Consider the following 57,671-nt stretch of genomic DNA (forward strand, 5'->3'; position numbering starts at 1 on the left):
AAAAAACAATTACACAGGACGGTTTAACAGTGAAACTGCATATTGTAAAACCTAAAGGCGCTAAAGACGGATTACCTGTTTTTATGTTTTTCCACGGAGGCGGATGGGTTTTGGGAGATTATCCAACCCACAGAAGATTGGTTAGAGATTTGGTTGTACACAGCGGTGCTGTGGCAGTTTTCCCTGATTACACCCCTGCTCCAGACGCCCGTTTTCCTATAGCTGTTAATCAAGCTTATGCCGCTACAAAATGGACTGCTGCACATGGAAAAGAAATTGGTGTAGACGGCACTAGATTAGCGGTTGCTGGTAACAGCGTCGGCGGTAATATGGCTGCTGTGGTGGCTCTAATGGCAAAAGATAAAAAAGGTCCTAAATTACTACAGCAGGTGCTACTATGGCCGGTAACTGATGCAGATTTCAGCCGTCCGTCATATACTAAATTTGCTCAGGAAAGATTTCTTACGACTCCTTTGATGAAATGGATGTGGGATAACTATCTGCCTAAAAAAGAAGACCGTAAAAATAAATACGCTTCTCCTTTACAAGCTTCACTTGAAGAGCTGCAAGGTCTTCCGCCAGCATTGGTACAAGTAGCAGAAAATGATATTTTATATGATGAGGGTTTAGCATATGCACGAAAATTAGATCAGGCAGGTGTTCCAACTACCATTACCGAATACAAAGGTTTTATCCACGATTACGGCTTATTGAATCCAATTGCTCACATTCCGGCAGTACAAGTTTCAATACAGCAGGCGGCAGTAGTTTTAAATAGTGCTTTGTTTGAAAACTAAGGCAAAACTAAACTTAAACTAAATCCCTTTAATTGCGAAATCTTTTAAAGGGATTTTTTTTGCAAAAAATCTATTAACAAGATCTCACAATATTTGTTAAGCCGAAATGTACAAAAAGCTGACTTCAATTCTTACGGATCCCGCCGCGGTCATGATGAAATTATGGTTAGAGTAACTTTTGCCAACGTCCGTATTAAAAATGCTTTAGCAGATAAAGAAGGGGGCTATACCAAATATCTTCCAACAGGCGAAGAAATGAGTATTTACGATGCTTCAAGAAAATACAAAACAGCTAACACTCCTTTAATTATCCTTGCGGGAAAAGAATACGGGAGCTGATCATCCAGAGACTGGGCGGCAAAAGACACATTTCTTTTGGGAGTAAAGCTGTGCTTGCTGAAAGTGGAGTTGATACCTTTTTTGTAAGTAAAAACTAAGGCGGTTTTTACATTCAAGTTTTTTTAACCGAATCTTTTCCTATTTTAAAAATTTTGGTGTAAATTTACACCAAAATAATTTTTATTATTATGACACGACAAAGTATATCATTAACTGCTCCTAATGAAGAATGGTTAAAAAAACAGGTAAATGCAGAAGAGTTTAGCAGTAAAAGTGAAGCCATTAACTATTTAATAAAAAAAGCACGTTCACAAGAAGAGTTCTATGACTTTGTAAGAGCTAAATTAGATAAGGGAGAAAAAAGTGGCTTTGTAAAAAAACAAACTAAAGAACAAATGTTAGCGGAGTTTAAAAAGGATTTAGGGGATGTATAGCTATTATTTAAGTAGCGAAGCCAAAGAAGATTTAAAAAGAATTTATTACTATGGTGTCGGTAAGTTCGGAATGGATCAGGCCGATCACTATTTCAATATGTTTTACGATTGTTTTGACAAAATAGAACAAAATCCATTATTATTTCCATCTGCCGACCACATCAAAAAAGGATATCGTTATTGTGTTTGCGGTGTCGATACTATTTACTACCGAATAAATGGAGATGAGCGAATAGAGATTATTACCATTATTGGGAGGCAAGACTTTTAGATCTGGTGTTGTTACCTTTTTACAACAAAAAGTTAAGGAATTTTTCAAAAGAGTTTCCATCTGAGAAGCATCTAAATTTAAATTTATCAATAATAAAAAATATTGATATCTTTACAATCAAATTACACAGAATAATATCACTGAATATCAATTAGTTAAATATTAAAAAAGCGACTATTATAGTTCGGGTGAAGAATCGGTGCACTTAGGTTTAAGACATCATAAAAACGTAGCGTAGATGCGGGTTTGAGCGATATAGTTCGAATCCTGCTCTCCCCACAAAAAAAGTCCTAATGAAAATTAGGACTTTTTTTATACACCAATTTTATTGCCTGCAAGAAATTATTTTTTGATTACCCTTTTTAAAAACTTATTAAACCTAGTTATTTGAAAATCCTACGAGTCGCAGGTTCTATCTTTTACATTGCTTTTAATTTTTTTAAGCCGCTCGAAATTTATATGGCAGAATAGTGGCAGTTTCAGATTGAAGATACTTTTTTTACCTCAAAAAGATTAGACTATTTTAAATACGTTTCACCAGTCTAAGTTTTGTCATTGAATCATAACACACTCAAATATTTGAAAAAGAATACACTAAGTACAAAATACTTTTTTATAATGGATTCACCGCTTTATTTTTGTGAAGTTCCGAAACTAATTTTCGATTACTTTTATTAATCAAACTGCGCAATGTCTTTTTTTTCACTTCATATTCCTGAATACATTTTCCAAGCTCACTGCATAATGATTGAAATCTGAAATACAGCGCATCAAGTTCCTCCATATTTTTTTTTGTGTTAGAATAGTCGGATTCTTCCAATTTACTTGTGGCATTATTCGAAACGCTTTCAAGTTTATCAAAAGCAGCAGCTAAAATTCGATATTCTCTGGAATCAATTCCTTGCATAATTTATTTTCTATTAAATAAAATTAAATCACCATTTCATTAGATTTAATTTGAAACTTGTTACGTTTTTTTTTATAACTTTTTCAATACCTTTTCAGGATAATCTGTTATAATTCCGTCCACTTTCAGCTGTAACATTCGATCAATATCCATTTCATTATTAACGGTCCAGGGTATGATTTTCATTTTCAGCATTCGAATAGAATCAACTGTTTCTTTATTGACTAATTTAAAATTAGGACTATAAGTTTCAGGATAAAAATCAAGCTTCGAAAGGTTCTTTCTTAAACTGCCTTCCCCAACCAAAAAAGCAGTTTTTGTTTTAGAAAACATCTTATGCATCACCTTTAAAACTTCTGGGTCAAAAGACTGAATACTTATTTTATCTTCCATTCTTTTCTCTTTGATAATCTTCATTACTAACTGACAGAACTGTTCAGGTTCCGGCTGACTTATACCGTATTCCGCTTTTTCAGATTTAATTTCGATATTATATCTTACAGATTTCAGATTGTTTCTTGAAATATACTGCTCGACACTATCAATCACCTCCGATAATAACGGTTTGTAAGTTTTTTGTTTTTGCTGCTGCGGAAAAGCTTCATTTCCTCTAGAACCACTGTCAAATTTTCTAATACTGTCATAAGTCATTTCATAAAGATTGTAACTCTTCTGTTTTTCCTTCGTAACAAGCTTTCCTTCAACGTCCAGCATATATTTCGAAGACATGAAAGGTTCATGAGAAACGACTACTTTTTGATCTTTAGAAATCACAACATCTAGTTCTACAACATCAACTCCTTTTTTTACAGCGCTGATAAAAGCAGGAATTGAATTCTCTGGAAAGTTACCGCGATCACCGCGGTGTCCCTGAACTTCTATTCTGTTTTTTGAAGTAATGTTTTTTTGACTATCACAGGAATATATTGCCAGAACGATTAGTGCAACACAACTTATCTTTTTGATTTTTAACATCTTTCCAAATCAATTATTTTGCTTTATCAATTCTGTAACTTGTGTTAGCGGTGTGGGTTTTACCAAACATATCCGTAGCTTTTATTTCGATTGTATGTTCGCCCATGGCAAGATCAGACGGAATATTTCCTCTCCAAACGTGTGTGCTTTTTTCAGGATCTGATGAACGTTTTCCAGGCATCAATACTTCTGACAATTCCCATTCGTAAACTAATTCTACATACGACGGATCCTGTACTTCTACATAATCCATTCCTTTCCATTCGCCTTGATCAACGCGGTAAACAACTTTATCTTTTTTACTTCCCATAAAGAAATTAGCAAATACACCAGATTTGGTACGCTTTCCTTTTGCCACTACTTTTGGAGCAAAAACTTTCATTTGGTAATTGTCTGGTTTTCCTGCGACTTTATAATCTACTGTATATTTATTTCCATTAAAATGAATAAAAGCATATCCTTTTGGTGTTCCGTCCCTCATAACAGAAATTGGAATTCCTTTTTCATCCAGTTTGCCTGAATACCAGTCACCAGAAGTTGTTCCTATATTATAATGATGATGAGGGGTTTCTTGCAGCCAGCCGTCTTTTTTATCGAAAAAATCTTGTCTCTGTAAGTGGGTATGAGCAGAAAGTGAAAGTGTATTTGGAAAATCTTTCAGCAGTTCGAATAATTTTTGGCGGTCATTGTCCCTGAAGGAATCATCTTTAGGATCTGGCTCGCTGATTGGAATATGAAAAGCCATAACAATTAAATTCTCTTTTGGTACAGTTTTAAGATCATTTTCTATAAACTGCATTTGTTCTTCCGTAAAACCTCCCCAGTAACCTTCATTATCTCTTGGGTCTGGATACAAAACATCATCAAGTATGATAAAATGCACTTTGCCGTAATTGAAAGCATAATTGGCAGGACCAAAATGCGCTTCGTAAGTTTCATCGGCTAAATTATCTGCTTTGGCATCAAAATTTAAATCGTGGTTTCCTAATAGATTGTACCATGGAATTCCGATTTTTTTTACGGCCTGAATGTAGGGATTGAATAAACTAAGATCATTTGCAACCAAATCTCCCATACTTAATCCAAACGGAATATTTTTAATTCCTTCCACTTCAGAAACAATTCCTCTTGTAAAAAAATCAACTTCTTCCAGCGTATACGGCTGTGGATCTCCAAAAACAAGAGCTGTAAAATCGGCAGTTTCTTTTTGCGGAATCAATCCAAAATCTACAGACTCTGGAAGTTTTCCTGTTGGAGCAACACCCTCAAACTTTCCTTTAGGAGAACCAGCAGGTTTGTGATTGTAGAAAAATTGAGGCAGATTGTCTTTATTAACCTGAATTTTATACCCAGAAGGTTTAATAACTGCAATAATTGCATCATTTTGAAGCGGCAGTTCGTAGTTTCCCTTTTTATCAGTTAAAACGACTTCGCGTCCGTTTGTTATGGCAACATTGGCAATTCCATTTTCCTTTTTTTCTTTTTTACCGTTTTGATTTAAATCTTCAAATACGATTCCTTTTACGGTTGTTTGTGCTGTTATAACACTACAAAACATTGCCGCGCTAAATATAAATGTGTTTTTCATTTTTAAAATTTATTTGTCCCACCAAACTTTAGTATTGATATTGTCACCTCCAACCATCTCAACGGCTTCTAGATAGTTTGCATTGTTTTTAATCTGCTGATTATCTGGATACGTAAATCTTGACGGCATAATTCCGTCATTCAGCATCGCAGTGGTTTTTGGCAGTACTGGAAATCCTGTTCGGCGGTATTCAAACCACTGTTGATAATCTGTAAAATATAAAGCGTAATATTTCTGAAGCATGATTCTTTCTAAAGTTCCGTCGTATTGTGCTTCTGGTTTATTAAAATAAGCTGCTGGTGTTACTGCTTTAACTTGTTCTATTGCTGCCCTCACGCCTTTTTCGAAGTGCCCTGCCGCATCTGTAATAAGACCTCTCTGTGCTAATTCTGCCTTTATAAATTCAACCTCAGCATAAGTCAAAAGAAAGATCTGCATTGGGTTTTGTGCCTGCACATTCAAAAGGGTTGATGCATTGTACTTAAACTGAGAATCTGAACCTTCATAAGCACTAGTAATTCCTTTAAATCCAATTGGCGCATTGGTAACCAAAGCTGTTGCGCCTGTTGCAATTATGGCTCTTCTTGGATCTTCAAGTGTATTTAAATTATCTATAAAAAAAGAAGCCATTTTTATATTCAGGTTAAAATCTTGAGGTCTTCCCCACGGAGAAACATTTGGCGCAACTCCTGTCACTTTTAAAATAGCACTTTCGGCAGTATTGGTAAAAACAGGATAAACTTCTGGATGGTCTGCCATGTAAGCCAGTTTTGCAAAGGCCCCAGTTTCTGTTCTGTTTGAAACTCTCAAAAGCAATCTCATTTTCAAAGAATTGGTAAACTTCTTCCATTTCAAAACATTATTCTGAAACAAAATATCCTCTGTATAAATCATTGCTCTACTCGCATCATAAAGCGTGTTGGCTCTTTCTAAATCGGCTAAAAGTGTTTCGTAAATAAACTCTTGTTTGTCGTATTTTGGATATAAAATACCATCTTCTCCGCGAGCGGCTTCAGTCATTGGTACAGGGCCAAAAAGATCTGTAAGGTTGGCGTAAACTAATGCGTTAAGAGTCAGTGCTATTGCTTCATAATTTCCGTCACCTGCTTTTGCCGAAGCCATTCGCATTTCTCTGATATTATTGAGCCATTTGTAATAATTATTCCATGCCGAATTACCAATGTTATTGCTCACGTCATAGCGGTGCAGACCGCCGGTGATACTTGGAAAAGGAAGTGAAACCTGCATTAAATTAAAAGTAACATCTACACTCTGCGATGCATTTTGCGACGCAATTCCGTAAATGATTGGATTTAATAAAGTTCCCGGACTTATCTCTGTAATAAGATTAGGGTTCTCGTTAAGCTCTTCATAACTTCCTGTGCAGGAAATAGAAATTGCTGTTAGTAATAGGATTACTGCTGTAATTTTTATCTTTTTCATTGTCTTATTATAAAGTCAAACTTAAATTAAAACCATAAGTAGCTGGAGAAGGCATCTGGCCCATTTCTATACCTGGCAGAATGGTATCTCCGTTTAGTGCCGCTGTTTCGGGATCGTAGATTGGGAAATCTGAAATAGTCGCTAAATCTCTTCCGAAAATTGAAAACTGCAGCGACTGAAGTCCAGTATTTTTCAGCCATCTTTTTGGCAGATTATATTGAAGACTGACTTCACGAAGTTTTGCAAACGAAGCATCAAAAGAATTGGATTCAATATTGGCTCTTCGGTAATAACGAACGTACCAGTCTGCAGTGGCTACTTGTTTAGTATTTGGAGAATAAGATCCGTCGGCATTTTGAACTACACCATCTCCGATGATGAAACCATCTGCCCTGCCCATTTCATTAGAATTTAATTTTCCCTGCTCAGAAAGTTTGTGGTGTGTCTGCGAATAAATAATACCGCCGTACTGACCGTCAACAGTTACATTCATTGTGAAATTTCCAATTGAAAAACTATTGGTTAAACCTGCTTTCCACTTTGGACTAGCATCGCCAATATATTGTATTTCTTCAGGATAAGCTGGCAGACCTGCATTATCATACACAATTTTGCCTTCTGGAGATCTCACAAAGCCAAAACCATAAATAGCACTAGTAGTACCGCCGACTTTTGCAATGATTGATGCTGTTCCTCCAGTACCAATTATCTGCTGTCCATCAATTCCTTCTGGCAATTCCATTACTTTATTCCAGTTGCGTGACCAGTTTAAGGTTGAATTCCATTTAAAATTGTTCCCATCAATAATTTTTCCGCCAAGAATAAGCTCAATACCGCGGTTTCTTACTTTTCCTCCGTTTAAGACTGCGCCACTGTAACCCGTTGAGAAATCCATTGGAATATCAATAATTTGGTTTTTTGTCACACTTTCATAGACCGTAGCATCTGCTGTTAGTCTGTTTCGAAGCATTCTAATTTCAAAACCTGTCTCAAAACTTGTGGTAATTTCTGGTTTAAAATGATCATTATACAAAACCGTTAATGTCTGGGCAGAACTTGGAAAAGCACTCTGTCCGTAATATTTCTGCGTTTTATAGGGTTCTGTATCATTTCCGACCTGAGCAAAAGAAAGTCTATACTTTAAAAAATCAATTGATTTTGGAAGTGCAACCATTTCAGAAATAACGGCACTTGTATTTATTGAAGGGTAAAAGAATGAATTGTTTTCTACAGGAAGCGTACTTGTCCAGTCGTTTCTTCCTGTAATGTCAACAAAAAGCATTTCTCCATATGACATAGAAACTAAACCATATAAACTGCTCATTTTTTTATAAGCATCGCCCAAAGTCAGAATTGGTGCGCTTGAACCATTCGAAAGTTTATAAACTCCCGGTACAACCAAACCCGTTACCTCAGCTTCTGTTCGCCTATATTTATAACTCATGGCATTTCCTCCTGCTGAAGCCGCAAGGGAGAATTTATTTCCAAAGTCTTTTTTATAAGAAAGCAGAAAGTCTGAATTGATTTCCTGTTTGAAAACGTCCTGTCTTTCATAAAATCCTTTCGCATATCTATTAATACTGTACGGTCTTTTTTGTTCTCTTGTCTGATTATAAGTATTCATTGAAGAACGCAGCATCAAATCTAAATTGGAAGACAAAGTAATATTGGCAAAAATATTCCCCACAATCTGATCGCTGTCTAATGTATTTGTTGCCTCGTAAGCAATTAGATACGGATTATCGATAAACGAACTAAAAGGATGTAACTGCTGAATCTGTTCTTTTCCTTTCTCCCAAATTGGACGGTACCAGTCCAAATCGATATTAGGCTGCTGAAAAATCATAAAATAGGCAATAGAACCGTTATTATATCCTGTAGAAGGCAGGTTATCACTATTTCTGGTATTGTAGTTTATTGCAGTTCCAAGTTTGATTCTGTCAGATACTTGATAATTGGCATTTACAGCAGCAGTAACTCTGTCAAAACCAGTATTAGGCATAATCCATTCGTTCTTTTGATTTCCAACAGAAAGACGCATTGATCCTTTGCTGTCGCCTCCCTGAATCGATATGTTATTGTTTAATGTGACACCTGTTCTCCAAAAATCTTTACGATTATCTCTGTAAGACTGCCATGGAAGTCTTTCTGCCGATTGTCCTTCTAATACAGGATCGTATTGATAGAAATTCTGACCCGTAAAAGCAGGTCCCCAAGCACTGCTGGTACCGCTGGTTGAAGTTCCATCAGCAGAATTTCCATAAGAATAATATTGGTTACCCGATGCATCTGCCGAATTTCCTGTTCCTTGTCCATATTTGTATTGATAATCCGGCCACCTTTGGATTACATCGAAAGTTGCTCCCGTATTGAAAGAAATTCCTAAACCTTTATTTTTCTTTCCAGATTTTGTTGTAATAATCAATGCTCCGTTAGCCGCACGGCTTCCGTAAAGCGCAGTTGCACCTGCACCTTTAAGGACTGTTACCGCATCTATATCATCCAAATTTAGATCTGAAATTCCGTTTCCATAATCGATTGGAGAATCTTCTCCCATGTATGCACTTGTAGAACCCGATGTCGTCATCTCAGCATTTACTGGAACTCCATCTACTACAATAAGTGCATAATTTCCTTTAGGACTTAATGATCTGTTTCCTCTCAGTGTAATCTGCTGTGAATTTAAAGGTCCAGAACCTGTAGAGGTTATACTTAAGCCTGCCACTTTACCTTTCAGTCCAGATGACCAGTTGTTTGGCCTTCCTTGGGATAAGTTTTCAGATTTGATAGTTTGCTGTGAGAAACCCAATCGTTTTTCTTCTCTTTTAATTCCTAAGGCCGTTACTACAACTTCGTTTAATTCACTTGTACCCAACTTCATAGTTACTGTGATTAAACCAGTGCTTGCCGTAACTTCCTGAGAAATATATCCAATGTAAGAAACCACAAGAACAGCCGAAGCATTAACTGCAAAACTGAAGTTCCCTTCCATATCGGTCATTGTGCTGGTTCTGGTTCCCTTTTCCAGAATGGTCACTCCAGGCATAGGCATACCGCTCTCGTCTAAAACTTTTCCTCGAACATTCATCTGCGCTCGAAGATTATGAGTAACAGTTATAGTATTATTTAGTTTTCTAAAAGAAAGTCCCGTTTTGGCTGCGATTTTGGTCAGTACCCCGTCAAGGCTCTCCTTTTCTGCAAAGATTGAAATGCGCTGTGATGTTCCAGATATTTTTTCATCAAAAACAAAAGTAAATGTAGTTTTCTGCTCTACTGCTTTAAAAAACTCCGTAATCGTGGCATCTTTTAGGTTAAGGCTAATTTGTACATCTTTTGCAGATTGACCTAAGGCGAATCCGTTAAAAGAAAAAATTAATAAAATCATTAAGTAAAGATTTTTCATCTTTATATACTTATTGAAAAAAAATTGTAGTTTCGTGTTCATTACTATTAGGCTATAAATTTTATTTTTAGTCTGTTTTAAATCGCCCGTTTCCGTTGCACCGGAAGCGGGTTTTTGTTTTTTTTAGTTTTTATAGTGTCTTTTTTCTTATAATGATTTGGTTTTTAGTTGTGTAATTTATTTTTAGCTGTTTCAAATAGGCAATACTTTCTAATACGTTTTCCAGTTTTTCATCTTTGAATTTTCCTGAAATCGTAAGATCATTCAGTTCTTGATCTTGAATTGTGATATTTACATTGTACCAGTTTTCTATAATTTTAACCGTTTCAGAAAGTTTGGTGTTTTTTAAAATAATAGTATTACTAATCCAGGCGATTTTATCATTGCTGTTTTCTGTCGAAATCTGTAAATCTGAATTCTTAATTAGATCGGCCTGCTGGTTTTTAGTGATTTGTACTTTTTGCCCGGTTGGCGAAGTAACTTCCACTTTTCCGGTAATGACACTTACTTTTGTATCATGATGATTATAAGAATTGATGTCGAATGAAGTTCCTAAAACCCTCACTTTTACGTCGTGGGTTTGTACAATAAAAGGTCGTTTTACATCTCTGAATACTTTAAAGTAAGCCTGCCCCACAAGCTCTATATTTCTTGTGGTTTCAAATTCTTCTGGATACGTAATACTGCTGTTGGAGTTTAAAACAATGACACTGCCGTCTTCAAGGAAAATCTCTTTCTTTTCGCCTTTCGCGGTAATCTGAGTAATTGCCACAGGTTTGAAAGTAAACTTCGCTGCGGTAAAAGCAATAGTAAGTCCGGTAACTAAAACCGCGGCAACTTTTAATGCTTTTTTAAATGTATATTTCTTTGGTTTAACCTGTAATTCTAAAAGTATTTTGTTTAGAATTTCATTACCTTTTTCATCAGAGATTTTATTTTCTATATCTGATGCTTCTTCCTGCATCTTATCAAAAAATGTTTCAACTACCATTTTTTCTTCGGGTGTACAGGTACCTTCTTCGTATTTTTTTGCCAGAAGCAAAAAGTTTTCTTTTTTCAAAATATGTGCTTTTATAAACAAGTCACATTTTTTGAATCGAACAAGTAGTCAAAAAAGCGGGCTTAACGTTTTCTTAAAATCAGTATTTTTTAGTTAACATAAAAGAACGCCGCCCAGTAAAAAAGAAGATAATTATAGGATGTAGAATTTAAGCGAAGCTGCTTAAGTGCATTGCTGATATGTTTCTCCACAGTATGAATTGACAGGTTAAGTTTTGCTGCAATTTCAGCATTTGTAAAATGATCTATTCTGCTTAGTAAAAAGACCTCTCGGCATTTGGGAGTTAATTTATCGATTTGAGCATTGATATTTTTTTCAAAATCAATGTATTCCAAGTCGTTTACAGATAAACTTGGATCTGGAATTGTTTCTAATACGTCAATATGGTGCTGATCAAATTTCAAGTTTCTAATTTGATTGGCAATTTTATATTTAACCGCTCTAAAAAGGTAAGCTTCAAGATTTAATATGACGGTATTGGATGCATTTTTCCAGAGACTAATAAAGATTTCCTGAACAATATCTTCACAGACTGCTTCGTCTTTATAGATCTTAAAAGCATAGGAATAAAGCTTTTTCCAATAACGGTTAAAAATTATTGAAAACGCAGCATCGTTTCCCTCAAAAATTAATTTCTGAAGTTCATCGTCTGTCATTTTCAAAAGATCCTTTTTCATAATTGATAAAAAAGCAAATGAAAAACAACGAGAAAAGAATACCTAAGAAGTTGATTTAACTTTGTGTTAAATTAACCACATTTAAAAAATTACTTTTTCTATGCGAGTTAAATTCAAATAGATTTAGAGATTTCATGTATTAATACTAACATTAATCTTTAGCAAAACGAATAATTAAATGAGTAACCTCAAGAGCAGAACGCGCCGGTTTATTCTCGTCTGGAACAACCAAACGAAATGGTCCTACTCCGTCAGCCAAAGGTTTTCCATCTTTAGAATCTGCTAAAATAATAACCCTGTTTGTAAAACTTGGATCCAGTTCTGCTAATGAAAATACAAGCTCATAACCGTCACTGCTTCTCACAAGCATATATTTGGTAAGATTCTCTCCTTTCAATTCTTTCCCAACAGTAACTCCTGCCTGCTGCAAAAGATCAAAAATAGGAACTCCAGAATATTTTTGCATCACCCCTTCACGGTTCTTCATAGAAGCATCAACATGTTTCATTTTCGCAAAATCCGAAATACCGATTGTCAAAGGTCTTAGAACCTCTCCTTCAATTTTTACCACCGCTTCTTTAGCTGTAGTTTGCGCTGTTATTTTTTGAGAGAAGAATGTCAAGAATAATATGAAAGCGATAAGCGATAAATAGTATTTTTTCATGTCATATAATTTAATTAATTAAAGTGTAATACATAATCAAGCCTTTAATTCTGGCTTAAATGCGGATCAGAGAATCGTGGGTCAGTAATAAAATCAGTGTCAGTCAACATCTTCAAAAAGCTGATAATATCGGATTTCTCATTTGCTGTTAATCCGAGGCTTGTTCCTCCTATATCATTTGGGCGATTCTGCAGCGATAAACTCAATGTCCTGCTAGGCTCTATGTGTTCATTGTAATGATCGAGCACTTCTTCAAGGCTTTTGAATCTGCCGTCATGCATGTAAGGAGCTGTAAGTGCTATATTGCGAAGTGTCACTACACGAAACCTTCCCCTATCATTTGACATTCCTGTAATTTGTTCTCGGCCTGTATCTTTCGGGATACTGTCTAGACCATTATTATGAAATAATTCCATATAGATTTTGGGCGTACCATGACACTGGGCACAGCTTGCTCCTCTTATGTTTTTACTTGCCACCGCAGAATTCATAAACATTTCCATGCCGCTCAACTCCTCCTTGGTTGGCTTGTACTCCCCCCGCAAATACTTATCATAAGGAGAATTGGAAGATATGAGTGTACGCTCAAACTGGGCAATAGCCATTGCAATTCGATCCGCTGTTATTTCTGCCGTACCAAATGCCTCTTTAAAAAGAAAAGGATACAGACTCGTTTTTTGAAGTTCTATAACTGCTTTATCTAAATAGGCTCCCATTTCGTGCGGCTCACTTAGCGGAATCTTAGCCTGTGCTTCTAATCCTTTGGCTCTCCCGTCCCAGAAAAAATTCCTTACCCACAGCAGGTTTGCCAGCGACATTGAATTACGTTTTGTAAGTATCTTATTTACGCCAGAACTAAAGGTCTTTCCATCAGTAAAAGCCAGTTTCTGCTGGTGGCAGCTTCCACAGGAAATGGTTTTATCTGAAGATAATCTTTTTTCATAAAACAACATTTTCCCCAAATATACTCCTTGTTTGCTCATTGGATTATTCTCAGGAATACTAATTCTATTCCCAAAATAATCTGGGTACTCCAATTTATACGGATCTGTATATACTGGATTGCTATCAGTGGCAGCTATTAACACAAGAGCAACCAAGGACATGAATAAAAGTACGAGTTTTTTATAATGAGATTTTATTTGCATTCTTGAATTTTCTCAAATTTGAAAGATCTTCCAAATAGCTGTCCTTAGTTTTAATCTTCATGGAAAAGCATAATGTTAGAAATTATGGTTCATAAATTTACGATACTTTCAGTATGTCTCAAAATGAATACTGATAAATGCAAAAGTTTTACTTTATGTTAGATTATTTCTGATGTAACTTTTTAGAACTTTAAATTCTGAGTTTCTTTTAGGGCAAAATCTTTAATCTTTTTTTCAACTTCGTAAAAAACCTCAACAGCTCTTTCTCCCGCTGGTGTCAATTTTGCTCCACCACCGCCTTTCCCGCCTAAAAGCTTTTCTACTAATGGGCTCTCGGCACGCTGATTCATTTCTTCTACCAGCTGCCATGCCTGGCGGTACGCCATTTTCATTTCCTTTGCTGCGTTCGTAATAGAACCTGTTCTTTTAATATTTTCAAGAAGCCATATTTTTCCAATCCCTAAAAAAGGACCTTCAGATTCCTGAATCCAAAGTCTTACTTCTACAGTATATTTTTTATCTCTTGGCATTAAAAAGTTTTATACATTATTAGTAAGCAACACAAAATACTTAGATTAGTTATTCAAAAATAAGTATAAATACTTAATAAATGAAAATATTTATATTGAGTTCTATTTTTTAGGATAGAATCTGAATTATAGGATTAAACGCTTTTGAAGCAACAAGTACTTTTTGTCCTACTGCGTAATCTTGTGCTTCATCTGCTGATGCTGTTACTTTTACGATATTATTGCCAGAAGAAACTTGTATTACATATAGTATATCGCTTTTTGTAATACTGACTATTTCGCCCGTTATCTGAAATTTACTACTGATTTTCTGGTCAGCAAATACTGTATTTGGAATTCCTTCTTTCGTAATTTTTCCTTTTTCAAGAAAAATAACTTTATCAGAAAGTTTAAAAATCTCGGCAATAGAATGACTGATCATTAAAGTTGTTAGCTGATATTTTTGATGAATTTTTAAAATGTAATCCTGAAGTTTAAAACGCATTTCATCATCTAAAGCTGCAAGAGGCTCGTCTAACAAAAGAATTTCAGGTTTGCGAACAATAGCTCTTGCCAATGCTACACGCTGCTTTTGCCCTCCCGATAATTGTTCCGGCTTACTATGCTGTAGAGATTGCAGTTCCATAAGTTCGATTAGCTCTGAAATAATTGCAGCTGATTCATTTTTTGATAAGGCAAACTCCAAATTTTCTTTAACTGTCAGATTAGGAAATAAGGCAAAATCCTGAAATACAAACCCTATAGAGCGTTTTTGAACTGGAAGATGATATTTTCTCTGAGAATCGTCCCAGACTTCATTTCCGACTTTTATATATACATTTTCAGCCCTAGTAAGTCCTGCCAATATTCTAAGAATAGTTGTTTTACCCGCTCCTGATTTTCCGTAAATAGAGATAAACTGTCCCTTTTCAAAAGTCAGAGAAATATCCAAAGGCAAATTACCGTCGGCGGTCTGGAGCATTTTATATGTATTAATCTGTATCATTAATAAAGTGCAGTTTTTCTAGATTTATTATTGATTAAATGAACTGCCAGCAAGACAGAAAAAGAAAATGCAAATAATATCCCAGCGTATATATTGGCACTTTGATAATTCATAGCTTCTACTTCTTCATAAATAGCAATAGAAACTACTTTGGTTTCTTCTGGAATACTGCCGCCAACCATTAATACGACACCAAACTCTCCAATAGTATGGGCAAAAGTCATAATAATGCCAGTAAGTATCGAGGTGCGTATATTAGGCAGTAAAATTTTTGTTAAGGTAATAAGTCTGGATTTTCCAAGTGTAAAAGAAGCTTCCTGCATCGCGGCGGGTAGATTTTTCAATCCTGATAAAATTGGATTTACCATAAAAGGGAGACTGTATAAAACAGAGGCTAAAATTAATCCTTCGAAAGAAAATACTAATCTCAGATCGAAATAGTCTGATAAAAATTTACCGAACGCATTTTCTGGACTAAAAGCAATCAGAAGGTAAAAACCTAAAACCGATGGAGGCAGAACCAAAGGCAGACTAATTAAAGCTTCAATAACGGCTTTGAGCTTAAAACGGCTGTAAGAAAGCCAATAGCATAAAGGTATGGCCACAACTAATAAAATAATTGTGGTAATAAGTGCCAATTTTGCCGTCAGCCATAAAGGTTCCAGATTAATCATGGGCAGATAAACTTACTTCGTTTGTTTTTATTAAAGCCAGCACAGTATCGTTTTCCTGTAATTGTAATTGTTCGCAGGCATTTCTCGTTATAATTGATTTTATTGTCTGAGTTTCATGTACTAAATTAATCTGGCTTAAAATCACTCCATTTTGAATAGAATCGATACGACAGAGCAGTTTGTTCTGAATACTGATATTTGGATTCAAATCTTTAGAAATCATAACTTCTGTTTCTTTAAAAATAACTTTGACTGAATTTCCTATTTTTAAGTAATCAGACGTTTCTGGTGTATCCAGAACTATTGAAGAAAACACAACAGCTGCAGCCTCTACTTTTATAAGCGATATGCCTTCATGCGACTCAATGCCTGATATTATTCCGTTTACTATATTCATTTAGTTTGTGTATCATATCCATAGTACTTAAAAATAGCAGCTGCCTTTTTTGAAGATATGAAATTATAGAATTTAAGAGCGCTTGGATTTCCTTTAGCATTTTTCAAAATTACACATCCCTGCTCTAAAGCACTGTGGCTGTTCGTCGGAATAATATAATACTTTCCTCCTTCTTTTTTCATGTTTGGTGTAAGGACAAGCGATAAGGCGGTAATTCCGATATCGGCGTTGCCTGTCGTTATGAATTGGGTTGCCTGCGTGATATTTTCACCAAAAACCAGCTTGCTTTTTAACTTATCGTATATCTTATAAAATTTTAAACTCTCAACAGCTTTCTCCCCATAAGGAGCCGTTACGGGATTTCCAATGGCTATTTTTCGAATATCCGAATTTAAAAGACTGTTCATCCTGCTTTTGTTTGGATCTGTTTTTTTACTCCAGATTACTAATTTTCCTGTCGCATACATTTTAATTTTTGAAGCCGTCAATTTTTTCTCTTCTAGTTTTTTTGGATAATCCATATCTGCGGAAAAGAATAAATCGAAAGGAGCGCTATTAGAAATCTGCTCAAAAAACTTTCCCGAAGCACCATAAGTTACCTGCGAATTTATCGTAGGATTTTGAATTTTAAAGACGGTGTTTATCGAATCTAAAGCAATTTTAAGGTTGGCAGCCGCTGCAATTGTAATTTTCTGCTGCGCATGCATAGTTCCAAAAATCAGTAGAAAAAGAACTGTCCAAGTAGAGAAAAATGTTTTTTTAATCTTCATTGTAATTTTTTATTGCCATACTTCAAAAAAGTCTGCGATCTTGATACTTGTAAAAGTACATATTCTATGGCAGAGTATAAAAGTCTTATTCGTTTTTTAAAAGCGTTATTATCTATTCAGATAAAAAAAGGGAGTTGCTGCATTAGCTTTTATGGTATTGTTTGATAATCAATTCTCTCTAATTGTCTTATCAGGGGGACAGCCGCAATCTATTAGAATTTTATTTTCATAATCTTTAAATTCACTTAAATTATTGCTTTTTAAAACACCTAACCTTTCTAAAATGTCTTTAGAATAACCGTAACGGTATTTATTATTGTAATATCTATTATATGTCTCAACAATAGGATGAAAGACATCATAATAATTTTTATAATCTATAAATTGTTCATTTGTCAGAATTTCCAATAATTCATTTGTAAAGTTGACATTGTAAATAGAATACTCGTACAATCCCTCTACTTTTGATTGTGGTTTAGTACTAATTTTGTTTTCATTCTTGGCTTCCGAAACTATCCTAAGAATAATGCTGTCACTAATTTTCGCAGCAGTTAAGGTTTCTTTTAATTGATTAATTTCTAATTCAAAAGGGTTAATTTTTCCCTTAATCCTCCTAAAAAGTTCAGCCTCTTGATTTTTAGTAAAGTTTTTAGTTGAAAGCCTTATTTGATTCATCAATGTTTTTAAAACTAGTGAGGTATCTTTAGGACAATTGTATTCAAAGGACTCATAATTATTTTTGAAATAGTCATGAATTTTTTCAAGGTTAAGATTTTCTCGTATTGAATCTAAACGGTATCTTTCCTTATATTTATTAAATGATCCGTATTTCAAATCAAGATATTCGAAAGTTTGAGATTTATAGCCCTTATCGATTATAAAACTAACATTCTTATCTGACAGTAAGGGATTAAAATATTTACCATCGGTAGAAAAACTATCGGAGAAGTAAACAACGAAGAACTCTTTTTTCTCTTCATTAAATTTTAAGATATCCTGAATAACTGGGGTATTTTCGAAAAACCTAGAATCTTTATTATTTATAAAAGCATACAAACGCCCTAGATAAAATATTAAAAAGTACTCTTTATTCTGGATTAATTTAACTTTATAATTTCTATCAAATTCTACTTTAAAAATTGGAAGAACCTGAGCTTTATTAAATAATTCTTCTTTATTAGCAATAGGGGCTATTTTAGGTAATATTCCAGAACCTCGAGAATCCCTGTTTATTCTTTCAAACATCATTTGCTTCTGTATTTCTGTTTGTGCAGAAGTACAATAACTTATCTGAAAGCAGACAAGCAGCATAATTATTCTTTTAATCATTTAACGCGTTAATTAATTTGGGTTGCTGGTAACCATAAATTGTTTTGAAAATATTTTTTAATTAAAGCGATTTACTTTTAAAAACGATTAATTTTTCTCTGGTCATTTCGTTGATAGTATATGAAATTCCACCCATACCTAAACCAGAAGAATCTCTTCCGCCAAATGGCATCCAGTCTACCCTAAAAGCTGTATTATCATTTATCATGACAGCAGTAGCGTTTAATTTCTTTGAAGTTTCTAATGCTGCATCTATATTTTTTGTGAAAACGGCCGCTTGAAAATGCACTTCTAAGGCATTGGCTTTTTTTATAGCTTCATCTCTATTTGTAAAAGGATAGATACAGACAATTGGACCAAAAATCTCATTGGTAGATACTTTCGATTTTTCTGAAGGATTAAACAAGATTGTAGGTTCAAAACAAGTATCAGAAATACGTTTTCCTCCTGTAATTAGTTTTGCACCTTCTTCAACAGCTTCGTTAACCCACTCTTCCACCCTATTTACTTCTTTTGGTGTAATAAGCGGTCCTACATCTGTTGTTTCTTCAAACGGATTCCCAACAATTAATTTATTGGTTTGCTCTGAAAACTGCTGAATAAAACGGTCACAAATTTCCTCATTTACATAAACCTTTTGAACCGAAACGCAAACCTGCCCCGCGTGGTAAAAACCGCCTTTTACCAAATCTGGAATCATTTCGCTAAAATCGGCATCACTTTCTACAATTACCGGCGCTGCTCCTCCGTGTTCCAATGCGCATCTCGTACCAGGAGGTAATTTGCTTTTTAGGTGCCACCCCACTTTTGCCGAACCAATAAAAGTCAAAAAATGAACTCTCGAATCTGTAACCAGTTTTTCTGCCATTTCATTATCACATAATATCACTTGAAGCCAGCCTTCTGGCAAACCAGCTTCTTTTAAAATAGCAGCCAATGCAAGACCTGATAATGGTGTATTACTTGAAGGTTTAAATATTACGGGGCAACCTGCAGCGATTGCAGTAGCAATTTGATGGACTGCCAAATTTAACGGATGATTAAAAGCGCTAACAGCCGCAACTACCCCAATAGGTTCTCTTGTTGTAAAAGCAATTCTCTTTAACGAGGCTTCGGTAAGTCCCATTGGGATTTGTTCTCCTTTTAGCTGCGATATATGTTCTGTCGCCAGTTTTACGCCTTTTATTGCTCTAAGTATTTCCGCTTTTGAATCTTTATAAGGTTTAGCGCCTTCGCTAATTGCCAGATGTATTAGTTCTTCGCTCCTTTCATTCATTATAGAAGCTGCTTTTTCTAATATTTCAATTCTTTTGAAAGGAGCTATCCAATTAGATTGATCATTAAACAAGCTTTCTGCTGTGTTTAAAATAGTTTCAATAGCATTGTGATCTAGCAGCGGTAATTCTTTTACCAGACTTTGATCGTATGGGAATAGTATTTTTGTGGTGTTTTCCATAATTATTTTTTTATACATGAACATTAAATTTCATGATATGCACCTTAAATTTAATCAATTTATCAAGTATTACAATGGCTTAATCTGCAATAATTGAATTAATATTCCAAAGGCTTGGCTAAAACAATTTCTCTATTTTCTAATAAAGGGACAATTTTTCCTAAAACAACATCCTGAAAATGTGCCGAATTTCTATGTTCTGTTACAGCAGATTCATTAATATATCCTTCAAACAATATTAGGGTATTGAGATCTGAATTACTTTGATGAATTTTATAAAACAAGTTACCTTCTTCTTTAATACTTTCATCGTGAACTGTTTGAAGCAAATTTAAGACGTTTTCAATTTGACCTTCTTTTACTTTCCATGTTGCGAAAACATGAACTTGATTTTGATTTTCCATTCCTTTATATTTTTTTAAATTCCTACGAATTTTGAGTTTTATTTATATTTAAAATTATTTAGTTTTTAGGTGATTCTAAAATAGAAATCATTTTTTCTGCTACACCTTTTGCAGAAGCAGGATTTTGTCCAGTAACCAAATTCCCATCAGCAATACTGTGTGCCGACCAATTTGCAGCTGCATGAAATTTTGCACCTTGTTTCGTTAAAGCCGTTTCTAACAAGAACGGAACATCATTAATAGCATATCCATTTTCTTCTTCATCTGTAAAAGAAGTGATATTCCTGCCGTTCACCAGATACGAACCGTTAGTCAGTTTAACATTTAGTAAAGATACTGGTCCGTGACAAACTGCGCCAATAACAGCATTGCGCTCATAAGTTTCTTTAATAACTTGTTTTAGGACTTCGTTTTCGTGCATATCAACCATTGGTGCTAATCCGCCAGGAATAAATAGTGCATCATATTTATTTACCTCAACATTTAATAATTTAACGGCTTTGTGCATGTCTTCCCATCCTTTACCAGTTAGAAAAGCAAGATTGTCTGGATCATTGGCTAAACTAAGAGCATCTAAATAAGGTGTTTCACCTGTTAAACTGGCAAAGTCAATTTCGTAACCCGCTTTATCAAATTCCGCATAAGGATGTGCAACTTCGGGAAGAAAAGTTCCTGTTCTTCTGTTATTTGGACCAATTGCATTGGCATTCGATACGATAATTAAAATTCTCTTTTTCATTTCTGTAATTTTTAAGTTGGTAATAAATTATTTATAAGGCAAATTTATACCAGCACGCCTCCTCAATGCGAGGAGCGAAATCACAAAAAAAGTGTGACGAAAATCACACTTTTAGAATTATAGAGATTATTATTTGTTATTAGAGTAAAGTCTGCTGAGGGTTTCACGGCTTACACCCAGATATTCTGCAATATATTTTTTGGGAATTTTTTGCATCAGATTCGGATAAAGGTCAGCAAATTCTTTATAGCGCTGCTGCGGATTATTTGAAAGTAAGGAAACTATTCTTTGCTGAAGAGCCATATAACCTTTGGTTAATTTTACTCTAAAAAAGTGTTCCATTTTATGAAGTGCAGTCGAGAGCTGTTCTCTTCCTTCGAGTGTGAGGCATAAAACTTCCCCAGGTTCCATGCAGACTACATACATGTTTGAAGGTTTTTGATTGAAATATGCAATGTAATCTGACATCCACCAATTTTCTGTAGCAAATTGTACAATGTGTTCTTTTCCGTCGTCATCCAGATAAAACACTCGAAAAATACCACTCATAATGATGTATTCATATTTTGCATCATCTCCCTGCTGAATCAAATATTGATGTTTTAAAACCTTTCGTACTGTAAAATAGGGTTTAATAGATTCAAACTCAGAATCACTGATTGATATAATTTCTTCAATATGTTTTCTAAGTTTTTCCATAGTTTTTATCTTTTCAAATATAGATGATTTATAAGGCTTATAAATAGATTACAAATTTTTCGAACAATAATCTTTTCAATTAATTAGAGTTTTTTTTGTGTTTTTAGCGGTAAAATAAATTTGAAAGTACTTCCTTTGCCAAGTTTGCTTTCGGCCCAAATCTGTCCCTGATGTTTTTTAATAAATTCACTGCAAAGTAATAACCCTAATCCGTTTCCACTTTCATTTTCAGTTCCTTTTTGGATCACTTTCTCATTAATTTTAAACAATTTTTCTTTTATACTGTCTGGAATTCCGATACCATTATCTGTAATCGAAACTTCTACTTTTTGATTAATCCGCTTCATTGTTAGTACAATTTCACCTTGCTGATCTGTAAATTTAATTGCGTTTGTAAGCAGGTTTCTTAAGACAGTATCAATCATATCTTTATCGAGCTCAGCTTTGATAATTTCTGCTGATTCAAACTTTAAATTGATATTTTTATTTAATGCGGCGTTTCTATTAATTTCGACATTTTCCTCAATTAATTGATTTAAAATTACTTCTTTCGGATTATATTCCATCATACCTGTCTGCATTTTGGACCAGTCTAAAAGATTCTCCAGCAGTTTATAAATGTTTTTATTCGATTCATGAAGCATTCCTGTAATTTCCTTGATTTCTTCGCGGCTGTATCCATCGATTTCCTCAGCCATTATTTCAGACAAGGCAAGCGATGATCCTAGCGGACCTTTTAAATCATGGGCAATTATGGAAAAGAATAAATTTTTATCCTTTAGTAATTTCTGTATTTTAACATCTTGTTTCTCTTTTACCAATAAAAGAAATCCGACTGTTCCAATAAGGGTCAGTAAGAACAAACCAATGTTATACAAACTGTCAAAATTACTTTGACGGAAAAAATATTTTTGAGGATTTATAAAACTGTAAACTGCTCGCAAGAAGATTAAAATTTCGAACGAAACATAGCAAAACAAATAAAAAATACGGAATAAATTATTTCCTTTTGCTCTAAAATAAACTATCGTTGGCGGTAAATAAATGGCAAATATGGCAAGGGACATAATAACAACCCGAGTATTAATAGTTGCTCCCATCAATGTGGCACTATTAAAAACCAGCATTCCAATAACGGTGATCAAGATTTGTAAGCGATAATACCAATTGTTCTTGGCCCTGTTCATAGATATTATCGCAATCGTTTCGTAACAACAGCCTGATAAAATAATAGTATTGGCCATATTGATAGAAAGGAAATCCGGAACTATGTTTCTTAAAAAAATGAATACCCATCCAACCGTCAGTAATATTTTTCCGTATCCAAATAGCAGTAGTTTTTTTCTATTCTCGAGCGTTGCATATGACAAAGAGTAACTAAAAATCAAAATGCAGATAAAAAGGTTTCCCCAAAAATATAGAAGAAAAACGGTTTTAGGATCTAGGGGCAGAAATTGGAACATTATAGCGTTTCGAATATTAAAAAACTGACTGCAAATATACAAATTCCCAGTGTAATCAATACTTCTCGGGTTTTTTTAGAAAAATTTGCTTCTTTTTCTACTCCAAATTATTGGTAACGATTATGGAAATTCGATTTCAAAAAGGGATTATAATTTACAAAAAAGTAGTACAAAAAAGATTTTAACCAACAATGGTCTCACTTCAAAGTCATTTGTGCAATTTTCTGATTTTTGATACATTCTTAAAATTCTATTATATTAAAAAGGTGCCTGACTATCAAGCACCTTATGTAATACGATTTATTCGCATTGCTATTTTTGAAATCAAAATTCTTATTTATCACCAGGAACTGGAGCATTTTCTGCAATAAGTTTTTCGTGTTTTAGTTCTTCCCAAAATGCTTTAGGGATTGAAGCCTTAAAAGAATCTGCATTGGCAGTTACCTGTTCTGGATTCCAAGCACCGGGAATAACAGCCGAAACAACTTTCGGCGCAGCCGAAAACTGAAGTGCCGCGGTACGAAGATCAATACCGTGCCCTTTCGATACAGTCAGTAATTTATCTCTCTTTTCGATTACACCTTCAGGAAATGTTCCTGAATAATCGTATCGCTCCACACCTGCCAAAAAACCTGCATTCAACGGAGCACCCACAACTATAGAAATGTCTCGTTTTTCACAAGCTGGAAATAATTTATTCAAAGCATCTTCATGTTTGATCAGCGAATATTGTGTTGCCGAAAGAAAGATATCCGGATCTGCTTCTTCAATTGCTTTTAATGCTGGTTCAAGAGTGTTTACACCAAAACCCCAAGCTTTTATAATTCCTTCCTCACGCATTTTGGTTAATTCTGGAATCGCCCCTTTCATTGCTTCATCAAAATATTGAAGCCAGTTGTCTTTCATATCTTGATTATCCGGCGATAAATCATGTATATAAACAATATCCAAATAAGGAACACCTAAGCGCTGTAAACTATCTTCAATACTTCTTCGAGTTCCTGCTGCCGAATAATCATAGCGGTAAGAAAAATTAAGTTTGCCTTTCCATAAGCCTTTTTCAAGTTTAAAATCTTTGTCTGGTGTAAGCAGACGTCCCACTTTTGTAGAAAGGGTATATTCTTCGCGTTTTTTGTTTCTAAGGAAATGTCCGAAACGGCGTTCACTCAATCCTAATCCGTACCATGGCGACGTATCAAAATAGCGAACACCACTGTTCCATGCTGCTTCCAATGCTGCTGTAACACTTGTATCGGGATTTTCATGAAATCCGTTTCCTGCTGCAACGCCTCCTAATCCCGAAACAGTGAGCGGGCGGTAACGTTTGTTTTTAATATCATTTTCTTTCATAACAGTTTTATTTAAAAAATTTCCGAAGGACGGTAATGACACAGAAAAAACTGCTGCCGTTACCGCCAAAGTTGACTGAGTTACAAATTTCCGTCTATCCATGGCTTTAATAGTATAAGATTACAATCCTAAAATTACATTATTAACAGCTGTTATTTAAGGATTTGAAAAATTATTGCAAGAGTAACACAGCATTTTAGTCTAAGAAATTAGTTATTAACTGTTTTAACCAAGGTAAAATTTATACCTAACGGATTTTTGTTCATTTTACAGATTAATGGAAAATCAGGATTTTTGACGATCCACATTTCCGTTTGATCTATTTGTGCTGCAACGTGAAATGCTTCAAGCTGTTTTCCGTCAATAAAAAAACTTTCTTTATCTTCTGTCTTTTGCAAAACATAAGTGGTGTTATTGTAGATGAAAGTTTGATTTTTAATTAAATCCTGATACGCTGATCTTGAAATCATAAAAAAGGTTTCTGTTGGTTTTAAGTTTAAAACCGGCGCATATTCCCCTTGATTATAACTTAACGCATTTCCGTTTTTTAATGCTTCTGGCAGTATAACAATACTGCTTTTTACGCCTCTGGTTTCTAATTTGAATGTAATCGTATCACCAGCAGTTTTAGCAGTAAGAGACAAAGCTCTGGTCTGGCCGTGAAGTTTGCATACATAATGGAGTTCTGTATTATTTTTAATCGATGGAATATAATTTTGTGAGTTCCCAATGTGCCAGATCGCACAGAAAAGAATGCATATAATTACTTTTTTCATGTTATTAGTCATTATTTAACTGGAGGTAAAACAGCAGTTCCCCACGCAGAAGGTTTCGAATCCATTTCTAGAACTAATTCCCCTCCGTTATTTATATCATCATGCAAAATCCAAGCTTTATTGTAGGGCTTTCCGTTTAGAAAGGCGGCTTTAATATATTTATTTTTATCGCTCATTTTTTTGGCTGTGATTTTAAAAGTTTTACCGTTTTCCAGCTGTATTGCTGTTTCTTTAATCAAAGGTGTATTCAATAAATAGTAAGGTTGTCCTGCATTTGGATACAGCCCCATCATATGAAAAGCAAGCCAGGAAGACATCGCTCCAGAATCGTCATTTCCAGGCAGACCCGCGCGTGATGTATTGAAATTATTTTTAATAATACTACTTATTCTGTCACTGCTTAAATAAGGTTTTCCGATCCAGTGATACAAACAAGGCGTCAAAAATGAAGGTTCGTTGGCAACATTATAAAGTTTAGAGTCGAAAAAGATATCCAGTCTCTTTTCAAAAGCAGCGGCTCCGCCAGTTTTACGAATAAGTTCTGGAACGTCATGCGGAATACTAAATGAATATTCCCATGAATTTCCTTCGTAAAAAAATACACACCAATGACATACATACCAAGGAGATTCGATAATTACAGGCGTGTATTTAAAAGTTGGTTTTTGGATTTTTGACTCTCCAAAAACAACATCATCCAGCCAGTTTCCGTCTTTGTCTTTTGGCATAATAAATCCTTTGGCTCCGTTATTTTCGTAATCAGGGCGCCATAAATTCTGCCAGCTGTCTGCCTGTTTCATATATTGATTATACAAATCTGTTTTACCTAAACCTTTGGCTACTACAGCGATATTATAATCATTATACGAATAATCAATTGTTCGGTTTCCTGCGCGGTCTATACCGTAAGGAACATATCCTAAATTGATGTAATCTATTAGTCCGCCTCTTCCTTCTTTTTCTTCGTTTCCTCCCGGTGGTACTGTTGCGTCTTTCAGCATAGCCTGAAGCGCCAATTCGTAATCGATTCCTTTTAAGTTTTTTACAAAGGCATCGGCAAGAACAACCTCAGCATTAGATCCGCCTTGAGTGCGGCCGTTGTCATTCCCGCTTCTTCCTTCCGGCAGATAACCTTCACGTTTGTAAATATTCAGCATCGCGTTGATTATTTCAACTTTTCTTTTGCTGTCTATTAATGTAATTAAAGGACTTGAAGTTCTAAACGTATCCCAAATTGTATAAAAATCATCATAATAGGGTTCGTCATTTGTCCATAACGGATTTTCTCCTGTTCTATCAACAGGCATAATCATAGTGTGATACAAACCTGTATAAAACATTTTTTTATATTCATCTGATGTATCTGAAGAAAGTTGGATACGGCTTAATAAACCTTCCCATTTATTTTCCAATGCAGCTAAAACAGCATTAAAATTCCAGTGCGGAATTTCTACTTCAATATTATTTTTTGCTTTTAATTCACTTAAAAATGAAATCCCTATTTTGACATTTAACTGTTCTTTTCCTTGATCTCCAAAAGATAGAAGTGCCGCTGTTTTCTTTCCAGAATCAAATTGTGTTTTTTGATTATTGTAAAATTTTCCGTCTTTGTAAGTGACATATTTTGCAATCGGCTGATCGAAAACTGCCCAAAAATAAACGGTATAAGCGCGGCCGTTATTCCATCCGCCTCTAATTCTGCTGTATCCTCGAACTTCTGTATCCGATACGATTTCGATTTGCGAGCCCACAAACTGCTGTGCTTCCCTTCCGTCTGGTTTTGGCTGTTCTCCTAAGAAAAAACCTGGGTCAATTTTTAAAGCTTTAGTTTTGTTTTTAGGATACGTGATGCGATAAAAAGAAACTTTTTCGGCGGTTGTTATTTCTGTTTTGATTCCGTTTTCCTTAAAAACAGTTTCATAATAACCCAGCTTTACATTTTCTTCAGATCTAAAGGAAGTCTGATCCAGTTTATCTAAAGAACCCGAAAATGGCATAATTTGTATATTTCCATATTTGGGACCTCCACCTGTACCGCTTACGTGCACCTGACTGAATCCTGTAACTTCTTTTGGTAAAGGAAGCCACCCGCTATTGGGATGCACGGTACAATCTGGACTAGGTTTGACCATTCCGTATGGACAGGAAGGCCCAATAAAAACCCTTCCTATTCCTTCAGATCCAATCATTGGATCTACGTAAGTGTGAGCATTATACTGCGCATTAACTGCAATTCTAAAAAACAACGATATGCTTAAAAAAATTATAACTTTAGTTTTTCTTTTCATCTCTTTATTTTTCTGGCATTTCTATAATTGAATTTTACTTTAATAGTGAAAGTATTTTGTTGAACACTTCATTATTTTCATACACTCCTTGGAAATCTTGTGAATGAGGTCCGTAGGAAAATATCGGCACCATCGTTGCGGTATGGTCATTCGTTATAAAATCACCTTCAATTTTGTGTTTTTTTACATTTCCCTGCGGAATAGCAAATCCAGAAGTTTCATGATCTGCTGTAACGATTACTAATGTTCCTTCATTTTTATCAGCAAAAATTAGTGCCTCGGTTATCGCAGTATCAAAATCGATTGTTTCAGCTACTATACCGGCTGCATTATTAACGTGTCCAAAACTGTCAATTTGCGCGCCTTCTACCATTAGAAAGAAAGGCTTATTTTTTTTGTTTAAAAATTCCAGACTGTACTTTGTGGCTTCTGCTAATAAATTTCCTCTGCCTTCTAAAACAGACGGCACTCTGCCTGGAGCAATAAAAACTCCGACAGTATCTTTATCTACTGTCTGCAGATCTTTTACAGCAGCTAATAATTTAAATTTAGAATCTAATGCGGTATTTTTAAATGTCGATGCGCCTCCTCCAACAAATAAATTTAATTTGCTATTGACTAAATCTTTAGAAATCCCTTCTGTATCAGATCTTTCTTCCCTGTGGGCATAAAAGGAAGCAGGAGTTGCTCCAGTAATTTCATCAGTGGTTATTACAGCTGTAGAAAACTTTTTTTGTTGTAAAATTTCTAAAATATTAGGTATTGGTTTTCTCAAACTATCTGTTCCAATGGCCCTGTTATTTGTTTTTTGACCTGTTGCCAAAGCTGTTCCAGCAGCAGCAGAATCTGTTGTAAAATCATCTGCCGATTGTGTTTTTATAAAACCAATACTTTTTAGTTGTGTTACTGATAATGCTCCGCTGTTAGCCAGCACAGCCGATGAAATCTGCGATAAACCATTTCCGTCTCCAATTAAAAGGATTACATTTTTAACAGGAGTATCTTTCTGGTCTGTTTTATAAGTAGGTTTATAAACTTTTGAAAAATTACTGGCTGTTACAAGTCTTTTGGGAAGGGTTTCGAGATATTGCACACAATTATAAGGCTTGTCTGTATTGATAATATCTACTCCAAGTTCTGAAAATGCTTTCCAAGCACTTTTTGTATCTGGCGCTCCCCAAAAACGAAATGGTCTGCTGGTTGCTTTTGCTTGGGAAACCACTGCACTTACGTTTTTATAATCCTCTTCTGTTAATCTTCCTAAACCATTCCATTTGGAATATTTTTTAAAATCGACGCTTACAGTCGCCACTTTTTCCCAATTCTCTTTTGAAATAGATTTTCCTAATTCTTGAAAATCAAAATAGATAAAATCTGGATATTTTGAATACTGCTCTGCGTTAGGCCTATTTCCAGATATAATGATTTTAATATTCTGATTTTCAGTTATTGTTTTATACTTTTTTAAAATAGAAATCAGTTTGTTAAGTGTCGGTTCGGCTTCGGTTTTAATGTCTATTAATAAAAATAATGGCTGCTCTTTTTTGTATTTCATTTTTAAAGCAGTTTCTAAAGGCTGTAAATACAAAGATTCTAATGTTCTGGAAGTAGTAATATTTTGCTGATCGTGAGCAACATATAAATTATTATCTCTCAAAAAAATATCTGCTTCGATAGAAGAAGCCCCGTTGGAATAAGCATCCCAAAAAGGAATGCTTTGATTGTAATCATTATGAGAATGTATTTTAACTACACTTTGAGAATGTAAAAGGTTTCCTGCTCCAAAAAAGGACAGGAAAAAGCTAATGAATAAAAATGATTTTTTCATTTTGAAATAAATTAATAATGTTTGGCAATAAAGTAAACAGCAAGTTATGTTGGGGCAAAAAAGGCTGATTGACAATATATAAGAACAATGAGCTTATTTTAAAAACTAAAATAAATTCATCAAAAAATAAAAAAAACAGGGTGTTTTAAAATTTTAAAACTACCCTGTTTTAAACAACTAACACAAGACTGCCCACCTGATGAAATGAGCAGTTAAATTCAACTCAAACTATAAACTAAATTTTTAATATCCTTTATTCTGTACTAAATATCCTGGAGTGTTAGAAGCTCCATCAATCGCAACCTGTGGAATTGGGAACAATCTCTTGTTTACATCTGTATCCGTTTTTTCAGTCCATTTATCTTCAAAATGACCGAAACGAATCTGAGTATTTCTTCTTAAACCTTCCCAGTAAAATTCAAATCCATATTCTCTGTACAAAATATCTAAATTAATAGATGGAAGCGCTGCAGGAATTGGGGCACGTGCAGTTCTTGAAGTTCTCACGGTATTCATGTCTGCTAATGCACCTGCATTATCTCCTTTTCTTAATTTGGCTTCAGCACGCATCATCAAAATTTCGGCATATCTTAAAAGTACCATATCTACACTGCTGTAATAGTTTCCATCAGGAGATGTATGACTGAATTGGTATTTAGATACTCTATAACCTGAGTAGTGCATACTTCCTTCATTAGTAAAATCAACTTTTAAAGTAAGGTTTACGTAACCAACATTTTTGTCTGGTCCGTTTCCTTTAATTTGTTTTACTGGATAAATTCTGTAGCCGCCGTCACATTTAAAAAATGCGCCGTTAGCATCTTTTCTTGCAGCCCATGGAATACCTCTCATAATTCCTCTGTCGATTTCAAATTCTTCTGCTTTAACACAGTAGTAATGATCCTGATCGTTTAAAGGTGAAAGTCCTGTAAGATCTTTTAAATGAGCTGGTACTTTTGCATTGTTTTTATAGAATCTAGAATCAGCATCTGCAGGGTCTACAGATCCGTACGCATCTACCCATGTCTGGTAGAAATCTGATGTAATTGCAGGACCATCTGTTCCGTCTGCATTAATAGATTCAGGTCTAGGAAACATTGATCCTGGAATTGACCAATATGCCCAGCGGTTATTCTCGTCTTTTAAAACACCACGCTGATCCATTGCAAATATTACTTCTTTGTTCGAATTGTTATTATCATCAAATAAGTCAAAATACTCTGGAGACAGGCTGAATTTACCTGAATTAACAATATTATCTGTGTATTTAATAACCTTATCCATGTCGGCTGCCGAAAACGAAGGCTTTCCATAAGGATCACGGTAAACAGCAGCATTTAGATTCAATCTGGCAAGAAGTCCCCAAACAGCAGCCTGAGTCATTCTTCCTGGTCCTTTTGTATTATTAATTACATCAGCAACTGATAAAAGTTCTTCTTCTATATAAGATACCGCCTCTTGACCGCGAAGGATTTCTGAAGTACTTGCTGATGATTCTTTTTTAAACACAAGCCCCCAGCTGTCTAATGTCAGCATATTTAAATAAGCTCTAAGTGCTTTCATTTCGTAAAGTGCTCCCTGTGCTTCTGTATTTCCACCTTCTGCAAGAGGAGTAAGTACTTCAATAGCAGATAATGTTCTGGAAATATTCTTAGTAAGCTCATTCCAAGTACTTGTAACTAAATCATTTGTAGGCGTTGTTGTATGCGCGTGTACAGCTAAATACTTACCTCCATCGTACCAGTCTGTTCCTCCTCTATAAGGCAGAATCCCTTCATCACTGGCAATTAACTGCAAACCAAAATTATTGGTATGAATCCATGTTGCTTTTAATTGTCCGTAAGCTGGAGCAATTGCTCCGCTAATTGCATCTGCTTGTCCCGCACCATCCAAAGATTCGTCAAGTACCTTCTCTTCTAAGTCAGTACAGCTCCAGTTAAAGAACAAACTGAATGCAAGAGCTGCTACTATTATTTTATTTTTCATGTTTTTTATTTTTGATTAAAATGCTGCGTTTACGCCAAATACAATAGTTCTGCTTCTAGGGTAACTGAAATAGTCAATACCAAAAGACTGAATGTCGCCAACTGAAGTTCCAGTGTTAATTTCAGGATCGTAACCACTGTATTTCGTGATCACAAATAAGTTTTGTCCTGTTATCGAAAGGCGGATATTATCCATAACATTATCAAGTCCGATTAATTTTGGGCTTAAATTATAACCTAGTGTTGCATTATTTAATCGCAGGAAACTTCCGTCTTCTAAATATCTAGTAGAAACTGTATTTGAATTTGTTGATGCTTCGTTTAAATATTGTGAAGCTCTGTCTGTAGTATTAAATGAGTTTGCTAAATTTCCTCTGTTGAAAGAAGTCATTGCTACGTGGTTGTAAATTTTATTACCGCCCGCTCCATTAAAATTCGCACCAAAATCAAAGTTTTTATATCTTAAATTCAAGTAGAAAGCATAGATATAATCTGGTAATGCACTTCCAGCAACGACACGGTCATCGTCAAGAATACTGCCATCTCCATTTGTATCTGCAAATTGGTTTAAACCATCAGCACCGATTCCTGTAAATTGAAGCATATAAAAAGAACCAATAGGCTGTCCGTTAAGAACTCCGTTAATCGTTGCTCCAGATTGTCCGCCTCCTTGTGCGCCTCCTGTAGTTAAAATTTTATACGGTGAGTTCTGTACTTTATTATCTGTAAAAGAAACGTTTCCGCCAATGCTATAAGAGAAATCTCTGCTTTTATCACTGCTGTAATCCAAAGCTACCTCGATACCATTGTTTTTAATCTGCATGTTAGGAATGTTTGTCCAATATTTTGAAGTTGGCTGAATAGGATCTACCGGAGCTACTTCTAATAAAATATTTTCTGAAACTTTATTGAAGTAATCAACAGTACCTGATAATCTATTATTGAATAAACTAAAATCTAAACCAATGTTTGTTTGAGTAGAAACCTCCCACTGAATATTTGGATTAGCCAAACGTGTGTAGATTGAACCATAAGGATAACCGCTTAAATCTGTCGCAGATGGATCTAACGGATACGTATCGTTTCCTGTATTACTTTCGGTATAACTTGCTTTTGTAATTTTAGAAGGAATCTCTTGAGATCCTGTTTGTCCCCAGCTTGCTCTTAATTTAAGATTGTTTAATGTTTCAGATTCAGCTAAAAAATCTTCTTTAGTAATATTCCAGCCTAATGCTACAGATGGAAAATATCCATATCTATTGTTTTTACCAAATTTAGAAGAACCGTCAGCACGCATTGTTGCTGTTAATAAATATTTGTTGTCGTAAGCATAATTTAATCTTCCGAAGAAAGATTGAAGCTCATTTTCTACAGCAGATGAAGATTGTGTTGTACGCTCGCTTGCTGTTTCAATTTGATTCTTTGGTTCTACACCATTATCAGGAAATCCAGATAAATTATAACTCTTTTGATATACTTGTATTTTTTGGTAAGACTGACCCGCTAAAACTGTAAAATTATGAGCTTTTGCACTAAAGTTATATGTTAATGTATTCTCGTATAAAACGTTATTATTGGTAGTCATAATATTGTTCAAAGAACCAAGAGTTGTATTCGTTGCTGATGAGTATGGCAAAACTTGAATATCTCTTTCAGACATAGAATAATCTACTCCTAAATTGAATTTATAGGTTAATCCTGGAATAAATTCATAAGATGGAGCGATATTCGCCAGAATACGATTGTTGTTGGTAAGATCAGAGTAATTTTTCTCGCTGATTAAAGGATTTAAAATATCGTTACTTAAATTAAGATTTGGCTGTCCGTTAACATAAACCGCATCTGTTGGGTTCATTGTAAGCATATTTCCAACAACCGATCTAGCATCTGGTCTTGAATTTTCTAGTTTTGTTGCAGTCATATTAAAGGCAACATTAAACTTATCGTCAAGCGCTTTTTGCGTTAAGTTTAAACGTCCAGAATAACGTTTTAAATCACTATTTCTTAAAACACCTTCTTGATTATCTATACCTACAGAAGCTGCATAAGTAGATTTTTCTGTTCCACCGCTCATCGAGAAATTAACGTTTTGAGAAACTCCAGTTCTTGTCAATTCATCCTGCCAGTCTGTATTAGCTCCGCCATCTTGTAAATTTCCATTTACGGCAGCAACTTGTTTTCTAAATTCATCTGCACTAAAAACATCAACTTTATTTGCTAATGATGAAAATCCAGTAGTTACATTAAGGTTGATTTTAGCCTGACCTTTTGATCCTTTTTTGGTTGTAATTACAACTACCCCATTTGCAGCTCTGGAACCGTAGATTGCCGAAGCCGATGCATCTTTAAGTACTTCAATACTTTCGATATCTTGAGGATTGATAAAATTCAGCGGGTTTGAAGCAACACCATTATTAGAGTTATCAAGAGCAAATCCGTCTACCACATAAAGAGGCGTTGTTCCAGAACGTAAACTTCCAACTCCACGAATAATGATATCTTGATTTGCACCTGGTTCACCGCTCGCAGCTACAACATTAACACCAGCAACTTTACCTTGAATCAATTGTCCGGCATTTGCTACTACTCCTTTGTTAAAATTTTCGCTTTTCACAGATCCAATAGCACCCGTTACGTCCGATCTCTTTTGAGAACCATAACCAACCACTACCACTTCATTTAAAGTGCTTACTTCTTCAGCAAGCGAGACGTTCAATTTTGCACCGCCTGAAAATGAAACTTCTTTTGTTTGAAATCCTACATAAGAAAAAACCAAAACACCAGTGTTTTGCTGTGCTTTAATTTTAAAGTTACCATCAAAATCTGTTGTAACAGCTCCTTTTGGTTCTCCCTTTATATACACAGATACTCCTGGTACAGGTACTTTCTCAACATCAGAAACCACAATTCCTGATACCGAAACTTGCGCATGGGTGTATGACATACATCCTAAGGCAAGAATTAACAATGCATAAATTTTTTTCATTTAAAATACTTTTTTATGTTTTGCCAAAAGTATTTTATGGATCCTGCCAAAAGGAGGATTTTTGTTTTTCAAAAGAGGACTTTTAATTCAAATTAGGATAGAATTAACGCAAAAAAGGGGCTTTATTGCTCATTAACATTGGGCTAACTTTGCGTAAATACAGGGCTAACAGAAATTCTAACCAACTTGCTCTTTTAATTCTCGTGATTCTTTATATTCCTTCGGAGTTTTGCCGAAATACTTCTTAAAAGAGCGTCCAAAATACTTTGGATCGTTGTAGCCGCATTCAAAACTTATTTCGGATATGTTTAATTTTTTGGTTTTTAATAAGACTTCTGCTTTTTGCAATCGAAGAGACATCAATATATCTGATGGGGATTGATTTAGGGTTTCTTTAAATACGCGGTAACATTTTACTCTGGAAATTCCCAATTCGTCTCCCAGCATTTCTACATTAAATAACGGATTCTGCAATTGCTCTTTAATTATTTCTAATGCTCTTTTCAAAAGTCTTTCATTTGCAGTCACATGTTCGTTGTCTTCTGTTAGAATTTCAAATATTTTCTGCTGTATTTTATGTTCTCTTAAAGGTTCAATATTTTGATTAATTAAACTATCAATTTTTTTTCTGACAAAAGAAACACTGGCGGGAAGTTTAATATGTGTATCTATTCCTATTTCCAATAATTGCTCATCCAGTTCGTAATTGATATCTTCTGAAATATAAATCATCGGTATTTTTATAGTCGTACTTTCTTTATGCAGCTGTAAAAAATTAAGCAGTTCTTTTGAAAATGCGGCCTGATAAAAAACCAAACCTGCAATCTCTATTTGTTTCATAACTGCGTTTAGGTTAGAAACAGAACTTTCATAAATAATGTTATAATTTTCACTTTCTAAAACCTGATTTGCCGCTGGATCATTATACGCATCACCAAAAACCAAAAGACATTTTTTACCTTCAGAAAGCTGGTCGTGGTAATTAAAGTTTTTCCAAGAAATTGTTTCCTTAAAATTGGCATCGGGATCGACAAATTCGATGGGAATATTTAAAACAGCCTGAAAATGTTCATCTGAGGACAAAACTAATTCTGCCTTTAAATCTTGCAGTAAAATTTGCAGCGCCGCAAAGTACGGACTGTAATGCGAGATATTGTACCAGTTATTTTTTAAGATAATACTATCAGAAGCTACTTTAATTTGTATCCAATTATCTTCACAGCCAATTGTAATATGCAGCGTACTGTCTTTATCTGAATATTTGCAGATATCATTAAAGAAGTATTGCATCGACAGCTTTAAACGCAAAATGTCGATCAATGCAAAACAATTCGTATTGTCTATTTCGCAGTTAAAATTTACCTGATTGAGCTGCAGGTTCTTTTTTAGTTTTTCTACATTATTTTTTAAAACAGGGAATAAATTTGCCGCTGTCTTTTTAACGGGTCCCAGATCTTTTACATGTTCCAGGTAATTCCACTCCGAAATGAGATTAACCAATTTATTGGTTTTCAATAATAAATTTCGGTGTATTTCGGTATCTTTTTTAAAGGAAGATGAGACTTTAATAATTTCCGATATTGGTTTTTGAAATTCGGCGAGCATAAAGGTTTTAAACTTTTCGATTTCAAAGTTTTCATTTTTTAAATCGCTGTGCAGAATCAGCAGTTTTTCTTTCTGTTCTTCTATTTTTTTATTTTTTTGATCTAGTTCTATGTTAATGTCTTCTAGATTTTTTTTCTGATTTTCAATTACAGCGGTACGTGCCGTTACGAGTTCTTCGAGATATTTTTGCTGGGCAAGAGATGTTTTATTTTTTATGTAAACTACTATTATGCAGACTAAAAGTATACAACCTGATAAAAGCATATAAAATAATATCGATTCATAAAATGCTTTGGCAACATGAAGCGTAAAAAATGCCGGCTCTGGTATTCCGTCTTTTCCTTGTTTGATTAAAAAACTGTAATCTCCCGAAGATAAATGGTTGTATTTTATTTTAGTCCCCTCAACTGCGAGATTCCATTTTTCATCTCTTCCCTCCAATTTATAATAAATATCCATTTTCTTCTTAGGAAACAAAATAGGAATAAGCTCTATTTCCAATTCATTATGGGTGAAACTTTTATCTATTGATGCTGTGTAATCTGACTTTCCATCTACTTTGAGTTTTATTTTTGCTTTTGAAGTATTGGAGTAAATGGCACTCGGATTAAAATAATTCAGTCCGCCTACTCCGCCAAAAAACAAATTCCCTTTAGAGTCCTGAAAATAGGCTCCTTCTGAAAACTCAGGCGCCTGCCAGCCCGAAGCAGGATTGTAAGAAGTAACGGCATATGTTTTTTTATCAATAGAAGCAATTCCTTTTGTGGTGCTAATCCAAACTTTGTTTCCATTATCTATAATTCCATATACCATATGACTTGGCAGACCTTCAGATTCTGTTAGGTTTTTAACCAAACCTGTTTTTTTATTAAAAATACTGACACCTCCTAAAGAAGCAATCCAGTAATTATCAGACTCGTGATCTATCAAAACAGAGTAAATACTATTGCCTAAAATTCCTTCTTTGGTAGTAATACTTTTTACCACGCCTGTTGTTGAATTAAATATAATTACTCCATTATTTTCTGTAGCCAGTATTAAATTTTGATTGTTTTTCCTGACACATCGAATGTGATACTTTTTTAATAATTCCTGTCCTTTAAATTTTTCAAATCTACTGGATGTGAGATTAAATTTAGCAAGTCCACCCCAGCATCCCATCCAGAGCTGTTTATTTTGGTCTTCACAAATAGAATAACATCTCGTAATATTCATTCCATCTGCATTATTGTTCTCGTAGCTTTCAGTATTATTGGCCGAAATGCGTAAAATTCCCTTATAAGTTCCTGCCCATACTGTTCCGTCGCTTGCGGTAAATAATGTTCGTATTCGCTCCCAATCTGCATGTAAACCAGCTTTATCTATTTTAAATTTTTCAAAAAACTGCCTATTCTGGTTGTAATAATAAAGTCCTCTTGTATAATAACCTAACCAGATTCTTCCCTTTGTATCTTTGGTTACTGCACGAATGGTTTCTGCCGGAAGGTAAGGTTCTTTTACAGGATGAGGCACAATCGAGTTTATTTCTTGAGAACCTGTGTAAGCTATACTTAAACCGCCATCTTTTTGTCCTAACCAAATATTGCCAAAATCATCTTCGTGAAGTGTTTCTATTTCGTTACTTTTAAAAGAATATGAATCATATATATCAGCAGTTATATGTTCTATCGTATTCTCTTTAGAATCATTTGTGAGTATGTAAAGTCCATTTTCGCGCGTGGCAAACCAAATATTTCCTAATTTATCTTTTAAAATATAATTTATAACAAGTTTAGGATATTTCTTGAGGAGAATATTTTTAAGATTGGTAAGATCATTTCTTTTGAGACTATTTTGCGGAACCTTAACAAAAGCTTTATTCTTAAATTCATAGTATGCGGTACTCGTTTCTACTATAATATTTCCCTTTTGAGACAAGTGAATATCTTTCGGAATACTTTTAAATTTAAATTCTTTAAATTCATCATTTCCAACATAACAGTTTACATTTCCTTCTTTTGTAATAAGCCAGAGATGTCCTTCCGCATCTTTTTCTAATTTAGTAATATAATTACTAGAAATTGTTGTCAGGTTATTTAAACTGTTTTTATAGATTTTAAAATTGTATCCATCAAAATAGTTTAAACCATCCCAGGTAGCGATCCATAAGCCTCCGTCTTTATCACTTTCTATGTCTGCAACTGAGTTATTGGAGAGTCCTTGATTTGCTGTAAAATTTTCAAATTTTATCTGCTGTCCAAATAAAAATCCCGGAAAAAAATAGAATAAAATGAGTAACCTTGCCATTGTTTGTATTTTAAACTTACAAGTATACAATCGCAAGTTCAACTTAATATAAACTATATGTTAAGTTAAAAACGACGTGCGGAAAACCGCCCAAAGTTTAATAAAAGAATTTATGCTAAGGAAAGAAAGTAAAAAAAGTCCTAATTTTCATTAAGACTTTTTTAGTAATTTCTAAAATTACTTTTACTTTACTACTGTCGCTTCTAGTTCGACTTTTAACGTTTCAAAAAGTTTTTTTACTTCCAGAACCGTACTCGATTGCTTTATTTCATTCTTCAAGATCCAATTTTGCAAAACATCAAAATTTTCAAATAATGAAGCACTTTCTGTTGTATAAATATTAAGTCTAACGATATTTTTTAATTCGTAATGAGCCTCTTGAATAACTTTTTCTAAATTTTCGATTGTGTGTATCAGCTGGGATCGCATATCTGCATCGCTAGAAACGCCATTCTCATCTATTGCAGTTTGACCAGAAACATATAAAGTTCCCTTTACATCATTCACTTCCACAGCTTGAACATAGTTTCTCGCGTCCTGCCATTTCCAAGGATTTATTATTCTTTTTTCCATCTTTAAAATTTTTAAATTATAGATGCAAAAATCAGAAAGGCTTTCTTTTCTGGGGTGTGACAAACATCACAATTTTAAATTATTAAAATAAACGGCTCAAAGTCTCGCGCGAAACTCCTAAAAAAGAAGCTAAAGAAGATTTAGGGACACGCTGTAACAAGGCTGGATTTTTAAGCAGTAACTGTTCGTATCTTTCGCGTGCATTTGAAGTTAAAAATGACAATATTCTTGTTTGTGATCCAATATGACCTGCGATTGATTTTCGAAGAAAAAAACGCTCCATTTTATGTACCTCCATACAAAGCTTTTCGAAGTTTTCCAGCGAAAGGCTGTAAGCAATTGTATCTTCAATGCATTCTAAAGATAATGAGGCTTTTCCTCCTGTATAAAAAGCCTGAAAATCGGTTTCCCACCAATCTTCCATCGCAAAAGAAACAATATGTTTTTTGGCATCTTTGTCCTCATAAACCAATTTGACTAATCCTGAAAGCACAAAATATACATCTGAGACTTCATTTCCTTCTTCGATAATAAATTGGCCTTTTTGAAAAGTTTTTAATACAAAATGAGATACAATAAAAATAGCTTCTTCATCTGTTAAAGGAACTACTTTCTCAATATGTGTTTTTAAAAATTGCTCTGGATTATTCATAAAAGGTACTTTTTGTGTAAATATAAATTAATGCTTTTTAAAACAAAAAAATCCAGATCCCAATTAAATTGGAATTTGGATTTTAAAAATTGAATTTTTATATCGTTTAGTCTAAAACAAAACTCACGCTGACATTTGCAGTAATTTCGATTTCGCCAATTGCCAAAGTTTCGTTTGAAGCTCCGGCTGCATCCATCTCCATTGATTTCATTGCTGCATACATTGGTCTCGGAGTGTAAATCTGAGAGTTATCTGAAATTGTAAACGCCTTACCTACTTTTTGTCCTAAAACAGAAACATATTCTTCTGCTTTTACTTTAGCATCTTTCATCGCTAATTTTCTAGCTTCAGATTGGTATTGTGCTAATTTAGATGACTCAAAAGAAACTCTGTCAATACGATTGACTCCCTGCTGTACTAAACCTTCCATTAATTCGTCGTATTTAGACAAATCTTTTACAATAATTTCTACAGTCTGCACAGCATTATAAGAAGTTTTCTTTTTCTCATAATCGTACTGCGGATTAAGAGCCACTTGTTTAGTTTTGAAATCTGCTGTTGGGATATTCATTTTTTTGATGAATTTTAAAACAGCATCCATCTTTTCGTCATTTTGTTTTTTAACGTCTTTAGCATTATTCCCTTTTGTTTCAACCGAAGCTGAAATACAAACCTGATCAGGCGCTACTTTTACTTTTCCTTCTCCATTCACGTTGATTAGAGGTACTTGTTTGATTTCCTGGCCGTAAGACATAGTCATAAACATGATTGTTAAAAATAATACTAGTTTTTTCATTTTTGTTAAATTTTAATATTTAGTAAAGACTTTCCAAAAGTTATGCCAGCATTACAATTTTCCCAATTTTGCCATTCCAAAAAGTATTAAAATAGGAATCGCCAGCAGAATTACCATTAGGGTTTGATCTGTAAATAAAGAAGGCTGTTTGATCAAAGTAATCAAATAACCGCCTATAGCACCTCCAAAGTGTGCCGTGTGCCCAATGTTATCATTTTTGGCACGCATTCCGTAAATAGAATATAATAAATATAAAATTCCAAAAATATATGCCGGCATCGGAATTATAAAGAATATTCCAAGCATCATGTCAGGCTGCAGTAATATCGCCGAATACAAAACACCCGTTACAGCTCCAGAAGCTCCAACAGCACGATAACTGTAATCGTTCTTGTGAAACAGCATAGTTAGGAGACTTCCGAAAATTAAACTTCCAAAATAGATTAAAACAAAAGAAAAAGTTCCGAGCCAGCCCAAAACAACGGGAGCAAAGAAATAAAGAGTCAGCATATTAAAAATTAAATGCATCATGTCTACATGCAGAAAACCAGAAGATAACATTCTAATTTGTTCTCCGGAACGAATACTTCCTACATGAAATTCGTATTTTCTAAAAAAAGAAAGATCATTAAAACCTTTATAACTAATAACAACGTTGCCAACGATAATCCCTGCTAAAATGATATTCATAAATTATAATTATTGTGAATTGTAAATATAATCATTCTTAAAGATAAGTTAGTAAGAAAGCAAATTATCAAACGTTAATCATTTTTCATTTATCTTTGTAAAAAAAAGTTGCATGCAGTTTCTCGTCTATATTTTAGCCTATCCTTTACTTTGGCTTATCTCCATATTACCTTTTCGATTGTTTTACCTATTTTCAGATTTCGTATATTTTTTAGTTTACCGAGTAATAGGATATCGTAAAAAAGTAGTTCGCGAGAATCTGGCACTTACTTTACCGCATTTAAGTGATGCTGAAAGAAAAGATATCGAAAAGAAATTCTATAAACATATGTGTGATATGTTTTTAGAAATGATTAAAACTATGAGCATTTCTCCTGAAGAAATGGAAAAAAGATTTCATGTTACCAATATTGATCTCGTTTTAGATTATGCTAAAAAAGGAAAAAGTGTAATTCTTGTAGCCTCACATTATGCAAGTTATGAATGGCTTTTGACTATCAACCCAAAAATTGGTTTTCAAGGAATTGCTGTTTATAAAAAATTAGCCAATCCGTATTTTGACAGACTTGTTAGAAAGATTCGTTCGAAATTTAAAACAGAAATGATCGAAACCAGAAAGGCAATTCCAACAATGGCACAAAACCAGCGCGACGGAATTTTAAGCATGTATGGTTTAGCAAGTGACCAATCACCTAAATTGGATCGAATTTTTCACTCGATGAAATTTTTAGGTATAGAAGTTCCAGTTCATACAGGTGCCGAAATGCTTGCAAAAAAATATGATTTGAGTGTAATAATGGTGAAAGTGAAAAAAGTGAGAAGAGGATATTACGAAGCGACATTTCTCCCTATTGCTGATAATCCGAAAGAATTTGAAGATTTTAAAATTACAGAAATGTATTTACAAGAAGTCGAAAAGCAAATTCTCGAAACACCAGAATTTTACTTATGGACCCACAAAAGATGGAAACATCGAGTTCAATAAAAATTCAAAAATCCGAAAAACTAAATACTGGTTTTTCGGATTTTTCTTTTATAAAAATATCTTTCAACACCCTAAAACATTATCTATAGCAGTTTTGATGTGTTTTTGTAATGATTTTTTTAAGTTGATAAAAAAGGGAAACGCTATAAATTTGATGTTCTCTAAATATCTAAAAAACTTCAAAATCATTAACCATGATCAAAAAATTACTTTTTACAGTTTTATTACTGTTTCTAAATTGCAGCATTTCTGCCCAAAGTCCTAAACGAGGCATTGCGTACGGATACCATTCAGAAGCAGATATGCTGGCTTTAAAACCAGGACTTTCTTGGTGGTACAATTGGTCGCCAGAACCGGAACCGGCATTAAATGCAAATTACGAATCTCTTGGAGTTGAATTTGTCCCAATGGCATGGGGAAAAGTCAGCGATGCAGAGGTTCAGACCTTTATCAATAAAATAAAACCAGGAGCAAAATACCTGCTTGCTTTTAACGAACCAAATTTTAACGATGGAGCTAGATTAACACCGCAAGAAGCTGTTAATGCATGGCCAAACATTGAAAAAATTGCAGCAGCAAAAAATCTGGAAATTGTAAGCGCATCTCCAGCTTATAACGGCCCGAATAATTATGGCGGTTATCAAGATCCTGTAGTTTGGCACAATCAGTTTTTTCAATTATGTCCCAATTGCAAAGTCGACTATATTGCATTTCATACATATGATGATACTGCAGGTTCTGTAATTGGTGTTACCGGATTATTAAAGAAGTTCAATCGCCCGCTTTGGATTACTGAATTTGCCAATAGAGTTATTCAAAGTGCTGCTGATAAAACAGCTTTTATGAAAACTATTGTAAATAACTTCGAAAATGATCCTGATATTTTTCGCTACTCCTGGTTTTCCGGAAGAGTAAATCCTACATGGACAGATATGTTAGAAGGACAATTATTAAGCGGCACAAGCGGCGTTTTACGACCAATTGGAACAGAATACATAAATGTTCCGTACACTGCAAAAAAGATAACCGTTCCCGGGCGTGTTACTGCGAACAAACATTATAGAAGAAAAGGAACTGGTTTACAAGCTACCGCAGATTCTAACACTGGACAGAATGTTTGTTTTATAAATGATGGAGACTGGAATGAATTTATGCTGAATGTGCCTAATGCAGGAACTTACAATTTAACTTTTAGAGTTGCTTCGCCCGTTAATATTGGAAAATTTGACATTGTTGTAAATGATGTAATTGTTAAAACAGATGAAACATTTCCGCCAACTGGCGACTTACAGACTTACGGTGACAAAATTGTTAATGGAATTTCATTGCCAAAAGGTGAAGTCTATCTGAAAATTAAATTCAAATCAAACGATATTAATTTTAATTATATTGATGTTGTTGCCGCTAATCTTGGTGTTGGAGAATCTGAATTGGAAAAATATAGTTTTACGGTTTATCCAAATCCGGTCAAAAACCAATCGATTCTACATATAAAATCGGCAGAAACGGAGTCAGTAAAATTGAAAATTATTGATATGAATGGAAATACCGTTTTTTCTTCAGATGATTATTTTACTAATCAGGATATCAAAATTGGAGATAAACTTCCAAAAGGTGTTTATATCGTACATGCTGTTTATGGAAAAATTGAAAAATCAATTAAGATTATTAAAAACTAAGATCTTAATTCTTCAATTTTTAGAAATTAAAAATCGTCTATAAATATTTGTTCCGTAGGAACATTTCGTCGGTAGAAAAAATTAAAATATTACCAGATTTCACGTTCCGTAGGAACGTTTGGTTTTGACCTCATTTTTTAACATCTAATCTCAAACGTTCCTACGGAACCGTCTACGTTGGGGTGGCTATTTTTTTTCTACCAACGAAACATTCCTACGGAATGATGACCGTAAAAAACACTAAAAAAATGAGTAAAAATGCTGTAAATGTTGTTCCGTAGGAACATTTCGTTGGTAGAAAAAATTAAAATATTACCAGATTTAACGTTCCGTAGGAACGTTTGATTTAAAAAAAAGGGCTGTCTTTACTTAAGACAACCCTTTCAATATATAAAAAAACTAAAATCTTAGATTCCAGCTATTACCTTAATCTCATCAATAATACGAAGAGCCAGTTTATCTGCAGCATCTTGAGAAGGTGCTTCTGTATAAATACGGATAATTGGTTCTGTATTTGATTTTCTTAGGTGAACCCATTCTGTTGCAAAATCGATTTTCACACCATCAATTGTCGAAATATCTTCGTTCTTATATTTCTCCGTCATTTGAGTTAAAATGGCATCAACATCAATCTGCGGTGTTAATTCAATTTTATTTTTACTCATATAATATTCAGGGTAAGAAGCTCGCAATGCAGAAACCGACATTTTTTTGTTAGCCAAATGAGTTAAGAATAGAGCAACTCCAACCAAGCTGTCACGTCCGTAATGCAATTCAGGATAAATAATTCCGCCGTTACCTTCACCGCCTATTACAGCATTGTTTTTCTTCATCAATTCAACAACATTTACCTCTCCTACTGCACTTGCTTCGTAACTTCCGTTATGATTTACAGTTACATCACGCAATGCGCGAGAAGACGACATGTTCGAAACTGTGTTTCCTGGCGTTTTACTCAAAACATAATCTGCGCAGGCAACCAGCGTATATTCTTCACCAAACATTTCGCCATCTTCGCTGATAAAAGCCAAACGGTCAACATCTGGATCGACAACAATTCCTAAATGTGCATTTTCTTTTACAACCAATTCAGAAATATCAGTTAAATGCTCCTTTAAAGGCTCTGGATTGTGCGGAAAATGTCCGTTTGGTTCGCAGTATAATTCTACCACTTCAACCCCCATCTGCTTAAGAAGTTTTGGAATAATAATACCTCCAGAAGAATTTACACCATCAACAACCACTTTAAATTTAGCCTCTTTTACCGCCTCGATATCTACCAATGGCAAGTTTAAAACTTCATCAATATGAATATCCATGTAAGCATCGTTTGGTGTAATTTCACCTAAACTATCCACATCCGAAAAATCAAAAGCTTCAGCTTCAGCAATCTCAAGGATTTTTGCACCATCTGCACCGCTTAAAAATTCGCCTTTTGCATTTAGTAATTTTAAAGCATTCCATTGTTTTGGATTATGCGAAGCTGTTAAAATAATTCCGCCATCGGCTTTTTCCAAAGGCACTGCAACTTCAACTGTTGGAGTTGTCGAAAGTCCAAGATCAATTACATTGATTCCTAAACCAATTAAAGTATTTACTACTAAGTTGTGAATCATTGGTCCAGAAATTCTGGCATCGCGACCAATTACAACTGTCAATTTATCTTTAGCAATATTATTTTTTAAGAAAGTTCCGTATGCCGATGCAAATTTTACCGCATCAACAGGAGTTAAATTATCTCCTACTTTTCCTCCGATCGTCCCACGGATTCCAGAAATAGATTTTATTAAAGTCATTTTTGTGAGTTAGGGTTATTTATTACAAATATAGAAAAGTTAGCGAGTAACTAAAGTCCTAATTTTGTAAGATTTTAAAATTAACATTATACCGCGGTGCTGGAACAACGCAATTTTATAACAAAATGATTTAAAAAAGTTTTATACATTTACTAAAATAACTTAGCAGATGAGAATCTTAGCCGCTTAGAATCTCAGAAACTCAGCAACTCTAAAAAAATGAATTTCTTAGCCCACATATATCTTTCTGGAGAAAATGATTTAATCAAAATTGGGAATTTTATGGCCGATGGAATTCGCGGGAAACATTTCGAGCATTTTCCCCAAGATGTACAAAGAGGAATTTTACTGCATCGATTTATTGATACTTATACCGATTCTCACGATATTTTCAGAAAAAGCACCAAACGTTTACACGACAGATATCATCACTATTCAGGAGTAATTGTAGATATTGTTTATGATCATTTTTTGGCGAAGAACTGGAGTAATTATTCTGAAGAAAAACTGGAAAGTTTTATTAATCGATTCTATAATTCCTTGCATGAGAATTATGGCATTTTGACTGAAAAAACACAAGGCTTAATGCCTTATATGATCGAAAGAAACTGGCTTCTCAGTTACAGAACCACAGAGGGAATTCACCAGATTCTTACTCAAATGGACCGCAGATCTAAGAATATCTCGAAAATGCAGTTTGCCATAGAAGAACTAAATGAATTTTATGATGACTTTGAAGAAGAATTTACCTTATTTTTTGAAGAAATAAAAGTACAGGCAAAAGCAAAATTGATTTCTCTTTAAGTCAATATTTTCGATTAAAAACCTAATCATCAATGAAAAAAATTACGCTGTTAATAGCCCTTATATATTTCAACTCCCATGCACAGCAGGCAAATGTAAATCCAACCGGATTAGTTGTCACAAAAGCAATGGTTGTTTCTGCTCGTGAAGAAGCCTCAAAAATTGGATCTGACATAATGAAAAAAGGCGGCAATGCCTTTGATGCCATGGTGGGAACCGAATTAGCACTTGCAGTTGCATTTCCTTTTGCTGGAAATATTGGCGGCGGCGGATTTATGGTGTATCGAAAAGCAAACGGCGAAGTCGGTTCTTTAGATTATCGCGAAAAAGCGCCCTTGGCAGCCACAAAAGATATGTTTCTGGATAATGACGGGAATGTCATTAAAGGAAAAAGTACCGAAACTGCCCTTGCAATTGGAGTTCCTGGAACTATTGCCGGAGTTTTTGCGGTACATAAAAAGTACGGAACAATGCCAATTTCTAAAATTCTAGAACCCGTAATTGCCCTTGCAGAAAGAGGTGTTGTTGTAACCAAAAAACAAGAAAAAAGTTTAAGTGATTATCATGATAAAATTGTAAAAGTAAATGGAGAAACTTCTCTTTTGTCTGGAAATTTTAAAGAAAATGACACCATAAAATATCCCGCTTTAGCGAAGACTCTAAGAAGAATTCAGAAGAAAGGCCGAAATGAGTTTTACAAAGGCGAAACCGCTAAAATTCTTGTAGATTATCTTCAAAAAAAAGGCGGTATTATTACCCTGCAGGATTTAGCGAAATATGAAGCCAAATGGAGAAAACCACTTCAATTTACTTATAAAGATTTAAAAATTACTTCGATGTCTCCTCCAAGCAGCGGTGGGATTTGTCTGGCACAAATTCTAAAAATGCTGGAACCATATGATTTGGCAAAAATGGGACATAATTCTTCCGATGCAATTCAGGTTATTGTTGAGGCTGAAAGAAGAGCTTATGCCGACAGAAGTTACTTTCTGGGAGATCCAGATTTTGTCAAAATTCCGATAAAAGAATTGCTAGCAGAAGATTACTTAAGAAATCGAATGGCAAGTTTCAATCCAGAAAAAGCCACTTTATCTTCTGAAATAAAAGAAGGAGAAATAAAATACGCCGAAAGCACCGAAACCACACATTATTCTATTGTAGACCAATTCGGAAATGCAATTGCGGCTACAACAACATTAAATGACGGCTACGGCTCAAAATATTATTGTGACGAATTAGGTTTCTTCCTAAACAATGAAATGGATGATTTCAGCGCTAAACCAGGCTCGCCGAATATGTTTGGTTTGGTTGGAAATGAAGCTAACAGCATTGCACCGCAAAAACGCATGTTGAGTTCAATGACGCCAACAATTGTAGAGAAAGACGGAAAATTATTTATGGTTGTAGGAACTCCTGGAGGTTCAACCATTATTACTTCTGTTTTACAAACTATTTTAAATGTTTACGAATATAATTTGAGCATGCAGGAGGCTGTAAATGCACCCCGTTTTCATCATCAGTGGCTGCCTGATTTAATTAATTTTGAACCGAATACTTTCGAAATAAAAACAATTGACAAGCTTAAAGCTAAAAACTATCTAATCAACGAAAAACCAACTCCTATTATTGGTAAAGTCGATGCAATCTTAGTTTTACCAGATAAAAAACTAGAAGGCGGGGCCGATTTTAGAGGAGATGATACAGCTGTTGGATTTTAATAGAACTGCGCTTTTATTTTTTTAATCTAAGATTATAACCTAATTTTGTAAGAACGATAATTTTTAAAACCTAATGCTAAAAAAATATTTCAGAAGACTCGAAAGCATAATTGCTTTGGCACAATCCTTAATGACTCCAAAGCAGTTTATTTTTTTGTCAAGCGTTCTTATTGGAATATCGTGTTCACTTGCTGTTATTATTCTTAAAACATTTGCGCACAGCGTTTTCTCATTTGCAACTTACATTAACGGAATCCTTAAACTAAGTTTCATTAACAGTATTCTGCCAATTGTAGGTATTTTACTGACGGTTTTTGTGGTAAAAAAAGTTCTAAACGGCTCTATACAAAAAGGAACTTCGCAGATACTTTATGCCGTTGCAAAAAAAGCCAGTATTATTCCAAAAAAGCAGATGTATGCTCAAATTATTACGAGTTCCTTAACTGTTGGTCTAGGAGGTTCTGCTGGTTTAGAAAGTCCCATTGTAATTACCGGAGCAGCATTTGGTTCTAATTTTGCCCAAAATTACAAACTGCAGTATAAGGACAGAACTTTATTAATTGGCTGTGGTGTTGCTGCCGGAATTGCAGCTGCTTTTAACGCTCCAATTGCCGGAGTTCTTTTTGCTATTGAAGTTTTACTGGTAGATGTCAGCATTTCTGCTTTTACTCCCATTATGATTTCTGCCGCGACCGGCGCATTAGTTTCTGCTATTGTTTTAGACGAAAGTATTCTTTTAAGTTTTAGAAAACAAGAAACTTTCGATTTTCATAATATTCCTTTCTATGTTATTTTGGGAGTGCTTACGGGGCTGGCGGCTATTTATTATTCCCGAAATTTTCAAAAAGTTGAGCATTACTTTTCGAAACAACAAATCGATCCTTATAAAAAAGCCTTAATTGGCTCATCACTTTTAGCACTGTTGATTTTTATCTTTCCAACGCTGTTTGGGGAAGGATATGAGAGTATTAGAACTTTATCTGAAACAGATCCTGGAAAATTGTTAGATAATACTTTGTTTGCAGATTTTAGAAACAACCAGTGGGTTCTGCTTCTTTTTGTCGGTGCTACAATGATGGTAAAAGTATTTGCTTCAGGATTAACTATTGGAAGTGGTGGAAATGGCGGGAACTTTGCTCCTTCTCTATTCTTAGGCTCCTATCTTGGTTATTTCTTTTCAAAATTTATAACGCTTATTGGTTTATCAAAACTTCCTATTACCAATTTTACGATGGTAGGAATGGCTGGAATTTTGAGCGGTTTATTTCACGCGCCTTTAACAGCAATATTTTTAATCGCCGAAATTACTGGAGGTTACGGATTAATGATCCCGCTAATGATTGTTTCTTCTATTAGTTTTGCCATTTCAAAACGATTTGAAAAATATTCGCTTGACGTAAAAGGATTAGCCAAAAAAGGACACGCATTTACAAGTAATAAAGATTCTAATATTCTTTCAACTTTAGATATTGATACCATTATTCAATGTGATTATTTAACGGTTCATCCTGAAGAAAATTTAGGTAAATTAGTTGACCTTATTTCGCATTCCAATCAAGTAGTTTTTGCTGTAGTGGACAATGAAAAAGATTTGGTCGGCGTTGTACATTTTAATGATATTAGAGAAATTATTTTCAATGCTTACCGCGTAAAATATACTCAGATTAAAGATGTAATGAAAACACCAGCTGCAACCATTTCTTCATTTGACAGTATGGAAATCGTGATGAGTAAATTTGAAAAATCGAAATCGGCATTTCTTCCTGTTTTACGAAACGGCAAATATCATGGCTTCATTTCCAAATCAATAGCACTTGAAGCTTATAGAACAAAACTTCGTTCTATGACTATTGAATAAGCTTAATATCGGATAAGTTGAAAATTTTATTTATCCGATATTAAGAACTATATTTGCATTCTAGTGTGGAATATAGACCTAACATATAGAACAGAATTTCAATCAACTTTTGATAGATTGTATCAAAAAAGGCAGGAACTGCAAACCAGCAGACCATTGCCGAATATTGCTTTGCATAAAATTCGAGAAAGTTTATCTATAGAATGGACCTACAATTCTAACAGTATTGAAGGAAATACAATGAGCTTGCGCGAAACCCAAATGGTTATTCAAGAAGGAATTACAATTAAAGGGAAATCACTTCGCGAACATTTTGAAACTCATAATCACGATAAGGCCATCGATTATCTTTATTCTATTATTAATGATAATTACAATCTTAGAAGTATTGATATACTTTCTATCCATGGTTTAGTTTTACGTTCTATCGAAGATGATTTTGCAGGGCGCATTCGTAATGGAGGCGTTCGAATTTCGGGAGCTAATTTTATGCCTCCAAATGCCAATAAAGTTTCCGATTATTTAGACGAATTAATTGATTTTATCAATACAAATCCTCTCGGTTTAAATGATATCGAACTCGCAACAATTTATCATCATAAACTAGTCTGGATTCATCCTTTTTTTGATGGAAACGGCCGTACAGTCCGTTTAAGTATGAATCTATTATTAATGCGCTGTGGTTTTCCTCCTGCGATTATTCTAAAAAATGATCGCAAGAAATATTATGAAGCGCTTAATCAAGCAAATAACGGTAATTATCAAAAACTAACACTTTTAATGTGTCAGGCACTTGAACGAACACTTAATATTTATTTAAGTGCTATGCCGGGAAGCAGTTACGACTACCAATCCATACAAAATATCGTCAGTGAACCCGACACACCTTACGGTCAGGAATATGTAAGTTTATTGGCCAGAACAGGAAAAATAGACGCCTACAAAGAAGGTAGAAATTGGTACACAACCAAGGAAGCAATCGAAGAATACAAGGCAGCAAGAAAGAGAAAACGCTAGTTTATATTAGTGTTATTTTGTTACAATTTTTAACATAAACTTCTATAGTCTAGTGTAAAAAGAACAAATCAAAGTGGTAACTTTGCGTTTTGCTCAAATTTATGTTAGAAAAAGACAATACTATTGAAGTTCTTGGTGCAAGAGTTCATAATCTAAAAAATATCGATATCTCTATTCCGAGAGAAAAACTGGTTGTAATTACTGGTTTATCTGGTTCTGGAAAATCGTCTTTGGCGTTTGACACTATCTACGCTGAAGGCCAGCGTCGTTATGTTGAAACTTTTTCGGCATATGCCAGACAATTCCTTGGCGGATTGGAACGTCCAGATGTAGATAAAATCGATGGACTTTCGCCTGTAATTGCGATTGAACAAAAAACTACCAGCAAAAGTCCGCGTTCGACTGTTGGAACTATCACTGAAATTTACGATTTCCTCCGACTTTTATATGCACGTGGTGCGGACGCTTACAGTTACAACACTGGCGAAAAAATGGTTTCATATTCTGATGAACAAATTAAAGATTTGATTATTCAGGATTACAAAGGCAAAAGAATTAATATTCTTGCTCCTGTTATTAAAGCCAGAAAAGGACACTATGCCGAATTATTTCAGCAGATTACCAAACAAGGATTTTTAAAAGTTCGTGTAAATGGTGAAGTTCAGGATTTGGTTTCTGGAATGAAACTGGATCGTTACAAAACCCACGACATTGAAATTGTTGTAGATAGAATGCAGATTGAAGATACACCAGACAATCAGAAAAGATTGGCTGAAAGTATTAATACAGCAATGCATCATGGTGAAAATGTTTTAATGATTTTAGATCAGGACAGTAATGAAGTGCGTTATTTCAGTAGAAATTTAATGTGTCCGACAACTGGAATATCTTATCAAAATCCAGAACCGAATTTATTCTCTTTTAACTCTCCAAAAGGCGCTTGTCCGCATTGTAATGGATTGGGTACTGTTCATGAAATCAATGTAAAAAAGATTATTCCGAATCCGAAATTGTCGATTAAAAGCGGTGGTTTTGCTCCGCTTGGCGAATATAAATCTTCATGGATTTTCAAGCAGTTAGAAACAATCGGAGAAAAATTCGGATTTAAAATTACCGATCCAATCGAGAAAATTCCGGAAGAAGCCATGACTATGATTTTGTATGGCGGAAAAGATAAATTTGCTATAAACTCAAAAGATCTTGGCGTAACGAGAGAATATAAAATTGATTTTGAAGGAATTTCGAATTTCATTAAAAATCAATATGACGAAAGTGCTACAACAAGTATAAAACGCTGGGCAAAAGATTTTATGGACGAAATTAACTGTCCCGTTTGTGATGGTTCTCGTTTGAAAAAAGAAGCACAGTTTTTTAGAGTGAATGGTAAAAATATCACCGAATTGTGTGATATGGATATATCTGATTTGACCACTTGGTTTCAGGATTTGAATAATCATTTATCAGACAAACAGCTTTTAATCGCTTCTGAAGTTGTAAAAGAAATCAAAGATCGATTGAATTTTTTAATGAATGTTGGTTTGAATTATCTAGCTTTAAGCCGAAGCTCAAAATCGCTTTCTGGCGGTGAAGCACAGCGTATTCGTCTGGCGACACAAATTGGTTCACAATTAGTTGGTGTTTTATATATTTTGGATGAGCCAAGTATTGGTTTACATCAAAGAGACAACGAAAAACTGATTAAATCTCTGGAGCAGTTACGCGATATTGGAAACTCAGTTATTGTGGTAGAACACGATAAAGACATGATCGAAACAGCTGATTATGTGATCGATATTGGACCAAAAGCAGGTAAATACGGCGGCGAAATCATCAGTATTGGAACTCCGGCAGAAACTTTAAAATCAAATACCATTACCGCTCAATATTTGAATGGTAAAATGAAATTAGAGATCCCGAAAAAGCGTCGAAAAGGAAATGGAAAATTCTTAAAACTAACCGGCGCAACAGGAAATAACCTAAAAAATGTTTCTATTGAAATACCTTTGGGACAATTAACCTGCGTAACTGGAGTTTCTGGAAGCGGTAAATCGACTTTAATTAACGAGACGCTCTACCCTATTCTAAATGCATATTATTTTAATGGCGTAAAAAAACCACAGCCTTATAAAAAGATTGAAGGCTTAGAACATATTGACAAAGTAATTGATATTGACCAAAGTCCGATTGGAAGAACACCACGTTCAAATCCAGCGACTTATACAGAAGTTTTTACAGAAATTAGAAATCTGTTTACAATGACTTCTGAAAGTATGATTCGTGGTTACAAAGCGGGTCGTTTCAGCTTTAACGTGAAAGGCGGACGCTGCGAAACTTGTGAAGGTTCTGGAGTAAGAACAATCGAAATGAACTTTTTGCCAGATGTTTACGTAGAATGCGAAACTTGTCAGGGAAAACGTTTTAACAGAGAAACTTTAGAAATTAGATATAAAGGAAAATCAATTTCTGATGTTTTGGACATGACGGTTGATGAAGCGGTTCCGTTTTTTGAAAACATTCCGAAGATTTACCGTAAAATCAAGACCATTCAGGATGTTGGTTTAGGTTATATTACACTTGGTCAGCAAAGTACAACTCTTTCCGGAGGAGAAGCACAGCGTATTAAACTAGCTGGAGAATTATCTAAAAAAGATACTGGAAATACATTTTATATTCTTGACGAACCTACAACGGGACTGCATTTCGAAGACATTCGCGTTTTAATGGAAGTAATCAATAAATTGGTTGATAAAGGAAACACAATCCTGGTGATCGAACATAATATGGACGTGATCAAACTTGCCGATTATATAATTGATATTGGTCTCGAAGGCGGAAAAGGCGGCGGACAGCTTGTTGCAAAAGGAACTCCTGAGCAAGTAGCCGAAAATAAAAAAAGTTATACCGCTAAGTTTTTGAAGAAAGAGTTAGAGTAATTTATTTATCTAAAAAATGGGCGGGTTAAAATCCGTCCATAAAATTGCATCTTTCGGATGTTTCCATAGTCATTGTTATTCAGAGGCACGAGGAATGACAAAAATTCGAATGTTCTTTTAGTAAATATAAATTAACGCCTACAATTCTAAATTAATAAGTCGTAAAGTTTTACAAAAACAATACATCATCTAAATTGTTGCGAGAATTATTTCTTTTTGTAATTGTTTGATAATGAAACAAAAATTCATTTCAATCTTTATCTCAATATTACTTTTAGATTATAATTCCTGTTTTTTGTAACAATTCTAGAAAAAAGCGTTAATTTAGTGTCCGCTTTTTCTGAAAACTTCAAAGTTTTAAAGAGAGATCTTTAAATTAAACCAATTGTTTATTTGAAACCAACTGCCCTAGCCCTGATGGGAGCGGCATCCTTTTGTGGTGGGGTTCACCACAAAAGATATAGCGGACAGCAGGAAACAGCTCCTTATCATTCCACTGCACTCAGGAGGACAACAAGGAAAAAACATAAAAAATAATAATTAAAATACCTAAAATGAGATTAGAAGATTTTGATAATGATGAAGATAAAGTAATTCAGGACCGTTTGAAACAAAAAACGTGGAATGAAATTAGAACCAATGACAGCTGGGCGATTTTTAAAATTATGTCTGAGTTTGTAAATGGTTACGAAGCAATGGGAAGAATTGGTCCTTGTGTTTCGATTTTTGGATCTGCGAGAACTAAACCAGATGATAAATATTATTTACTGGCTGAAAAAATTGCCTACAAAATCAGTAAAGCAGGTTACGGTGTGATTACAGGAGGTGGTCCCGGAATTATGGAAGCTGGAAATAAAGGTGCGCATTTAGGCGGAGGAATTTCGGTAGGTTTGAATATAGAATTACCTTTTGAACAGCATTTTAATCCATACATTGATCATGATAAAAACTTGAATTTCGATTATTTCTTTGTGAGAAAAGTAATGTTCGTGAAATATTCGCAAGGTTTTGTGGTTATGCCGGGTGGTTTTGGAACTTTAGACGAAATGTTTGAAGCGATTACATTAATTCAAACTAAAAAAATTGGAAAATTCCCGATTATTTTGGTTGGAGTTGAATTTTGGTCTGGCTTAATTGAATGGGTAAAAACGGTACTGGTAGAAAAAATGCATACGGTAAGCCCAGAAGATTTAAACTTATTTAAGATCGTAGACACTGAAGATGAAGTTGTTGACGTATTAGATAAATTCTACAAAAAATACGATTTAAGTCCGAATTTCTAATTTTAAAGCCATATAGATAAGTGACGTGAGCGTTTAAGCGTAACGCTTAAAACAACACTTTTATATGAACTTATATAACTTACACGGTTAAATTTTACTTCAAATACATAAAAATTGAAAGCTGTTTTTTTAAACAGCTTTTTTTATGCTATTTTTACAAAAATCCGAAGTAACTTTATGTACGTAACTTAAGTATACACCTGATAAATTTTGCGCCATACTTGAAATTCTTTTTTAAAATCATCTGCCCAATTTTAGTTTTATTAAGTTCAATGAAACTTACAGCACAACATCAGTCTAAGATGGAGGTGGCAGTAAATCTTGAACTGAAAACACTGAATGTAAAACAGGACATTACATACTTTAATACTTCAAATGATTCTTTAGATTCGATTGTTTTAAACGACTGGAATAATGCTTTTGCTCATAAAAACACCCCTTTGGCAAAACGCTTCTCGGATGAATTTTACCGAGGTTTTCATTTGGCCAAAGCTGCGGATCGAGGAAAAACTACAATTCTAAACCTTTTGGACACCAATTTCATGGCACTGGAATGGGAAAGAACAGACAAAAATCCAGATTATATAACTGTAAAATTAGGCAGGAAACTAGCGCCTGGCGAAAAAATCGAACTGCATCTTACCTACATTTCAAAAATTCCTAATGATAAATTTACTCGTTTTGGTTTTGACCAAAATGGCGGTATGGCTTTGAAAAATTGGTTTATAAGTCCGGCACGTTTTGAAGATCATAATTTTATAACCTACAACAATTTCAATCTAGACGATATTGCCAATGCGGCAACTAGTTACGAAGTTGCAATTAAAATACCTAACCAATATTCTATTACCACAGATCTTAATCTTGTTGCTGCAGATGAGACGAACAGTGAATACAAAGTCTATTCTTTTGCAGGCAGAAACAGAACTGATATCAGTCTTTTTATAGAAAAACAAAACAGTTTTAGAACCTACTCAAATGTATCAATTGAAGTTTCTTCTAATTTAAAAAGTAAAAAAATTGATGAAATTCAAAAAGCTATAATTATTGATAGAGTGGCTTCTTTTGCGGAAAATTTTATTGGCAAATATCCGCATGAAAAAATAACAGTTTCTCAAATAGATTATGATCGAAATCCATTTTATGGGCTGAATCAGCTGCCATCATTTATAAGTCCGTTTGCAGATGATTTTATATTTGAGATTCAGTTTTTAAAGACATTTTTAAACACCTACCTTCAAAATAGTCTTCGTTTGGATCCGAGAAAAGACAATTGGGTTTACGATGGAATTCAGATTTATGCCATGATGAAATACATGGAAGAACATCATCTGGATAAAAAAATGCTGGGAAGGCTCTCAGACATGAAACTTTTTAAAAGTTACAATATTACCAATCTAACTTTTAATGAGCAGTACAGTTATTATTACATGCTGATGGCTCGTAAAAATCTGGATCAGCCACTGGGAGACCCTAAGAACACCCTAATAAAATTTAACGAACAGATTGCCAGTAAATATCGTGCGGGATTAAGTTTTAGCTATTTAGATGATTATCTCGATCATAATATTGTTCCTGAAAGTGTAAAAGAGTTTTACAATCTCAACAAACAACAGCAGACAAACCGTTATGATTTAGAAAAAATATTAAGCAAAAAAAGCCCGAAGAATATTGACTGGTTCTTTAACACCATCATCGATTCTCGTGATATTATTGATTATAAATTTACTAATGTTTCAAGAACTGCAGACAGTGTTAAATTTTCGATTAAAAATAAGACTGGAATTTATGCACCAATTCCTGTTTACGGAATTAAGAAAAAAGAAGTAGTTTTTAAAGAATGGATTGAACCTAAAACAAAAGATTCTGTTTACGAATTTGATAGAAAAAATGCTGATAAAATCGTAATCAATTACGATAATGAAGTTCCTGAATACAACCAAAGAAACAACTGGAAATCCTTAAAACATATTGCAGTAACTAATCGACCTATTAAATTTAATTTTGCAAAGGATTTAGAAGATCCTTTTTACAATCAGATTTTATATCTCCCGACTCTGACTTACAATTACTATGATGGTTTTACGCCTGGAATTCGTTTTAGCAATAAAACTATTTTAGACAAGCCTTTTAATTTTGATATTAATCCAGCGTATTCCATAAAAGCAGGAACGCTTTCGGGATCTTCTGCATTTTCTTGGAATGAATATTACAGAAACAGCACTTTATACAATGTGCGGTATTCTATCAGTCAGAATTATTTTCATTATGCTCCAGATGCAACCTACTTAAGACTTAACCCTATGGTGCAGTTCCGCATTCGCGAAAAAGATTTTAGAGACAACAGGAAACAACTTTTTTTATTCCGACAAGTCATTGTAAATCGTGAAGCCAGTGAGTATATCACTGATAATTCTGAACCTAATTATTCTATTTTTAATGCCCGATATTCTAACTCAAAAACGGAACTTATTAATCATTTCAGTTTTATGACGGATTTACAATTTGCGGGAGGATTTGGAAAAGTTTCTGGAGAAATCGAATATCGAAGATTATTTCAAAACAACCGTAAAATTAATTTGAGATTATTTGCCGGAAGTTTCGTTTACAACAAAACAAACTCAGATTATT

General features: G+C 34.3%; 44 protein-coding genes and 1 pseudogene (2 of these 45 running past the window's edge). 13 read left to right on the forward strand and 32 right to left on the reverse strand.

The window, feature by feature from the left end:
• From HYN86_RS17945 to HYN86_RS17960, 4 genes and pseudogenes are all read left to right on the forward strand, one after another.
• On the forward strand, positions 1-797 hold the 3' portion of the coding sequence (locus tag HYN86_RS17945) for an alpha/beta hydrolase (RefSeq protein ID WP_205334615.1). It extends 250 nt beyond the left edge of the window; only the last 797 of its 1,047 coding nucleotides appear in the window; the start codon falls outside the window, past its left edge; its stop codon occupies positions 795-797.
• Between the two features lie 87 nt (positions 798-884).
• Positions 885-1,133: pseudogene (locus HYN86_RS17950) on the forward strand (hypothetical protein); the annotation flags it as partial.
• A 191-nt stretch (positions 1,134-1,324) separates the two neighbouring features.
• On the forward strand, positions 1,325-1,570 hold the full coding sequence (locus HYN86_RS17955; protein ID WP_113679292.1) for a ribbon-helix-helix domain-containing protein: 246 nt from the start codon (positions 1,325-1,327) through the stop codon (positions 1,568-1,570).
• Positions 1,563-1,841, forward strand: a complete 279-nt coding sequence (locus tag HYN86_RS17960) for a type II toxin-antitoxin system RelE/ParE family toxin (RefSeq protein ID WP_113679293.1) — start codon at positions 1,563-1,565, stop codon at positions 1,839-1,841. The genes HYN86_RS17955 and HYN86_RS17960 overlap by 8 nt, the downstream gene beginning before the upstream one ends.
• A gap of 613 nt (positions 1,842-2,454) precedes the next feature.
• Here HYN86_RS17960 and HYN86_RS17965 read toward each other — a convergent pair.
• The 31 genes from HYN86_RS17965 to HYN86_RS18115 form a co-directional block, all read right to left on the reverse strand.
• The gene (locus tag HYN86_RS17965; protein ID WP_113679294.1) at positions 2,455-2,748 is read right to left on the reverse strand and encodes a hypothetical protein; all 294 of its coding nucleotides are present in this window, start codon (positions 2,746-2,748) and stop codon (positions 2,455-2,457) included.
• 72 nt (positions 2,749-2,820) lie between these two features.
• Positions 2,821-3,723 (reverse strand): glycerophosphodiester phosphodiesterase family protein, encoded by a 903-nt coding sequence (locus tag HYN86_RS17970; protein WP_113679295.1) that lies wholly within the window; start codon positions 3,721-3,723, stop codon positions 2,821-2,823.
• 13 nt (positions 3,724-3,736) lie between these two features.
• Positions 3,737-5,311 carry a calcineurin-like phosphoesterase C-terminal domain-containing protein gene (locus HYN86_RS17975; protein WP_113679296.1) on the reverse strand — a complete coding sequence of 525 codons (1,575 nt, stop codon included), beginning with the start codon at positions 5,309-5,311 and terminating at the stop codon, positions 3,737-3,739.
• A 9-nt stretch (positions 5,312-5,320) separates the two neighbouring features.
• Entirely contained in the window at positions 5,321-6,754 is a 1,434-nt protein-coding gene (locus tag HYN86_RS17980; protein WP_113679297.1) for a SusD/RagB family nutrient-binding outer membrane lipoprotein, read from the reverse strand.
• A gap of 7 nt (positions 6,755-6,761) precedes the next feature.
• Positions 6,762-10,139 carry a SusC/RagA family TonB-linked outer membrane protein gene (locus tag HYN86_RS17985; protein WP_230406393.1) on the reverse strand — a complete coding sequence of 1,126 codons (3,378 nt, stop codon included), beginning with the start codon at positions 10,137-10,139 and terminating at the stop codon, positions 6,762-6,764.
• 148 nt (positions 10,140-10,287) lie between these two features.
• Positions 10,288-11,217 carry a FecR family protein gene (locus HYN86_RS17990; RefSeq protein WP_162789399.1) on the reverse strand — a complete coding sequence of 310 codons (930 nt, stop codon included), beginning with the start codon at positions 11,215-11,217 and terminating at the stop codon, positions 10,288-10,290.
• Between the two features lie 89 nt (positions 11,218-11,306).
• Entirely contained in the window at positions 11,307-11,894 is a 588-nt protein-coding gene (locus HYN86_RS17995) for an RNA polymerase sigma factor (RefSeq protein WP_113679300.1), read from the reverse strand.
• A 151-nt stretch (positions 11,895-12,045) separates the two neighbouring features.
• Positions 12,046-12,558, reverse strand: a complete 513-nt coding sequence (locus HYN86_RS18000) for a molybdopterin-binding protein (RefSeq protein WP_113679301.1) — start codon at positions 12,556-12,558, stop codon at positions 12,046-12,048.
• 44 nt (positions 12,559-12,602) lie between these two features.
• Positions 12,603-13,706 carry a cytochrome-c peroxidase gene (locus HYN86_RS18005; RefSeq protein ID WP_113679302.1) on the reverse strand — a complete coding sequence of 368 codons (1,104 nt, stop codon included), beginning with the start codon at positions 13,704-13,706 and terminating at the stop codon, positions 12,603-12,605.
• Positions 13,707-13,888: 182 nt separating this feature from the next.
• Positions 13,889-14,236: a winged helix-turn-helix domain-containing protein gene (locus tag HYN86_RS18010; protein ID WP_113679303.1), complete on the reverse strand. Its 348-nt coding sequence runs from the start codon at positions 14,234-14,236 to the stop codon at positions 13,889-13,891.
• A gap of 109 nt (positions 14,237-14,345) precedes the next feature.
• Positions 14,346-15,221, reverse strand: a complete 876-nt coding sequence (locus HYN86_RS18015; RefSeq protein WP_113679304.1) for an ATP-binding cassette domain-containing protein — start codon at positions 15,219-15,221, stop codon at positions 14,346-14,348.
• The gene (modB, locus tag HYN86_RS18020; RefSeq protein ID WP_205334616.1) at positions 15,221-15,895 is read right to left on the reverse strand and encodes a molybdate ABC transporter permease subunit; all 675 of its coding nucleotides are present in this window, start codon (positions 15,893-15,895) and stop codon (positions 15,221-15,223) included. Before modB ends, HYN86_RS18015 begins: the two co-directional genes overlap by 1 nt.
• The gene (locus HYN86_RS18025) at positions 15,888-16,292 is read right to left on the reverse strand and encodes a TOBE domain-containing protein (RefSeq protein WP_113679306.1); all 405 of its coding nucleotides are present in this window, start codon (positions 16,290-16,292) and stop codon (positions 15,888-15,890) included. The genes modB and HYN86_RS18025 overlap by 8 nt, the downstream gene beginning before the upstream one ends.
• Positions 16,289-17,062 (reverse strand): molybdate ABC transporter substrate-binding protein, encoded by a 774-nt coding sequence (gene modA, locus HYN86_RS18030; protein ID WP_205334617.1) that lies wholly within the window; start codon positions 17,060-17,062, stop codon positions 16,289-16,291. The genes HYN86_RS18025 and modA overlap by 4 nt, the downstream gene beginning before the upstream one ends.
• A gap of 168 nt (positions 17,063-17,230) precedes the next feature.
• The gene (locus HYN86_RS18035) at positions 17,231-18,391 is read right to left on the reverse strand and encodes a hypothetical protein (protein WP_113679307.1); all 1,161 of its coding nucleotides are present in this window, start codon (positions 18,389-18,391) and stop codon (positions 17,231-17,233) included.
• 61 nt (positions 18,392-18,452) lie between these two features.
• Positions 18,453-19,847, reverse strand: a complete 1,395-nt coding sequence (locus HYN86_RS18040) for an aldehyde dehydrogenase family protein (RefSeq protein WP_113679995.1) — start codon at positions 19,845-19,847, stop codon at positions 18,453-18,455.
• A 98-nt stretch (positions 19,848-19,945) separates the two neighbouring features.
• On the reverse strand, positions 19,946-20,251 hold the full coding sequence (locus HYN86_RS18045; protein ID WP_113679308.1) for a putative quinol monooxygenase: 306 nt from the start codon (positions 20,249-20,251) through the stop codon (positions 19,946-19,948).
• 58 nt (positions 20,252-20,309) lie between these two features.
• The gene (locus HYN86_RS18050; RefSeq protein ID WP_113679309.1) at positions 20,310-20,990 is read right to left on the reverse strand and encodes a type 1 glutamine amidotransferase domain-containing protein; all 681 of its coding nucleotides are present in this window, start codon (positions 20,988-20,990) and stop codon (positions 20,310-20,312) included.
• A gap of 129 nt (positions 20,991-21,119) precedes the next feature.
• On the reverse strand, positions 21,120-21,689 hold the full coding sequence (locus HYN86_RS18055) for a Crp/Fnr family transcriptional regulator (protein ID WP_113679310.1): 570 nt from the start codon (positions 21,687-21,689) through the stop codon (positions 21,120-21,122).
• Between the two features lie 83 nt (positions 21,690-21,772).
• Positions 21,773-23,152 (reverse strand): sensor histidine kinase, encoded by a 1,380-nt coding sequence (locus HYN86_RS18060; protein WP_113679311.1) that lies wholly within the window; start codon positions 23,150-23,152, stop codon positions 21,773-21,775.
• Between the two features lie 333 nt (positions 23,153-23,485).
• Positions 23,486-24,604, reverse strand: a complete 1,119-nt coding sequence (locus tag HYN86_RS18065) for an aldo/keto reductase (protein ID WP_113679312.1) — start codon at positions 24,602-24,604, stop codon at positions 23,486-23,488.
• A gap of 107 nt (positions 24,605-24,711) precedes the next feature.
• Entirely contained in the window at positions 24,712-25,278 is a 567-nt protein-coding gene (locus tag HYN86_RS18070; RefSeq protein ID WP_113679996.1) for a hypothetical protein, read from the reverse strand.
• An 11-nt stretch (positions 25,279-25,289) separates the two neighbouring features.
• A complete protein-coding gene (locus HYN86_RS18075; RefSeq protein WP_113679313.1) occupies positions 25,290-27,566 on the reverse strand; it encodes a GH92 family glycosyl hydrolase in 2,277 nt (758 codons plus the stop codon).
• A gap of 34 nt (positions 27,567-27,600) precedes the next feature.
• Positions 27,601-29,394, reverse strand: coding sequence for an alkaline phosphatase (locus HYN86_RS18080; protein ID WP_113679314.1), 1,794 nt, complete (start codon positions 29,392-29,394; stop codon positions 27,601-27,603).
• A gap of 243 nt (positions 29,395-29,637) precedes the next feature.
• Complete coding sequence (locus tag HYN86_RS18085; protein WP_113679315.1) at positions 29,638-31,380, reverse strand: RagB/SusD family nutrient uptake outer membrane protein; 1,743 nt, start codon at positions 31,378-31,380, stop codon at positions 29,638-29,640.
• Between the two features lie 15 nt (positions 31,381-31,395).
• Positions 31,396-34,365: a SusC/RagA family TonB-linked outer membrane protein gene (locus HYN86_RS18090; RefSeq protein WP_113679316.1), complete on the reverse strand. Its 2,970-nt coding sequence runs from the start codon at positions 34,363-34,365 to the stop codon at positions 31,396-31,398.
• A 177-nt stretch (positions 34,366-34,542) separates the two neighbouring features.
• Positions 34,543-38,256: a two-component regulator propeller domain-containing protein gene (locus tag HYN86_RS18095; RefSeq protein WP_113679317.1), complete on the reverse strand. Its 3,714-nt coding sequence runs from the start codon at positions 38,254-38,256 to the stop codon at positions 34,543-34,545.
• A 183-nt stretch (positions 38,257-38,439) separates the two neighbouring features.
• On the reverse strand, positions 38,440-38,829 hold the full coding sequence (locus tag HYN86_RS18100) for a RidA family protein (RefSeq protein WP_113679318.1): 390 nt from the start codon (positions 38,827-38,829) through the stop codon (positions 38,440-38,442).
• Between the two features lie 82 nt (positions 38,830-38,911).
• Positions 38,912-39,481, reverse strand: coding sequence for a Crp/Fnr family transcriptional regulator (locus HYN86_RS18105; protein WP_113679319.1), 570 nt, complete (start codon positions 39,479-39,481; stop codon positions 38,912-38,914).
• A gap of 106 nt (positions 39,482-39,587) precedes the next feature.
• Positions 39,588-40,277 carry an SIMPL domain-containing protein gene (locus HYN86_RS18110; protein WP_113679320.1) on the reverse strand — a complete coding sequence of 230 codons (690 nt, stop codon included), beginning with the start codon at positions 40,275-40,277 and terminating at the stop codon, positions 39,588-39,590.
• Positions 40,278-40,328: 51 nt separating this feature from the next.
• Positions 40,329-40,967: a rhomboid family intramembrane serine protease gene (locus HYN86_RS18115; RefSeq protein WP_113679321.1), complete on the reverse strand. Its 639-nt coding sequence runs from the start codon at positions 40,965-40,967 to the stop codon at positions 40,329-40,331.
• 112 nt (positions 40,968-41,079) lie between these two features.
• Between HYN86_RS18115 and HYN86_RS18120 the strand changes: the two genes are divergently transcribed.
• Both HYN86_RS18120 and HYN86_RS18125 read left to right on the forward strand, forming a co-directional pair.
• Positions 41,080-41,952 carry a lysophospholipid acyltransferase family protein gene (locus HYN86_RS18120; protein ID WP_113679322.1) on the forward strand — a complete coding sequence of 291 codons (873 nt, stop codon included), beginning with the start codon at positions 41,080-41,082 and terminating at the stop codon, positions 41,950-41,952.
• Between the two features lie 194 nt (positions 41,953-42,146).
• The gene (locus HYN86_RS18125) at positions 42,147-43,631 is read left to right on the forward strand and encodes a glycosyl hydrolase (RefSeq protein WP_113679323.1); all 1,485 of its coding nucleotides are present in this window, start codon (positions 42,147-42,149) and stop codon (positions 43,629-43,631) included.
• 407 nt (positions 43,632-44,038) lie between these two features.
• Here the strand turns inward: HYN86_RS18125 and glmM are convergent, their stop codons facing one another.
• A complete protein-coding gene (gene glmM, locus HYN86_RS18130; RefSeq protein ID WP_113679324.1) occupies positions 44,039-45,427 on the reverse strand; it encodes a phosphoglucosamine mutase in 1,389 nt (462 codons plus the stop codon).
• A 219-nt stretch (positions 45,428-45,646) separates the two neighbouring features.
• Between glmM and HYN86_RS18135 the strand changes: the two genes are divergently transcribed.
• The 7 genes from HYN86_RS18135 to HYN86_RS18165 form a co-directional block, all read left to right on the forward strand.
• Complete coding sequence (locus HYN86_RS18135; RefSeq protein ID WP_113679325.1) at positions 45,647-46,231, forward strand: acyl carrier protein phosphodiesterase; 585 nt, start codon at positions 45,647-45,649, stop codon at positions 46,229-46,231.
• A gap of 32 nt (positions 46,232-46,263) precedes the next feature.
• Positions 46,264-47,949 carry a gamma-glutamyltransferase gene (gene ggt, locus HYN86_RS18140; protein ID WP_113679326.1) on the forward strand — a complete coding sequence of 562 codons (1,686 nt, stop codon included), beginning with the start codon at positions 46,264-46,266 and terminating at the stop codon, positions 47,947-47,949.
• Between the two features lie 73 nt (positions 47,950-48,022).
• Positions 48,023-49,807 (forward strand): chloride channel protein, encoded by a 1,785-nt coding sequence (locus tag HYN86_RS18145; protein ID WP_113679327.1) that lies wholly within the window; start codon positions 48,023-48,025, stop codon positions 49,805-49,807.
• 63 nt (positions 49,808-49,870) lie between these two features.
• The gene (locus HYN86_RS18150; protein ID WP_113679328.1) at positions 49,871-50,824 is read left to right on the forward strand and encodes a Fic family protein; all 954 of its coding nucleotides are present in this window, start codon (positions 49,871-49,873) and stop codon (positions 50,822-50,824) included.
• Positions 50,825-50,925: 101 nt separating this feature from the next.
• A complete protein-coding gene (gene uvrA, locus HYN86_RS18155; RefSeq protein ID WP_113679329.1) occupies positions 50,926-53,757 on the forward strand; it encodes an excinuclease ABC subunit UvrA in 2,832 nt (943 codons plus the stop codon).
• Positions 53,758-54,311: 554 nt separating this feature from the next.
• A complete protein-coding gene (locus HYN86_RS18160; protein ID WP_113679330.1) occupies positions 54,312-55,040 on the forward strand; it encodes an LOG family protein in 729 nt (242 codons plus the stop codon).
• A gap of 302 nt (positions 55,041-55,342) precedes the next feature.
• Positions 55,343-57,671, forward strand: the 5' portion of a protein-coding gene (locus tag HYN86_RS18165) for a gluzincin family metallopeptidase (RefSeq protein ID WP_113679997.1). Its footprint extends 422 nt past the window's final position; the window shows 2,329 of its 2,751 coding nt (coding positions 1-2,329); its start codon is at positions 55,343-55,345; the stop codon falls past the right edge of the window.

Origin of the sequence: Flavobacterium fluviale, from assembly GCF_003312915.1 — a bacterium.
Lineage (GTDB): Bacteria > Bacteroidota > Bacteroidia > Flavobacteriales > Flavobacteriaceae > Flavobacterium > Flavobacterium fluviale.

Bases quoted from the DNA above. Each gene is read 5' to 3' on its own strand.
- HYN86_RS17955 (WP_113679292.1), top strand. From the start codon at position 1,325: ATGACACGACAAAGTATATCATTAACTGCTCCTAATGAAGAATGGTTA.
- HYN86_RS17960 (WP_113679293.1), top strand. From the start codon at position 1,563: ATGTATAGCTATTATTTAAGTAGCGAAGCCAAAGAAGATTTAAAAAGA.
- HYN86_RS17965 (WP_113679294.1), bottom strand. From the start codon at position 2,748: ATGCAAGGAATTGATTCCAGAGAATATCGAATTTTAGCTGCTGCTTTT.
- HYN86_RS17970 (WP_113679295.1), bottom strand. From the start codon at position 3,723: ATGTTAAAAATCAAAAAGATAAGTTGTGTTGCACTAATCGTTCTGGCA.
- HYN86_RS17975 (WP_113679296.1), bottom strand. From the start codon at position 5,311: ATGAAAAACACATTTATATTTAGCGCGGCAATGTTTTGTAGTGTTATA.
- HYN86_RS17980 (WP_113679297.1), bottom strand. From the start codon at position 6,754: ATGAAAAAGATAAAAATTACAGCAGTAATCCTATTACTAACAGCAATT.
- HYN86_RS17985 (WP_230406393.1), bottom strand. From the start codon at position 10,139: ATGATTTTATTAATTTTTTCTTTTAACGGATTCGCCTTAGGTCAATCT.
- HYN86_RS17995 (WP_113679300.1), bottom strand. From the start codon at position 11,894: ATGAAAAAGGATCTTTTGAAAATGACAGACGATGAACTTCAGAAATTA.
- HYN86_RS18000 (WP_113679301.1), bottom strand. From the start codon at position 12,558: ATGAAAAAATACTATTTATCGCTTATCGCTTTCATATTATTCTTGACA.
- HYN86_RS18005 (WP_113679302.1), bottom strand. From the start codon at position 13,706: ATGCAAATAAAATCTCATTATAAAAAACTCGTACTTTTATTCATGTCC.
- HYN86_RS18010 (WP_113679303.1), bottom strand. From the start codon at position 14,236: ATGCCAAGAGATAAAAAATATACTGTAGAAGTAAGACTTTGGATTCAG.
- HYN86_RS18015 (WP_113679304.1), bottom strand. From the start codon at position 15,221: ATGATACAGATTAATACATATAAAATGCTCCAGACCGCCGACGGTAAT.
- modB (WP_205334616.1), bottom strand. From the start codon at position 15,895: ATGATTAATCTGGAACCTTTATGGCTGACGGCAAAATTGGCACTTATT.
- HYN86_RS18025 (WP_113679306.1), bottom strand. From the start codon at position 16,292: ATGAATATAGTAAACGGAATAATATCAGGCATTGAGTCGCATGAAGGC.
- modA (WP_205334617.1), bottom strand. From the start codon at position 17,062: ATGAAGATTAAAAAAACATTTTTCTCTACTTGGACAGTTCTTTTTCTA.
- HYN86_RS18035 (WP_113679307.1), bottom strand. From the start codon at position 18,391: ATGATTAAAAGAATAATTATGCTGCTTGTCTGCTTTCAGATAAGTTAT.
- HYN86_RS18040 (WP_113679995.1), bottom strand. From the start codon at position 19,847: ATGGAAAACACCACAAAAATACTATTCCCATACGATCAAAGTCTGGTA.
- HYN86_RS18045 (WP_113679308.1), bottom strand. From the start codon at position 20,251: ATGGAAAATCAAAATCAAGTTCATGTTTTCGCAACATGGAAAGTAAAA.
- HYN86_RS18050 (WP_113679309.1), bottom strand. From the start codon at position 20,990: ATGAAAAAGAGAATTTTAATTATCGTATCGAATGCCAATGCAATTGGT.
- HYN86_RS18055 (WP_113679310.1), bottom strand. From the start codon at position 21,689: ATGGAAAAACTTAGAAAACATATTGAAGAAATTATATCAATCAGTGAT.
- HYN86_RS18060 (WP_113679311.1), bottom strand. From the start codon at position 23,152: ATGTTCCAATTTCTGCCCCTAGATCCTAAAACCGTTTTTCTTCTATAT.
- HYN86_RS18065 (WP_113679312.1), bottom strand. From the start codon at position 24,604: ATGGATAGACGGAAATTTGTAACTCAGTCAACTTTGGCGGTAACGGCA.
- HYN86_RS18070 (WP_113679996.1), bottom strand. From the start codon at position 25,278: ATGAAAAAAGTAATTATATGCATTCTTTTCTGTGCGATCTGGCACATT.
- HYN86_RS18075 (WP_113679313.1), bottom strand. From the start codon at position 27,566: ATGAAAAGAAAAACTAAAGTTATAATTTTTTTAAGCATATCGTTGTTT.
- HYN86_RS18080 (WP_113679314.1), bottom strand. From the start codon at position 29,394: ATGAAAAAATCATTTTTATTCATTAGCTTTTTCCTGTCCTTTTTTGGA.
- HYN86_RS18085 (WP_113679315.1), bottom strand. From the start codon at position 31,380: ATGAAAAATAAAATAATAGTAGCAGCTCTTGCATTCAGTTTGTTCTTT.
- HYN86_RS18090 (WP_113679316.1), bottom strand. From the start codon at position 34,365: ATGAAAAAAATTTATGCATTGTTAATTCTTGCCTTAGGATGTATGTCA.
- HYN86_RS18095 (WP_113679317.1), bottom strand. From the start codon at position 38,256: ATGGCAAGGTTACTCATTTTATTCTATTTTTTTCCGGGATTTTTATTT.
- HYN86_RS18100 (WP_113679318.1), bottom strand. From the start codon at position 38,829: ATGGAAAAAAGAATAATAAATCCTTGGAAATGGCAGGACGCGAGAAAC.
- HYN86_RS18105 (WP_113679319.1), bottom strand. From the start codon at position 39,481: ATGAATAATCCAGAGCAATTTTTAAAAACACATATTGAGAAAGTAGTT.
- HYN86_RS18110 (WP_113679320.1), bottom strand. From the start codon at position 40,277: ATGAAAAAACTAGTATTATTTTTAACAATCATGTTTATGACTATGTCT.
- HYN86_RS18115 (WP_113679321.1), bottom strand. From the start codon at position 40,967: ATGAATATCATTTTAGCAGGGATTATCGTTGGCAACGTTGTTATTAGT.
- HYN86_RS18120 (WP_113679322.1), top strand. From the start codon at position 41,080: ATGCAGTTTCTCGTCTATATTTTAGCCTATCCTTTACTTTGGCTTATC.
- HYN86_RS18125 (WP_113679323.1), top strand. From the start codon at position 42,147: ATGATCAAAAAATTACTTTTTACAGTTTTATTACTGTTTCTAAATTGC.
- glmM (WP_113679324.1), bottom strand. From the start codon at position 45,427: ATGACTTTAATAAAATCTATTTCTGGAATCCGTGGGACGATCGGAGGA.
- HYN86_RS18135 (WP_113679325.1), top strand. From the start codon at position 45,647: ATGAATTTCTTAGCCCACATATATCTTTCTGGAGAAAATGATTTAATC.
- ggt (WP_113679326.1), top strand. From the start codon at position 46,264: ATGAAAAAAATTACGCTGTTAATAGCCCTTATATATTTCAACTCCCAT.
- HYN86_RS18145 (WP_113679327.1), top strand. From the start codon at position 48,023: ATGCTAAAAAAATATTTCAGAAGACTCGAAAGCATAATTGCTTTGGCA.
- uvrA (WP_113679329.1), top strand. From the start codon at position 50,926: ATGTTAGAAAAAGACAATACTATTGAAGTTCTTGGTGCAAGAGTTCAT.
- HYN86_RS18160 (WP_113679330.1), top strand. From the start codon at position 54,312: ATGAGATTAGAAGATTTTGATAATGATGAAGATAAAGTAATTCAGGAC.